The 56,178-nt window shown below is 73.5% G+C and carries 52 protein-coding genes and 1 riboswitch; of the genes, 31 read left to right on the plus strand and 21 right to left on the minus strand.

Translation table 11 applies throughout. The features are described from left to right. Positions 1–87: 87 nt before the first annotated feature. Positions 88–1,221, minus strand: coding sequence for an FAD-dependent monooxygenase (locus tag P3T27_RS17260; RefSeq protein WP_280679319.1), 1,134 nt, complete (start codon positions 1,219–1,221; stop codon positions 88–90). A gap of 211 nt (positions 1,222–1,432) precedes the next feature. Here P3T27_RS17260 and P3T27_RS17265 point away from each other — a divergent pair, with 211 nt between their 5' ends. Both P3T27_RS17265 and P3T27_RS17270 read left to right on the plus strand, forming a co-directional pair. Beyond that, positions 1,433–2,473 carry a TetR/AcrR family transcriptional regulator C-terminal domain-containing protein gene (locus P3T27_RS17265; RefSeq protein WP_280679321.1) on the plus strand — a complete coding sequence of 347 codons (1,041 nt, stop codon included), beginning with the start codon at positions 1,433–1,435 and terminating at the stop codon, positions 2,471–2,473. 56 nt (positions 2,474–2,529) lie between these two features. Then, the gene (locus P3T27_RS17270) at positions 2,530–2,757 is read left to right on the plus strand and encodes a hypothetical protein (protein ID WP_280679323.1); all 228 of its coding nucleotides are present in this window, start codon (positions 2,530–2,532) and stop codon (positions 2,755–2,757) included. A gap of 57 nt (positions 2,758–2,814) precedes the next feature. Here P3T27_RS17270 and P3T27_RS17275 read toward each other — a convergent pair whose 3' ends face one another. Continuing rightward, the gene (locus P3T27_RS17275) at positions 2,815–5,850 is read right to left on the minus strand and encodes an SMC family ATPase (protein ID WP_280679325.1); all 3,036 of its coding nucleotides are present in this window, start codon (positions 5,848–5,850) and stop codon (positions 2,815–2,817) included. Next, positions 5,847–7,016, minus strand: a complete 1,170-nt coding sequence (locus P3T27_RS17280; protein ID WP_280679327.1) for an exonuclease SbcCD subunit D — start codon at positions 7,014–7,016, stop codon at positions 5,847–5,849. The genes P3T27_RS17275 and P3T27_RS17280 overlap by 4 nt, the downstream gene beginning before the upstream one ends. Before the next feature lie 487 nt (positions 7,017–7,503). On the opposite strand from P3T27_RS17280, the gene P3T27_RS17285 reads away from it, so the two are divergent. The 3 genes from P3T27_RS17285 to P3T27_RS17295 all read left to right on the plus strand — a co-directional run bounded on the left by P3T27_RS17285 (position 7,504) and on the right by P3T27_RS17295 (position 10,615). Beyond that, positions 7,504–8,403: a hypothetical protein gene (locus P3T27_RS17285; protein ID WP_280679329.1), complete on the plus strand. Its 900-nt coding sequence runs from the start codon at positions 7,504–7,506 to the stop codon at positions 8,401–8,403. A 204-nt stretch (positions 8,404–8,607) separates the two neighbouring features. Further along, positions 8,608–9,276, plus strand: coding sequence for a hypothetical protein (locus P3T27_RS17290; protein WP_280679331.1), 669 nt, complete (start codon positions 8,608–8,610; stop codon positions 9,274–9,276). Between the two features lie 544 nt (positions 9,277–9,820). Next, positions 9,821–10,615, plus strand: coding sequence for an SGNH/GDSL hydrolase family protein (locus tag P3T27_RS17295; protein ID WP_280679333.1), 795 nt, complete (start codon positions 9,821–9,823; stop codon positions 10,613–10,615). A 184-nt stretch (positions 10,616–10,799) separates the two neighbouring features. Here P3T27_RS17295 and P3T27_RS17300 read toward each other — a convergent pair whose 3' ends face one another. The 3 genes from P3T27_RS17300 to P3T27_RS17310 all read right to left on the minus strand — a co-directional run bounded on the left by P3T27_RS17300 (position 10,800) and on the right by P3T27_RS17310 (position 15,606). Then, positions 10,800–11,762, minus strand: a complete 963-nt coding sequence (locus P3T27_RS17300) for a nitroreductase/quinone reductase family protein (RefSeq protein WP_280679335.1) — start codon at positions 11,760–11,762, stop codon at positions 10,800–10,802. A 462-nt stretch (positions 11,763–12,224) separates the two neighbouring features. Continuing rightward, positions 12,225–13,406 (minus strand): polysaccharide deacetylase family protein, encoded by a 1,182-nt coding sequence (locus P3T27_RS17305; RefSeq protein WP_280679737.1) that lies wholly within the window; start codon positions 13,404–13,406, stop codon positions 12,225–12,227. Positions 13,407–13,713: 307 nt separating this feature from the next. After that, complete coding sequence (locus tag P3T27_RS17310) at positions 13,714–15,606, minus strand: AMP-dependent synthetase/ligase (protein WP_280679337.1); 1,893 nt, start codon at positions 15,604–15,606, stop codon at positions 13,714–13,716. 538 nt (positions 15,607–16,144) lie between these two features. Here P3T27_RS17310 and P3T27_RS17315 point away from each other — a divergent pair. From P3T27_RS17315 to P3T27_RS17335, 5 genes are all read left to right on the plus strand, one after another. Further along, positions 16,145–19,006, plus strand: a complete 2,862-nt coding sequence (locus tag P3T27_RS17315) for a nitrate- and nitrite sensing domain-containing protein (RefSeq protein WP_280679339.1) — start codon at positions 16,145–16,147, stop codon at positions 19,004–19,006. Beyond that, on the plus strand, positions 19,003–19,422 hold the full coding sequence (locus tag P3T27_RS17320; protein ID WP_280679341.1) for a roadblock/LC7 domain-containing protein: 420 nt from the start codon (positions 19,003–19,005) through the stop codon (positions 19,420–19,422). Before P3T27_RS17315 ends, P3T27_RS17320 begins: the two co-directional genes overlap by 4 nt. Positions 19,423–19,655: 233 nt before the next feature. Further along, entirely contained in the window at positions 19,656–20,087 is a 432-nt protein-coding gene (locus P3T27_RS17325; RefSeq protein WP_348534108.1) for a DUF742 domain-containing protein, read from the plus strand. 67 nt (positions 20,088–20,154) lie between these two features. After that, positions 20,155–20,703 (plus strand): ATP/GTP-binding protein, encoded by a 549-nt coding sequence (locus P3T27_RS17330; protein WP_280679741.1) that lies wholly within the window; start codon positions 20,155–20,157, stop codon positions 20,701–20,703. 1,197 nt (positions 20,704–21,900) lie between these two features. Continuing rightward, entirely contained in the window at positions 21,901–22,533 is a 633-nt protein-coding gene (locus P3T27_RS17335) for a winged helix-turn-helix domain-containing protein (protein WP_280679743.1), read from the plus strand. An 80-nt stretch (positions 22,534–22,613) separates the two neighbouring features. Here the strand turns inward: P3T27_RS17335 and P3T27_RS17340 are convergent, their stop codons facing one another. Then, on the minus strand, positions 22,614–23,396 hold the full coding sequence (locus P3T27_RS17340; protein WP_280679343.1) for an IclR family transcriptional regulator: 783 nt from the start codon (positions 23,394–23,396) through the stop codon (positions 22,614–22,616). A gap of 424 nt (positions 23,397–23,820) precedes the next feature. On the opposite strand from P3T27_RS17340, the gene P3T27_RS17345 reads away from it, so the two are divergent. The 6 genes from P3T27_RS17345 to P3T27_RS17370 all read left to right on the plus strand — a co-directional run bounded on the left by P3T27_RS17345 (position 23,821) and on the right by P3T27_RS17370 (position 29,694). Beyond that, on the plus strand, positions 23,821–24,843 hold the full coding sequence (locus tag P3T27_RS17345; RefSeq protein WP_280679345.1) for an ABC transporter substrate-binding protein: 1,023 nt from the start codon (positions 23,821–23,823) through the stop codon (positions 24,841–24,843). A 185-nt stretch (positions 24,844–25,028) separates the two neighbouring features. Further along, on the plus strand, positions 25,029–26,057 hold the full coding sequence (locus P3T27_RS17350) for an NrtA/SsuA/CpmA family ABC transporter substrate-binding protein (protein ID WP_280679347.1): 1,029 nt from the start codon (positions 25,029–25,031) through the stop codon (positions 26,055–26,057). Next, complete coding sequence (locus tag P3T27_RS17355; RefSeq protein ID WP_280679354.1) at positions 26,054–26,920, plus strand: ABC transporter permease; 867 nt, start codon at positions 26,054–26,056, stop codon at positions 26,918–26,920. Before P3T27_RS17350 ends, P3T27_RS17355 begins: the two co-directional genes overlap by 4 nt. Beyond that, positions 26,917–27,648, plus strand: a complete 732-nt coding sequence (locus tag P3T27_RS17360; protein ID WP_280679356.1) for an ABC transporter ATP-binding protein — start codon at positions 26,917–26,919, stop codon at positions 27,646–27,648. Before P3T27_RS17355 ends, P3T27_RS17360 begins: the two co-directional genes overlap by 4 nt. Positions 27,649–27,711: 63 nt before the next feature. Beyond that, positions 27,712–28,617: an ABC transporter substrate-binding protein gene (locus P3T27_RS17365; RefSeq protein WP_280679358.1), complete on the plus strand. Its 906-nt coding sequence runs from the start codon at positions 27,712–27,714 to the stop codon at positions 28,615–28,617. Between the two features lie 3 nt (positions 28,618–28,620). After that, on the plus strand, positions 28,621–29,694 hold the full coding sequence (locus tag P3T27_RS17370; RefSeq protein WP_280679360.1) for an LLM class flavin-dependent oxidoreductase: 1,074 nt from the start codon (positions 28,621–28,623) through the stop codon (positions 29,692–29,694). A 104-nt stretch (positions 29,695–29,798) separates the two neighbouring features. Here P3T27_RS17370 and P3T27_RS17375 read toward each other — a convergent pair whose 3' ends face one another. Next, entirely contained in the window at positions 29,799–30,788 is a 990-nt protein-coding gene (locus P3T27_RS17375; RefSeq protein WP_280679362.1) for an aldo/keto reductase, read from the minus strand. A 121-nt stretch (positions 30,789–30,909) separates the two neighbouring features. Between P3T27_RS17375 and P3T27_RS17380 the strand changes: the two genes are divergently transcribed. The 7 genes from P3T27_RS17380 (at position 30,910) to P3T27_RS17410 (ending at position 35,894) form a co-directional block, all read left to right on the plus strand. After that, complete coding sequence (locus tag P3T27_RS17380) at positions 30,910–31,056, plus strand: hypothetical protein (protein ID WP_280679364.1); 147 nt, start codon at positions 30,910–30,912, stop codon at positions 31,054–31,056. A gap of 172 nt (positions 31,057–31,228) precedes the next feature. After that, entirely contained in the window at positions 31,229–32,248 is a 1,020-nt protein-coding gene (locus P3T27_RS17385; protein WP_280679366.1) for an LLM class flavin-dependent oxidoreductase, read from the plus strand. A 206-nt stretch (positions 32,249–32,454) separates the two neighbouring features. Then, positions 32,455–33,021 (plus strand): TetR/AcrR family transcriptional regulator, encoded by a 567-nt coding sequence (locus tag P3T27_RS17390; RefSeq protein ID WP_280679368.1) that lies wholly within the window; start codon positions 32,455–32,457, stop codon positions 33,019–33,021. 109 nt (positions 33,022–33,130) lie between these two features. Next, the gene (locus P3T27_RS17395; RefSeq protein WP_280679370.1) at positions 33,131–33,727 is read left to right on the plus strand and encodes a DUF4865 family protein; all 597 of its coding nucleotides are present in this window, start codon (positions 33,131–33,133) and stop codon (positions 33,725–33,727) included. Positions 33,728–33,744: 17 nt separating this feature from the next. After that, positions 33,745–34,260, plus strand: coding sequence for a carboxymuconolactone decarboxylase family protein (locus P3T27_RS17400; RefSeq protein WP_280679372.1), 516 nt, complete (start codon positions 33,745–33,747; stop codon positions 34,258–34,260). Continuing rightward, positions 34,257–35,270, plus strand: a complete 1,014-nt coding sequence (locus P3T27_RS17405) for a phosphotriesterase (protein ID WP_280679374.1) — start codon at positions 34,257–34,259, stop codon at positions 35,268–35,270. The genes P3T27_RS17400 and P3T27_RS17405 overlap by 4 nt, the downstream gene beginning before the upstream one ends. A gap of 132 nt (positions 35,271–35,402) precedes the next feature. Next, positions 35,403–35,894, plus strand: a complete 492-nt coding sequence (locus tag P3T27_RS17410) for a GNAT family N-acetyltransferase (protein WP_280679376.1) — start codon at positions 35,403–35,405, stop codon at positions 35,892–35,894. Positions 35,895–35,974: 80 nt separating this feature from the next. Here the strand turns inward: P3T27_RS17410 and P3T27_RS17415 are convergent, their stop codons facing one another. Continuing rightward, the gene (locus P3T27_RS17415; RefSeq protein WP_280679378.1) at positions 35,975–36,337 is read right to left on the minus strand and encodes a hypothetical protein; all 363 of its coding nucleotides are present in this window, start codon (positions 36,335–36,337) and stop codon (positions 35,975–35,977) included. Between the two features lie 121 nt (positions 36,338–36,458). Next, entirely contained in the window at positions 36,459–37,223 is a 765-nt protein-coding gene (locus P3T27_RS17420) for an SDR family oxidoreductase (protein ID WP_280679379.1), read from the minus strand. A gap of 137 nt (positions 37,224–37,360) precedes the next feature. Here P3T27_RS17420 and P3T27_RS17425 point away from each other — a divergent pair, with 137 nt between their 5' ends. Both P3T27_RS17425 and P3T27_RS17430 read left to right on the plus strand, forming a co-directional pair. Next, positions 37,361–37,981, plus strand: a complete 621-nt coding sequence (locus tag P3T27_RS17425) for a TetR family transcriptional regulator (RefSeq protein WP_280679381.1) — start codon at positions 37,361–37,363, stop codon at positions 37,979–37,981. A 343-nt stretch (positions 37,982–38,324) separates the two neighbouring features. Further along, positions 38,325–39,467 (plus strand): alpha/beta hydrolase-fold protein, encoded by a 1,143-nt coding sequence (locus tag P3T27_RS17430; RefSeq protein WP_280679383.1) that lies wholly within the window; start codon positions 38,325–38,327, stop codon positions 39,465–39,467. A 130-nt stretch (positions 39,468–39,597) separates the two neighbouring features. Here P3T27_RS17430 and P3T27_RS17435 read toward each other — a convergent pair whose 3' ends face one another. Continuing rightward, positions 39,598–39,927: a MoaF N-terminal domain-containing protein gene (locus P3T27_RS17435; RefSeq protein ID WP_280679385.1), complete on the minus strand. Its 330-nt coding sequence runs from the start codon at positions 39,925–39,927 to the stop codon at positions 39,598–39,600. 209 nt (positions 39,928–40,136) lie between these two features. Between P3T27_RS17435 and P3T27_RS17440 the strand changes: the two genes are divergently transcribed. Then, positions 40,137–41,513: a lipase gene (locus tag P3T27_RS17440; RefSeq protein ID WP_280679387.1), complete on the plus strand. Its 1,377-nt coding sequence runs from the start codon at positions 40,137–40,139 to the stop codon at positions 41,511–41,513. A 229-nt stretch (positions 41,514–41,742) separates the two neighbouring features. Next, positions 41,743–41,909, plus strand: a riboswitch (cyclic di-AMP (ydaO/yuaA leader). A 2-nt stretch (positions 41,910–41,911) separates the two neighbouring features. After that, positions 41,912–43,267 (plus strand): glycoside hydrolase family 16 protein, encoded by a 1,356-nt coding sequence (locus P3T27_RS17445; RefSeq protein ID WP_280679389.1) that lies wholly within the window; start codon positions 41,912–41,914, stop codon positions 43,265–43,267. A gap of 76 nt (positions 43,268–43,343) precedes the next feature. Here the strand turns inward: P3T27_RS17445 and P3T27_RS17450 are convergent, their stop codons facing one another. Together P3T27_RS17450 and P3T27_RS17455 are read right to left on the minus strand one after the other, a co-directional pair. Next, complete coding sequence (locus tag P3T27_RS17450; protein WP_280679391.1) at positions 43,344–44,087, minus strand: hypothetical protein; 744 nt, start codon at positions 44,085–44,087, stop codon at positions 43,344–43,346. A 186-nt stretch (positions 44,088–44,273) separates the two neighbouring features. Beyond that, positions 44,274–45,071, minus strand: coding sequence for an IclR family transcriptional regulator (locus P3T27_RS17455; RefSeq protein WP_280679393.1), 798 nt, complete (start codon positions 45,069–45,071; stop codon positions 44,274–44,276). 188 nt (positions 45,072–45,259) lie between these two features. On the opposite strand from P3T27_RS17455, the gene aceB reads away from it, so the two are divergent. After that, positions 45,260–46,912, plus strand: a complete 1,653-nt coding sequence (aceB, locus tag P3T27_RS17460; RefSeq protein WP_280679395.1) for a malate synthase A — start codon at positions 45,260–45,262, stop codon at positions 46,910–46,912. Positions 46,913–47,067: 155 nt separating this feature from the next. After that, positions 47,068–47,469 carry a gamma-glutamylcyclotransferase gene (locus P3T27_RS17465; RefSeq protein ID WP_280679397.1) on the plus strand — a complete coding sequence of 134 codons (402 nt, stop codon included), beginning with the start codon at positions 47,068–47,070 and terminating at the stop codon, positions 47,467–47,469. A 99-nt stretch (positions 47,470–47,568) separates the two neighbouring features. Here P3T27_RS17465 and P3T27_RS17470 read toward each other — a convergent pair whose 3' ends face one another. Further along, positions 47,569–48,588, minus strand: coding sequence for a winged helix-turn-helix domain-containing protein (locus tag P3T27_RS17470; RefSeq protein ID WP_280679399.1), 1,020 nt, complete (start codon positions 48,586–48,588; stop codon positions 47,569–47,571). Positions 48,589–48,643: 55 nt separating this feature from the next. Here P3T27_RS17470 and P3T27_RS17475 point away from each other — a divergent pair, with 55 nt between their 5' ends. Continuing rightward, positions 48,644–48,784, plus strand: a complete 141-nt coding sequence (locus P3T27_RS17475; protein WP_280679401.1) for a hypothetical protein — start codon at positions 48,644–48,646, stop codon at positions 48,782–48,784. A 186-nt stretch (positions 48,785–48,970) separates the two neighbouring features. Here the strand turns inward: P3T27_RS17475 and P3T27_RS17480 are convergent, their stop codons facing one another. The 7 genes from P3T27_RS17480 to P3T27_RS17510 all read right to left on the minus strand — a co-directional run bounded on the left by P3T27_RS17480 (position 48,971) and on the right by P3T27_RS17510 (position 54,979). Continuing rightward, the gene (locus tag P3T27_RS17480; protein WP_280679403.1) at positions 48,971–50,356 is read right to left on the minus strand and encodes an 8-oxoguanine deaminase; all 1,386 of its coding nucleotides are present in this window, start codon (positions 50,354–50,356) and stop codon (positions 48,971–48,973) included. Positions 50,357–50,424: 68 nt separating this feature from the next. Next, positions 50,425–51,888, minus strand: a complete 1,464-nt coding sequence (locus P3T27_RS17485; protein WP_280679405.1) for a nucleobase:cation symporter-2 family protein — start codon at positions 51,886–51,888, stop codon at positions 50,425–50,427. A 343-nt stretch (positions 51,889–52,231) separates the two neighbouring features. Beyond that, on the minus strand, positions 52,232–53,152 hold the full coding sequence (gene pucL / locus P3T27_RS17490) for a factor-independent urate hydroxylase (RefSeq protein WP_280679408.1): 921 nt from the start codon (positions 53,150–53,152) through the stop codon (positions 52,232–52,234). 32 nt (positions 53,153–53,184) lie between these two features. Then, positions 53,185–53,520 (minus strand): hydroxyisourate hydrolase, encoded by a 336-nt coding sequence (uraH, locus tag P3T27_RS17495; protein WP_280679410.1) that lies wholly within the window; start codon positions 53,518–53,520, stop codon positions 53,185–53,187. Between the two features lie 71 nt (positions 53,521–53,591). Continuing rightward, positions 53,592–54,095: a 2-oxo-4-hydroxy-4-carboxy-5-ureidoimidazoline decarboxylase gene (uraD, locus tag P3T27_RS17500; RefSeq protein WP_280679412.1), complete on the minus strand. Its 504-nt coding sequence runs from the start codon at positions 54,093–54,095 to the stop codon at positions 53,592–53,594. 237 nt (positions 54,096–54,332) lie between these two features. Then, complete coding sequence (locus tag P3T27_RS17505) at positions 54,333–54,713, minus strand: helix-turn-helix domain-containing protein (RefSeq protein ID WP_280679414.1); 381 nt, start codon at positions 54,711–54,713, stop codon at positions 54,333–54,335. Continuing rightward, positions 54,710–54,979, minus strand: coding sequence for a thiamine-binding protein (locus P3T27_RS17510; protein WP_280679416.1), 270 nt, complete (start codon positions 54,977–54,979; stop codon positions 54,710–54,712). The genes P3T27_RS17505 and P3T27_RS17510 overlap by 4 nt, the downstream gene beginning before the upstream one ends. 205 nt (positions 54,980–55,184) lie before the next feature. Here P3T27_RS17510 and P3T27_RS17515 point away from each other — a divergent pair, with 205 nt between their 5' ends. After that, the gene (locus P3T27_RS17515) at positions 55,185–56,030 is read left to right on the plus strand and encodes a TIM barrel protein (protein WP_280679418.1); all 846 of its coding nucleotides are present in this window, start codon (positions 55,185–55,187) and stop codon (positions 56,028–56,030) included. The last annotated feature ends 148 nt before the right edge of the window (positions 56,031–56,178 follow it).

Consider the following 56,178-nt stretch of genomic DNA (forward strand, 5'->3'; position numbering starts at 1 on the left):
GCGCCCCCCCCCCCCCCCGCCCCCGCCGGCCCCGGCGGCCCGCCGGCCGCCGCCGCGCCGCGCCCCCCGCCCCCCCCCGCCGCGCGTTCAGTCGTCCAGTGCGATGGCGTTCTTGGCGCGTTCGACGGAGGCCTCGGAGGCCGGCCCACCCGGATTCTCGGTCGCCAGCGCCTGGTTGAGCTCGACGAACGGGCGCAGCCGCCGTTCGTACCGGGCGAAGGCGCCCTGGTGGTCGTGGCCGGCCCGGGCGAGGGCGTCGGCGAGGACGTGGGCGCCGACCAGGGCGAGGCTGGTCCCCTGGCCGGACAGCGGGGAGGCGCAGTAGCCGGCGTCCCCGAGCAGGGCGGTCCGGCCCTGTGACCAGCGGTCCAGGTGGATCTGCGTCATCGCGTCGCAGTAGAGGTCGGGCGCCTCGTGCAGGGCCTTCAGCAGCCTCGGGGTCTCCCAGCGCAGCGCCGCCATCCGTTCGGAGACGAGCTGCTTCTGCGCCTCGGGATCACGCCGGTCGGTGGGCAGGGGCCCGGCCGCGAAGCCGAAGGTGACCCGGAGCTGCGAGTTGTCGCGCACCGGGTAGACGCCGTAGCCGGCCTCGCCGTCCCGCAGCCACAGCTGCCAGTCCTCCAGGGCCAGGAAGTTGTCCGCGCTGAAGATCGCCAGGTGCATCCCGAGGTGGCGGGTGAAGTTCTCCTCGGGCCCGAAGACCAGGCGGCGCACGGCCGAGTGCAGCCCGTCGGCCCCCACGACCAGGTCGAAGCGGCGCGGGGCGCGGTGCTCGAAGTCGACCCGGACGCCGTCCTCGTCCTCGTCGAGCGCGGTGACGGCGTCCCCGAACACGAACTCGGCATCGGCCGCCGCCCGTTCGTGCAGGAGGCGGACAAGGTCCTCGCGCAGCAGCTCGATGTCGTCGCCGTCGAGCCGCCCGCTGCTGAAGGTGTGTTCGGTGGAGCGGTGGATCTCCCGGCCGTCGGCGTCGAGCACGGACATCCCGCGCATCCGGGTGCGGTGGGCGCGGGCCTGCTCCAGCAGGCCCAACCGCTCGATCACACCGAGTGCGGCGCCGCGGATGTCGACGGCCTGGCCGCCACGGCGCAGGCCGGGCGCGCGCTCGACGACCGTCACGGCGAGGCCCCGGCGGCTCAGCAGGCAGGCGAGCGCGGAGCCCGCGATGCCGCCGCCGGAGACGAGCACGGTCGGCGGCATGGTTTTCGGCATGGTCTTCATGGGAGCCCCCTCGGGTCGGTGTGCCGCTCGGCCTGTACGCCGTAAGCGCCTTGAATGTACGGCGTACGTTCAGGGCTGCCAAGTGCAGTTTTTCCGTTGCTGAGCTAGTTCAGTGACCGGCTTGCAAACAAGTCCGCTGGTAGGATCTGAGCTAGTACAGGTTCGGCACCCGCCGAAAATGATCCGCAGTCCGTGAGGGAGCCGGCAGCACATGGCCTCGAAGCCCGAGCCCGCCCCGCCGTACCGCCGCATCGCCGACGAGATCGGGCGGCGCATCGCCGACGGCACGCTCGCCCCCGGTGGGCGGGTGCCCTCGACCCGCCAGATCGCCCGCGAGTGGAACGTCGCGCTCGCCACCGCCACCAAGGTCCTCACCACACTGCGGCTGGAGGGCCTGGTCGAGACCAGGCCCCGGGTCGGCACGGTGGTGGCCACCGGCAGCGACGCAGGCCCCGGCATCGCGGCCGGCTCCGCTTCGCGCCTCGCGCCGGGCCCCGCGTCGGGCTCCGCCACCGCGAAGGCGCTCCGGCGCCGGCCGGCCGACCCGGCGGCCCCCTCGTCCGCCGAACTGACCAGGGAGCGGATCGTCCGGGCCGCCGTCGAGATCGCCGACGGCGAAGGACTCGCCGCGCTGTCCATGCGCAGCGTCGCGGCCCGGCTCGGCGTCGCCGCGATGTCCCCCTACCGGTACGTCGGCGGCAAGGACGACCTGGTGCTGCTGATGGCGGACTCGGTGTTCGGCGAGGAGGGCTATCCGGCCGAGCCGTCGGGGCCGTGGCGGGCGAGGCTGGAACTCGGCGCGCACACGTTGTGGCGGATCTACCGCCGGCACCCTTGGCTCGCGCAGGTCGGCGCTCTGACCCGCCCGCTGATGCTGCCCGCCCTGATGGTGCACGCCGAGTGGGCGCTCGCCGCGTTGGACGGCCACGATCTCGCCCCGGAGACCATGCTCGACCTGCATGTCCTGCTCTACTGCTATGTCCAGGGGATCGCCGTCCACCTGGAACGGGAGTCCCAGGCCGAGGCCGGCACCGGTCTGACCGGGGACCAGTGGATGGACAGCCAGGGACCGGCCATGGCGGCGATCGTCTCGGGCACCCGCTACCCCGTGTTCGCCCGCGTCGCCGGCAGCTTCGGCAAGGGCAACGGCTACGACCTCGACCTGGACACCCTGTTCGCCTTCGGGCTGCGCCCGCTCCTGGACGGTGTCGCGGCCATGATCGAGGAGGCCGGGCAGGAGGCGGGGCGCTGACCGGGGCCACCGGTACCGCCTTGCGGCGGGGGCAGGAGGCGGAGTAGGAAGGCGGCATGAGCGACAGCGCGACGAACGAGGACGCGGTGGTGTGCGAGCTCGCCTCCGGCGACGGGGCGCAGGAGACGCAGGCGGCGCTGGTGCGCGATCCGGCGTCGACCGGGCCGCGGGCCGACTGCGTGCTGTGCGGGGAACCGACCGAGCTGCCCGCCGACCGGCCGGGCAGCACCCTGTGCCCGGTCTGCGCCTGGCAGCAGGCCCAGCGCAGCGCCTGCTCGGGCTGATTGGTCTGCTCCGACCGGACCGGACCGGACCGGCTGGCTGGCGCTGGGCGCTAGGTGCTAGGCGTCCTCCCGTCCGGCCAGGGCGAGGGTCGAGCCGTGGCGGCCCTTGCGGACCAGCAGCTGTGCCGGGATGCGGCTGCGCAGGTCGGCGACGTGGCTGACGATGCCGACCGCCCGGTCGCGCTCGCGCAGGCCGTCGAGGACGTCCATCACCTCCTCCAGGGACTGCTCGTCGAGGGTGCCGAAGCCCTCGTCGATGAACAGGGTGTCCAGCGGCATGCCGCCGGCCTCGTCGGTGACCACGTCGGCCAGGCCCAGGGCCAGGGCGAGGGAGGCGAAGAAGCCCTCGCCCCCGGAGAGCGTCGCGGTGTCCCGCTCGGTGCCCGTCCAGGCGTCGACCACGCGCAGGGCCAGGCCCGAGCGCTTGTTGCCGGTGCCCCGGTCGTCGCTGTGCACCAGGGTGTAGCGGCCGCCGGACATCCGGACCAGCCGGTCGCTGGCCGCCGCCGCGACCTGCTCCAGCCGGGCCGCCAGGACGTACGACTCCAGGCGCATCCGGAGCCGGTTCTCGGTGGAGGTGCCGGCGGCCAGCGCGGCGAGCCGGTTGACCCGCCCGTACCGGGCCAGCGCCGGGGCCAGCTCGGCGGCGAGGCCGGCCAGTTGCCGCCCGATCGCGGCCAGTGCCGCGCACCGCTCGCCGGCCGCCGACCGGGCGGCGTGCGCCCGGCCCAGCCGGTCGGTGGCGGCGCCGAGCGCGGCCGCGGCGGCGGACAGGTCGGCTGGCGGACGGGACGCGGCCTCGGCCAGTTCGGGCAGCGCGAGCTCGTGCCGGACGGCGGCGGACTCCACGCGGTGCCGCTCCAGCCGGGCCTCCAGCCGCTCGCGCTCCGCACGGGGGAGCAGCACGGCCAGGGCCTCCCCGGGGCTCGGGAAGCCCGCGGCGGAGGCGGCCGCGGCCAGCTCGTCCTCGGCGTCCCCGAGCCGGGCCAGCGTCTGCGAGCCGGCCCGGGAGGCCTCGGCCGCGGCGGCGACCTGCTCGACCAGCCGCTCCAGCGCAGCCGCCCGCGCGGCGACGGAGACCGCCCCGCCCCGGGCGGCGGCCACCCGCTCGGCGAGTTCGCGCTGTTCGAGGTGGAGCGCCTGGAGCCGGTCGGTGCGGACGGCGGCGCGCTCCCGGGCCTCACGCAGCTCGGCGAGCCGGCGGTCCTGGTCGGCCGACAGCCGGGCGATCTCCTGCTCGACCCGGCCGAGTCCCTCCGCCGCGTGCAGCGCCTCGCGGTGCTCGCGGTCCAGCTCGGCGAGGGTCCGCGCGAGCGCGTCGGCGCCCTCCGGCCCGGCCGCCCCGGCGGCGGTGGCCTCGCGGACCCGCAGTGCGGTGAGGGCCTGGTCGGCCGTGCTCCAGGCCTGTTCGGCGGCGGCCTGGGCCCGGCGCGCGCGCTCCTCGTCGTCGGCGCCGACCCGGCCGTCGGCCGCTTCGGCGGGCGCCGGGTGCTCGGGCGAACCGCAGACCCGGCACGCCTCGCCCACGCGCAACTGCTCGGCCAACTCGGCGGCCATGCCCGTCAGCCGCCGCTCGCGCAGGCCGAGGCTCTGCTCGCGGGCGTCCAGCGCGGCGGTGCGCAGGGTGAGGACGCGCGGCTCGGCGACGGCGATCTCGGCCCGCAGGCCGTCGCGGTCCCGGGCGGCGTCCAGTCGGGAGGTCAACTCGGCCCGCCGGCCGTCCAGTTGCTCGACGAGCGCGCCCGCGGCCCGGGCCCCGGTGTGCTGCTCCTGGAGGCCGCCGAGCCGTTCGTCGTACTCGGCCAACCACTCCTCGGCCTCCTCGGCGAGCTCGTCGGCCTGCCGGCGCTCCTCGTCCAGGCTCCGCTGCTCGCGGGCGAGTGCGGTGCAGCGCCGCTCCTCCGTCCGGGCCGCCTCCAGCCGGACCAGTTCGGCCCGCAGGCCCCGCTCGGCCTCGGCGAGTTCGGTGGCCCCGGCCTCGGCCAGCGCCGGGCCCTCGCCGCCCGCGCCGGCCAGCGCCTCGCGGTACCGGCGCTCGGCCTCCTGGCCGCGCCGGTGCGCGTCGGCCGCGCCCTCGCGCAGCCGCAGCGCGGACTCCACCCCGACCGCCGCCTGCGCCGCCGCCAGCCGCTGCCCGTCCCGGGCCGCCTCCGACTCGAACGCGGCCAACCGGTCGGCCTGGAGCACCGCCTGCCGGTGGCGGCGCTGGCGCCCGGCCAGCTCCTCGGCGGCCGCCCGCCCGCCCTGGGCGGCGCGCTGCGCCTCCTCGGCGCCCGCCAGCGCGGCCTCGGCGACGGCGTACTGCTCGGCCGCGCCGCTGCGCAGGATCGCCGCCCAGCCGAGCACTCCGGCGGTCAGGTCGGCGGCGTCCTCCTCGGCCGGCACCCAGCCCTCGGCGGGCTCGGCGGCAGGCCCCGCCGCCTGCTCGGCCTTGCTGGCGAGATCCCGCAGGCGGCGCCGGCCGGCCTGGACGGCGGCCTCCTGGGCGCGCCGCTGCTCCGCGAGCCACGCCTCGACGTGCTGGAACCGCTCGGTGTCGAACAGCCGCCGCAGCAGCTTGCCGCGCTCCTCCGAGTCGGCCTTGAGGAAGCGGGCGAAGTCGCCCTGCGGCAACAGCACCACCTGGCAGAACTGCTCCCGGTTCATGCCGATCAGCCGGTGGATCTCCTCTCCGGCCTCCTGGTGCGACTTGCTCACCGCCCGCCAGCCGGGCGTACCGTCCCCCGCGTCGGCGGCCCACTCGCGCAGCAGGGTCTGCGGGCGCTCGACGGTGGTGCCGGTGCCGACCTTCTTCGGCCGCCGCTGCTCCGGCAGCCGGGTGATCTGCAGCCGTCGCCCGCCGAGCGTCAGCTCCAGCCGGACCTCGGTCAGCCTGCGTGGGTCGGCGTGGTCGCTGCGCAGCCGGTTGGCCCGCCGGGTGCCGGGGACGTCGCCGTAGAGGGCGAAGCAGACCGCGTCCAGCACGCTGCTCTTGCCCGCGCCGGTGGCGCCGCGCAGCAGGAACAGGCCGCCGGCGGCGAGCGCGTCGAAGTCGACGCTCTCGCTGCCCGCGAACGGGCCGAAGGCGCTGACGGTGAGCCGGTGCAGCCTCATCGGGGCAGGTCCGCCTTCCGGTCGGTGCTCTCCCGGACGCTCTCGAACCCGGCGCGCAGCCAGCCCAGTTCGTCCTGCTCCGGCTCGGCGCCGGGGCGCACGTGCCGCAGGAAGCCCTCCGCGATCTCCAGGTCGGCCCGGCCGCTGACCCTGGCCGCGTACGACCGGGAGGGTTCGGCCTCGCTCTCCTCGGGGTCGAAGAGCAGTTGGAGGGTGTGCGGGAAGCGGCGGCGCAGCTTCTCCATCGGCTCGCTCGGGCGGGCCGCGTCCGTCAGCGTGGCCTGCACCCAGGCCTGCTCGTACGGCGCGTACTCGTCCTCGCTGAGCAGCGCGTCGAGGGTGCCGCGCAGGGTGGCGAGCGGGCGCGGCTGCGGGCAGTCGACCCGCTCGGCGGTGACCGAGCCGTCGGCCGCGAGGCCGACCAGCCACATGGTCTTGCGCTGGTTCACCTCGGAGAAGGAGTAGGCGAGCGGCGAGCCGCTGTAGCGCAGGTGCGGGGCGAGGGTCTGGCAGCCGTGCAGGTGGCCGAGCGCGGCGTAGTGCACGCCGTCGAAGACCGCGGCGGGCACCGAGGCGACGCCGCCGACCGCGATGTCCCGCTCGCTGTCGCTCGCCGTGCCGCCGGTGACGAACGCGTGCGCCAGCACCACCGCGCGGGTGCCGGCCGGGCGGGCCGCGAGATCGACCCGGACCCGGTCCATCGCCGCGCCGAGCACCGCCGCGTGCCCGCCGCGCTCCAGCCCGAACCGCTCGCGCACCAGCGTCGGCTCCAGGTACGGCAGCCCGTAGACCGCCACCGGCCCGTGCTCGTCCGCCAGCAGTACCGGGGTGGCGCACTCGCCCGGGTCGGTGCGCAGGTGGATGCCGGCCCGGCCGATCAGCCCGGCGCCGACGCCGAGGCGGCGGGCCGAGTCGTGGTTGCCGCTGATGAACACCGTCGGCACGCCCAGCTCCGCCAGCCGGTGCAGCACGTCGTCGAACAGGGCGACCGCATCCAGGCCCGGCAGCGCCCGGTCGTACACGTCCCCGGCGACCAGCACGGCGTCCACGCGCTCGGCCCGGACCACGTCCACCAGGTGGTCCAGGAAGGCGCGCTGGGCGTCGTGCAGGCTCTCCCGGTGGAAGGAGCGGCCGAGATGCCAGTCGGAGGTATGCAGCAGTCGCATGGTTCCCGACCCTAACGTCCGGCACCGACAATCCCGCCCGGATCAGTGGCCCCGGGCGTCCCGGGGCGACGGGTGTTCGATTACTCGGGGTGGATTGTCGGTGGCTCTGTGTATGTTCCTGGCTGTCGGCGGCTCCGGGGGTCGGAGCGGTCGGCGGTGTCCGGTGCTGGGCGAGCGGGTGGGAGGAACCATGCGGGTGTGGTCGTTGGGTGGTGCGGGCTTCGGGGTTTCGGAGGGCTGCGGGGGTCTCGGGGACGGTCGGGCCTCCGGGGGCGCCGGCGTGCTCGGGCGGTCGCGGGTCCGTCGGCGGGTGCTGCTGCGTGCCGGGCGGAGGTCCGGGGCGGGCGGAGGGGTGGACGGTGGGTCGGGCGGTCCCGGCGGGGCCCGGCCGCCGGGTGGCGACCGGCCGCCGGGTGGCCGTGCGGGCGGGCCAAGTGCGCGGGGGCGGCGCGGAGGGCGGGTCCGGGGCGCTCCGCCGCCGCAGCCGGTGGCGCTCGCGCTGGCGGCGGCCGCCGCCGACTTCGCCGGGCTCGCGCGGTACGGGCTGTTCGGCCGGCTCGGCCACCAGGAGTACCTGCGGTGGGTGGAGGAGCAGCTGAGAGCCCTGCACGGGCAGGGCCTGGAGGTGCACCTGCGGGTCCTGGAGGCGGGTGACTACGAGGACTATTGCACGGCGCTCGGCCTCGATCCCCGGGCGCCCGCCGCCCGGGTCGCGTACGCCGGGGATCCGGAGCTGGCCGGGGAGCCCTTCGTCTACACGGGGGAGCCGCTGGCCGAGTTGCTCCCGGTCCTGCTGGACGACCACCGGGCGCGGGTGCGGATGTCCGTCGCCGGCGCGGCCCTGCTGGAGGCGGTCGGCGACGATCCGGGCGGGGAGCGGCGGCTGGCGGCGGTGATGGGGTACGTGACGTCCGCCTACCTCGCGCTGGCCGAGGGCGCGGGGGAGGGCTGTCACCTGCTGACGCTGCGCTGCCACGGTCCGGAGGACGGCGAGGAGCTCACCTCGGCGGTGGACGTCTGCGTGGAGGCGGGCGGCCTGTACGCCACCGGGCGGGACACCGAGGCGTTCTGCGTCACGCTGGCGGCGGGCGTGGCCGCCGGCGGGGCGGGGGCGCTGCTGCTCCACGGCGATCCGGGCGTTCCGGCGTCCGGGGCCACGGTGTACCCGGCCCCGGCGCCCGGGGCCTCGGCGTCCGACGGGCCGTGGGTGCGCGGTTGGGCGCTGGCCGACGGGCGGTTGCGGCCGATGACCGTCCACGAGGTCTTCGACGAGCTGGCCGACGACGCCGCGCGCGGTCTGCCCTTCCCGCCCGGGGTGGTCCCGCGACCGGGCTTCCCGCTGCCCGGCTTCGCTGCGCCGGGGGAGGGAGGTGAGCGGCTGGGGTGACCAGGGGGTTTCCGCCCTCGCGTCCACCATGCGGCGCTGGGGACTGTTCATCGACCGCCTGTTCGGGGAAGATTCGGAGAAGATCAACAGCAGGAGCGTGCGGTTCCCCACGCCGCCGCTCCGGCCGCTCCGCTCCGTACCGTGCCCCGCAGGTCAGTCCCGCGCACCACCGGTCCGGCGAGCCCGACACCGAGAGGGGGACGCATGAGCCGGATCGAGTACAGCGCGGAGATCGCCGAGCTGCTCGGCAGGGTGCGCCGGCGTCCCACCGCGGGGTGGCCGTGGCGGCCGGGCGAGGAGGTGCCCGACGGGCTGCCGGTGAAGCAGTCGTGGGGGTGGCTGTTCGCCCCGGACGGGCGGGTGCTGACCCTGGTCAACCCCAGGGACGGGATCTGCTCGCTCCCCGGCGGCTCGCTGGAGCCGGAGGACGCCGGGGATCCGTCCTCCGCCCTGGCCCGGGAGGCGGCCGAGGAGGCCCAGGCCGTGATCGGCCGGCCGTACTACCTCGGCTACCTCTACGACCGGGTCGGCTCGGCGAACGGCGGGCACGAGTGCGCGCGGGTCCGGATGGCGGCGGCGCTGCGGTCGGTCGGTCGGTCCGCGCCCGACCCGGCCTCCGGTCGGCACTACCGGCGGCTGCTGGTCGCGCCCGGGCTCGCCGTCGAACTGCTCGGCTGGGGCGCGGCCGGGCTGCGCCAGGCCCGGGCGGCGGTCGCCACCGCCTCCCGCAGGCTCGGCGTGCCCGTCGCCGCGAACGAGACGATCGAGGAGCTGCCGGTGGAGGGTTGTGTGGTCTTCCCCGGCGCCGTCTATCCGGACGCCGCCCACTCGAGTGAGCCTCGGCCCAGCGAGTCCCGCCCGGGCCTCGGGTAGCCCGGCGAGCGGCGGCTGGGCGGATCGGCGACGGTCGCCCGGCATGCGGCGCGTCCGGCATGCGGCGCGTCCGGGGTAGCGGGCCCGAGGCGGCGTGTCGGGGGCGGCGTGTCCGGGGCGGCGTGTTCGCGCGGCCCGCTCCGCCGCAGCGGGGTGTAGCCGAGCGGCCTCGCAGCCATCCGCCTGATCGGCGGTCAGGGGTTCGGGCCGCGAGCCGGGAGCCGCGTACGCCGAAACCACCCGAGTCCACCGTCAGGGGCCCGACGGTGTGGGGGTCGCGCCGGTGTGCTGGCCGTGACGGTTTCCTGGCTGCGCTCTGACCGCCGACTGACCACTTGCTGACTTTTTCGCCGACCACCGTCTACGCGCGATGACCGACGCCCATCGACGTACACCGGCGCTGACCAGCGCCAACTCACGCCCTGTGGACGGCGGTTCACTTTTGCGTTGTCAGACGGCCCGTCAATGTCCTTGGCATGACCGCTTCCCGGTTCACCTACTGCCTGGTATTCCTTCTGTGACCAGTGCCACACCAGGAGGTGTCATGCTCCGCCCAGCTCGTGCCCTGTCTGTCGCCGCGATAGCGGCTCTCCTCACTCTCACGACGCTCTTCACCGCGTCATCCGCGAACGCGGCCGGTGTCAACTATGTCGCCCTCGGGGACTCCTACTCCGCCGGTGTCGGCGCCGGCAGTTACCTGAGCGACAGTGGTAGCTGCAAGCGGAGCACCAACGCGTACCCGTACCTGTGGAAGAACGCGCACTCGCCGTCCTCCTTCTCCTTCGTCGCCTGTTCCGGCGCCAGAACCGGGGACGTGCTCAACCAGATCTCCGCGCTGAGCTCCAGCACCACGCTGGTCAGCCTCTCGGTCGGCGGCAACGACGCCGGCTTCGCCGACACCATGAAGACCTGCGTGCTGGACTCGGACAGCGCCTGCCTCAACGCCGTCAGCGCGGCCCAGTCCTACGCCCGCAACACCCTGCCCGCCCAGCTGGACAAGGTGTACTCGGCGATCCACGCCAAGGCCCCGAACGCCCACGTCGTGGTGCTGGGTTACCCGCACCTCTACAAGATCGGCGGCAGCTGCATCCTCGGCATCGGCGACACCAAGCGCGCCGCGATCAACGGCGCCGCCGACACGCTGGACGACGTCATCGCCAAGCGGGTCGCCAACGCCGGCTTCAGCTTCGGTGACGTGCGCAGCATCTTCACCGAGCACGAGATCTGCGGCTCGCTGACCACCTGGCTCAACAGCACCACCCTGCCGGTCGACGAGAGCTACCACCCGAAGGCCGCCGGCCAGTCCGGTGGCTACCTCCCGGTCTTCACCCAGTCGTAACGGCTCGGCGTCGGCGCACCGGCCGGGTGGTCACACCGCCACGCCGCCGCACCGTTGCACTGCCACAACGCCGGACTGCCGCAGCGCCGCAGCGCCGCAGCGCCGCAGCGCCATGCGGACACGCGGACACGCGGCCGTCGGCCCCTCCCCGAGCACGGGGAGGGGCCGACGGCCTTCGCAGGTCTCAGCCCCCCGACGGGCCGGGCCGGACCGGCGGGAACGGGATCCCGGCGAGCGTCGGCAGCAGTTCCGCCTCCTCGTAGTCGAGGTGCGCCTCCAGTTCGGCCGACATCCGGTCCAACTCGGCCCGGAGCCGGTCCGGTTCGGTGACCTCGATCCCGGCCAGCAGGGCCACCAGCTCCTCCTTGATCCGCCCGATGACCAGGTGCTGCTCGCCCAGCCGCGCCAGCACCTCGGCCAGTTCCGGGTGGTTGCGCGCCAGCGCGGGGAAGATCGCGGCGTCCTCACCGGTGTGGTGGTGGGTCAGCCCCTCGCAGAAGGCGAGGCAGTGCTGGCGCAGTTGGAGCCCGAGCCCGGCCGGGCGGCCCGGGACGTGCGCGTGCGCCTCCTCCCGGACGTGGCGCAGCTGCGCGCGCAGCCAGGTGTGCGCCTCCAGCAGCTTGTCGGCGAGGCTGCGCACCTCGCGCTCGGGCGTCTCGGGCCGTTCCAGCACCACCACCGGCAGCTCGCGCCCGGCGCTCGCCTGGTAGTCGCCGTACCCGGGCGCCTGCCGGACGACGGCCGCGAACAGCCGCTCCCGGCGGGCGCCTTCGGCCGGTACGGCGATCACGTCGAACGCCTCGGTGCCGAGTTCGACCCGGACCACCGGCCGGGCGAGCAGGTTGCGGTACCACTGGGGATGGTCCGGCGCCCCGGCCGCCGAGGCGATGACCAGGAGCAGCCCCTCCGCCCGGACGTACCCGAGGGGCACGGTGTGCGGCCGTCCTGAACGGGCCCCGGCGGTGGTGAGCAGCAGCAGGTCGCCGCCCTCGAACGGGCCACCGACCCGCCCGCCGTTGACACGGAACTCCTCGATGACGTTCTGGTTGAACCGGTTGGCGTGGTTGGGGCGGTCGATGTGGTCAGGACGGTTGGAGTGGTCGGAGTCGTCGGGACGGTCGACGTGGCCGACAGGGTTCGTGGACATGGACATACGTGTGGGTGAAGTCTCCTGCAGGGTTTGGGAGTCACGGCCACACGCGGTGCATGGGCGCGCACGCGGACACCGCGGTGACCGCCTACGTCAGATCAGGGCAGCGGAGAAAGTGCTCATCGCGCATCGTCCCTCGGGAAAGGTGCCGGCTCGGCTGCCGGCCGGCCCACTGCTCTGTGGCCGACGCCGCGCTGCACGCCCCCATTAGAGCCGCGCCGCGGACACCCTGTCAACGAGCAAGATCGCGAACGGACGGGAGTGGAGGCCGTCGTGGACCGTATCGTCGACCTCGACCTCGACCACGCAGCCGAGCGGATCGCCGCCCGGGCCCGCCGCGGGTGCTGCTGCACGTACCCGCCCACCACGGGCGCCGCTCCGCGTATCGGCACCGCTCTACGTACCCGACGCGCCGCCGTTCCCCCGGCGACGTCGGCGCGTCGGGCCCGCGTCGGTGCGTCAGCGCAGGTAGTCGACCAGCCCGGCCGGCTTGAGCCCGGCCGCGTCGGCGGCGGCGAGGGCGCGCTGGAGGTCGGTGGCCAGGGTGTCGGTCCAGTGCATCAGCACGACGTCGCCCGGCTGCAGGGTGCCCGGGTGCCAGATGCTGGACGCGCCCCAGCTGAAGTCCGCGTCGGCGGTGAGCACGGTCCGGATGCCGCAGTCGGCGGCGGCCTGCAGGGTGTCGGCGTTCCAGGCGAAGTACGGTGGGCGGAAGACCACCGGCGCGGTGCCGAAGAGGCGGGTCATGGCGTCACGGGCGTCGCAGATCTCGACCTGCTGTTGCGCCTGCGGGAGCGTGGTGAGGTCGGTGTGGGAGACGCTGTGGTCCTGGATCGAGGAGCCGGGCACGGTCGTGACGCGCTGGAAGAAGCCGGGGTCGGTGCCGGCCGGCATCGGCAGCGGGAAGGCGGTGATCGGCAGCCGGTGGTCGGCGATGAACTTCTCCGCCTCCGGGGTGCGCTGCCACCCGTCGTCGACGGTGAAGAAGACGACCTTGTCGCTGGTGGGCACGGATCCGGCGGCCACCGCCGGGGCGGGTGCCGGGCCGTCCACCCGGACGTCGTCGACCGAGAACGGGCCCTGCTGGTACCAGCCGTGGACGTACAGCCGGACGCTGTGCGCACTCGGGCCGGTGGTGAACCGGGTGGTCAACTGCTGCCAGCCGCCGCCGGTGGTCTCGGTCCAGGCCGGGGCGACGTCCCGACCGGTGCCGGTGGCACCCAGGTAGACGAAGGCGCCACGGACCCAGGCCGAGGCGGTGTAGGTGGTGTCGGGCTGGACGGCCACGGTCTGCGCGCACTCGCCGGTGGAGTCGGCGTTCGCCGGGGTGACGGTGAGCGCGGAGGTGCCGGAGTGCGCGGCGGCGGTGGTGACGGCCGCCTCGGCGGGGCCTCCGGTGCAGCTCCAGCCGGGGACGGCGCCCCAGTCGGCGAGGTTGGGGGCGGGCAGTTCGAAGCCCGGATTGGTGGCCAGGTTGACGCTCGGGCCGCTCTGGCTGTTCGGGCCGCTCTGGCCGCTCGGGCTGCTCTGGCTGGTCGGTCCGCCGGCCGGGGCGGGCCCGGGGCCGGCGGAGGCCGCCGGGGCGGTGAAGGTGGTGAGCAGCACGACGGAGGCGGCCAGCGCGGACAGGCGCGTGGACATCGACACGAGAGGACTCCTGCGTGTGGGGGACACGCCCGTGGGGAGGGCGTGGCGGAATCGGGACCCTGGAATCGGGACCGTGGAACCGGGACCGTGGAACCGGGGCGCTCCCGGAGGGGCGGGAGCGGATGGTGCGCCGCACTCGGACCGAGGAGAAACAATGGACTGGACCAATCGGCCCGTCAAGGGAACGGCCGGTGAATCGACGCCCACCGCGCCTGCGGCAAAAGGGGCAAGACGGTCCGTCAGGGACGGTACGGTTCGGCACCCCGAGGAGGGTGGGGTGGGGGACGGACGGCCCCGCGGGTCAGGGGACGTACAACTCCGCGACGTCCTCGGCGTAGTACTCGGCGATCGCCGCCCGGCGTAGCTTCAAGGAGGGCGTCAGCAGCCCCTGCTCCTGGCTGAACTCCCGCGGCAGCAGCCGGAACGCGCGGATCGACTCGGCCCGGGACACCGCCGTGTTCGCCGCCGCCACCGCGCGCTGGACCTCGGCGTGCAACTGCTCGTCCGCCAGCACCGCCCACGGGTCCAGCTGCTCCCGCCCGTGCGTCTTCAGCCAGTGCGCCAGCGCCGCCGGGTCGAGCGTGATCAGCGCGGCCACGTACGGGCGGTCGTCGCCCACCACCAGGCACTGGGAGACCAGCGGATGCGCCGCCACCCGCTCCTCCAGCGCCGCCGGGGCCAGGTTCTTGCCGCTGCTGGTGACGATCAGGTCCTTCTTGCGGCCGGTGATGGTCAGGTAGCCGTCCTCGTCCAGCCGGCCCAGGTCGCCGGTCCCGAACCAGCCGTCGATCAGCGACTCCGCCGTGCACCGCGGGTGGTTGAGGTACCCGCCGAAGACGGATCCGCCGCGCACCCACACCTCGCCGTCGTCGGCAAGGGCCACCGACGAGCCCGGCAGCGGCTGCCCGACCGTGCCGGGCTTCTGTCGTCCGACCGGGTTGGCGGTGATCGCGGCGGAGGTCTCGGTCAGCCCGTAGCCCTCGTACAGCTGGAGGCCGGCGCCGGTGAAGAACAGGCCGAGTTCGCGGCGCAGCGAGGAGCCGCCGCACATCACGCTGCGCACCCGGCCGCCGAGTACGGCCCGCAGCCGCTGGTAGACGGTCCGCTCGTAGGCGAGGTGGCGCAGCCGCAGCCCCGGGCCGGGGCCGGGCCCGCGGCCGAACGCCTTCTGCTCCCGGGCGGCGGCCCAGTCGACGGCCACCTGCCGGGCCTGCTCGAAGAGTTCGCCGCGACCGGCGTCCTCGGCGGCCCGCCGGGCCTGCTGGAAGATCTTCTCGAAGACGTACGGGACGACGTGCAGGAAGGTCGGTCGGAAGGACTCCAGTGCGGGCAGCAGCGCCTCGGTGGAGACCTCGGGGATGTGCCCGATCCGGAAGCCGCCGCGGATCGCCGCGATCTGCACGACCCGCCCGTAGACGTGGGCCAGCGGTAGGAACAGCAGGGTGGACGGCTGGCCGCCGCCGGTGTCGTGGAAGGCCTCCCGCCAGCCGCCGAGCAGCGCGTCGGCCTCGGCGGCCAGGTTGGCGTGGGTGATCAGGCAGCCCTTGGGGCGGCCGGTGGTGCCCGAGGTGTAGACGACGGTGGCGATGTTCCCGGCCGCGACGCCGAGGCGCTGGCGGTGCACCAGCGAGTCGGGCACGCCGCGGCCGTCCTCGGTGATCGCGGCGACGCAGTCGCGGTCCAACTGCCAGATGCCGGTGAGGTCGGGCAGTGCGTCGCAGACCGCGCCGACCGTCATCGCGGCGTCCTCGTCCTCGACCAGGCAGGCCACCGCCTGGGTCTCGGCGAGGATCCACCGTACCTGTTCGGCCGCCGCCGTCGGGTAGACCGGGACGGTGATCGCGCCTATCGACCAGAGCGCGTAGTCGAACAGCGTCCACTCGTAGCGGGTGCGGGACATCAGCGCGACCCGGTCGCCGTAGCGCACGCCCCGGGTGAGCAGGCCCTTGGCGAGGGCGAGCACCTCGTCGCGGAACTCGCGCGCGGTGACGCCCTGCCACTCGTCCGGTGAGCCGACGAGGTCGGCGGGGCCGCCGGGGCCGCCGGGGCGGGCCGGGCCGACGGGGCCCGCGGGGCGGGTGCGGCGGGCCAGTTGCACCAGGTCCGGGGTGCGTTCGGCGGTGTCGTACAGCGAGTCGGCGAGTCCTCCGGTGGCCTCGGGCCCGGCCACGGCGGGGGTGGTGAACTCGCGCACGTTCCCCCCGTTCGCCTCTCGCGGCCGCACTGCCTGCGCCGGCACTGCCGGGCCGCGCAGGTGGAGCGAAACTATCGGATCGGCCTGTCACTGCCCAGGGTTGTGACCGTGGCGCGACGATATCGGCACCGCTCCCCACGAATGGTGTCGTCCCGGGGGAGGAACCGCGTACGTTCGGTGGCCGGGGCAAACCGGGCGTCGGCGGATGATCCGGACACGGGTCGACGGCGACCGGGACCCGATCCTGACGTGTGCGGGGCAAGCCGGGGAAGTGGACCGGTTCGACCCTCGAACGAGTGGTCAGGGCGTAGTAGGCTCTCGCAGACCTGCGGCCGGGGGCCTCCTGGCCGCGCCCGATCCGACGACGTACGATCCACGCCGACCAGCTCCGAACCCAGTCCCGAACGCCGCCTCGAATCCAGTCCCGCGACCCGCCCCGACTCCCGTCCGAATCCCGTCCGAATCCCGCTCCGCCGAGCCCCGCGGCTCCTCTCATCCGCTCCCCGTCCGCGCCTGGCACTTCCCGACCGAGGACTCCATGCGTCTGCGCAGCAGCTCGATCCGCGCGAAGATCATCGCGCTGCTCCTGGTGCCCATCGTCGCGCTCACCGCACTGTGGGTGTACGCGACCTTCGCCACCACCGGAGACGTCTGGGGCCAGCTGGAGATCAGCCGTACGTACAAGGAGTTCGGGACCCCGGTCGACCAGTACGCCACCGACCTGCAGAACGAGCGCCGCGCGGCCGTCCAGCGCCTGGCCGCCCCGAACTCGCAGGTCGCCGTGGACGTCTTCAACCACGCCAAGGCCGCCACCGACCGCAGCCTCGACGTCCTGCGGCAGAAGAAGGACCACGTCGGCGGCAAGCTCTCCACCGCGCAGCGCGGCCGCTTCCTGCAGATCCTCGCCGCCGCCGACCAGATCGAACCGCTGCGCGCCCAGGTCGGCCGCTCCGCGCTCAACTGGGAGTTCGCGCTGGAGCAGTACAGCGACCTGGTCAAGCCGGTGTTCGGCTTCCGGTCCGCCTACGTCGCCCGGCAGACCGGCCAACTCCCGCGCCAGGGGACGATCCTGATCGAGCTGGTGCGCGCCCGCGAGTACCTCGCCCAGGAGGACGCGGCGATGGAGGGCCTGCGCGTCGGCATCGCCAAGCCCACCGCCGAGCAGTACCAGGTCGCGCTGGACGCCCTGCACAACCAGCAGGCCCTGTTCACCGTCTACATCGCCGAGCTCGAACCCGCCGACCAGGCCGACTACGCCGCCCTGCGCGGAGGCGAGGCCTGGTCGGCGCTGGCCCGCGCCGAGGCGGACTTCGTCGGCGCCGGCGGCCCCGACCGGGTCGCCCAGGCGATCAACGGCGACTCCTGGCGGGAGACCGCCGACCGGGCGCTCGGGGATCTCGCCGCGATCAACTCCCGGATCGCCAACGGGATCGGCGAGCGTGAGCGGTCCGCCGCGATCGGAGCACTCTGGCGCGGCGGTATCGCCGGTGTGATCGGCCTGATCGCGGTCGTCCTGTCGGTGATGATCTCCTTCCGGATCGGACGGGGCCTGGCCCGCGAACTGATCGGGCTGCGCAACGCGGCCAACGAGCTGGCCGGCACCCGGCTGCCCTCCGTCATGCTGCGGCTGCGCCGCGGCGAGGCGGTGGACGTCGCGGCCGAGGCGCCCGAGCTGCGGTTCGGGCCGGCCGAGATCGGCCAGGTGGGGCAGGCCTTCAACGCGGTCCAGCGGGCCGCCGTCGAGGCCGCCGTCGAACAGGCCGAACTGCGGCGCGGCGTCTCGGCGGTGTTCGTCAACCTGGCCCGGCGCAGCCAGGTGCTGCTGCACCGCCAGCTCACCCTGCTCGACACCATGGAACGCCGCACCGAGGACCCGACCGAACTGGCGGACCTCTTCAAGGTCGACCACCTCACCACCCGGATGCGCCGCCACGCCGAGGGCCTGATCATCCTCGCCGGCGGCTCGCCCGGGCGCGCCTGGCGCAAGCCGGTCCGGATGGTGGACGTGGTCCGCGCGGCGGTCGGCGAGGTCGAGGACTACGCCCGGGTGATCGTCCGGCCCTTCCCCGGCACCGGCCTGCTCGGCAGCGCCGTCGCGGACGTCACCCACCTGATCGCCGAACTCGTCGAGAACGCGGCGGTGTTCTCCCCGCCGAGCACCCAGGTCACCGTCCAGGGCGAGGTGGTGGCGCACGGCTTCGCGCTGGAGATCGACGACCGCGGGCTCGGCCTGAGCGAGCAGCTGCTCGCCGAGACCAACGAACGCCTCGCCGTGGAGCAGGAGTTCGACCTGGCCGACACCGACCGGTTGGGCCTGTTCGTGGTCAGCCGGCTGGCCCGGCGGCACGGCATCCGGGTGCACCTTCGCCCGTCCCCGTACGGGGGGACGACGGCGGTGGTGCTGATCCCGCGCGAACTGCTCGCCGAGGCGCCGGACGGCCTGCCCGAGCCGCCGTCCGCCGGACAGCGGCCCGCTCCGGCCCGGCGCGGGCAGCGCGACCTGGTCGCCGTGCCCTCGCTCGCGGGCGGAGGAGGCGGCGGCGTCGGGGCGGACCGTGGCGGGGTGGACGGCGCGGCTCGGGGCGCCGCCGGCTCGGGCGCCGGGGCCGGGGCCGGGGCCGGGGCCGGGGACGGCGGACGGCAGCAGGGCAGCGGCGGCCCCCGGCCGTCCGCGCCCGAGCCGGGCCGGACGGCGGGCGGGCTGCCGCGACGGGCCTCGCGGACCAAGGGCGGGCCGGTGCTGGTGCCGGCGCCGTCCGCGCCCTCCTCGCCGTCTGCGCGGTTTGCGCCGTCCCTGGACGGCGAGGCCTCGCCGGGGACGGGGCGGCACCGCCGCGACGAGTCGGCGGGCGCCGCGGCCGCCTTCGTGGACGGTCCCACGGACGCGCCGGTGGACGCGCCGCTGGACGCCGCCCCGCGGACCCCGGGCGGCCTGCCCCGGCGGGTCCGGCAGGCGAACCTCGCACCGCAGCTCAAGGAGCAGTTGAAGGAACGCCTCCGGGAGCGTGCGGACACCGGGCCCGAGGACCAGGCCGCCGTGGCCGCTCGGGAGGCCCGGGACACCGAGCGGGCGCGCGAGCGCTCGCCCGAGGAGGCGCGGGCCACCTTCGCCTCCTTCCAGCGCGGCTTCACCCGCGGGCGCGGCGCCGCCCCGGCGGCGGCCCCGGCGAGCGCCCGGCCCGCCGCCGTACCCGCCTGGCAGCCGCCGGACCCGTCCCGGCGGGCGATCAGCCCGGCCCCCGCCCCGGCGGCGCTGCCCGCGCCGTCGGACGGTGCCCGGGCGTCGCTCGCCCGCCGGGTGCCGCCCGGCCAGCCGGTCCGACTGAACCCGGCGCCCGTACCACCTGCAGCATCTGCACCACCCGCACCACCCGCTTCAGCGGAAGGAACTGATTCATGACCACTTCGACGCAGCCGTCCGGGGACCTCAACTGGCTCCTGGACGACCTGGTGGGACGCGTCGCGGCCCTGCGGCACGCGGTGATCCTCTCCCGCGACGGCCTGGCCACCGGCGCCTCCCGCGACCTCGACCGCGAGGACGCCGAGCACCTCGCCGCCGTCGCGGCCGGGTTCCACAGCCTGGCCAAGGGCGCCGGCGGGCACTTCAAGGTCGGCGGGGTCCGCCAGACCATGGTGGAGCTGGACGAGGCGTTCCTGTTCATCACGGCCGCCGGCGACGGCAGCTGCCTGGCCGTCCTGAGCGAGGCCGAGGCGGACATCGGCCAGATCGCCTACGAGATGGCGCTGCTGGTCAAGCGGGTCGGCGAGCACCTGGCCGCCGAGCCGCGCACCGAAGCCGCCCCGCCGGGGAGATGAGCGGTCCGATGACGGATCCGAAGGCGAAGGCGGCGGGGCGGCCCGGGCCGGACGGGCCCTCCGGGCTGCCCGCGTCGTCTGCGCCGTCCGCGTCGTCCGCGCCGTCCGGACCCGAGGTGCAGGTCGGTCCGAACGCGTCGGTCGGTGCGGACGCGCTGGGGGCTTCGGGGGGCTCGGAGTCGTCGGCGGTATCGGGCGTGTCGGGAGTGTCGGCGGTGTCGGGGACGGCACAGGTGGGTCAGGACGCGTCCGAGGCCGACCTGTTCCGCCCGCGCACCCCGGTCGACGACCGCTGGTTCGACGACGAGGCCGGCCCGGTGGTGCGGCTCTACTCGATGACCCGCGGCCGCACCCGGCCGGTCGAGGAGGGCCTGTTCGACCTGATCTCGCTGATCACCGCCGCCGAGCCCGGGCCGAACGCGGGGGCCGTGCCCGCGCACGTCCTCGACCCGGAGCACCAGACCATCCTGGCCTGGTGCCGCCGCGAGCCGCTGTCCGTCGCCGAACTGGGCTCCTACACCGACCTGCCGGTCAGCGTCGTCCGGGTGCTGCTCGGCGACCTCTACGACGCCGAGCTGATCAGCGTCACCCGACCCGTTCCGCTCGCCGAGCTGCCGGACGAGCGCCTGCTGCGAGACGTGATCAATGGACTCCGTGCGCTCTGACCATGATGGCGACACCCCGGGCGGCCGCGCCAACGACCCGCGCTGGCGCGGCGGTCCGGGCGTCGCGGTGAAGATCCTGGTGGCGGGCGGCTTCGGCGCGGGCAAGACCACGCTGGTCGGCTCGGTGAGCGAGATCCGGCCGCTGCGCACCGAGGAGGAGCTCAGCGAACTGGGCCGCCCGGTCGACGACACCTCGGGCGTGGAGGCGAAGCGGACCACCACCGTGGCGATGGACTTCGGCCGGATCGACCTGCGGCCCGGACTCGCGCTCTACCTGTTCGGCACGCCCGGGCAGGACCGGTTCTGGTTCGTCTGGGACGAGTTGGCGCGTGGCGCGCTCGGCGCACTGGTGCTCGCGGACACCCGGCGGCTGGCCGACTGCTTCCCCTCGGTCGACTTCTTCGAGCAGCGCGGCATCCCGTTCGTGGTCGCGGTGAACTGCTTCGACGGCACCGAGCGGTTCGCCCCGGACGAGGTCCGGGACGCCCTCGACCTCGACCCGGACATCCCCGTACTGCTGTGCGACGCGCGCCTACGGGAGGACGGGAAGGACCTCCTGGTCGCACTCGTCGAGCACGCTGCCGCCCGTCGCAACCGCGCCCCGGCCCGGGCCTGACGGAGCTTTGTCCGGCCTCTGCCCGAGTCATACCCCGGCCGTGCCCCGGCCGTGCCCCGGCCGTGCCCCGGTCGTGCGCCGGTCGTGCCCGGCCGTACCCCGGGTGCGCTCGGGCCGTGCCCGGCCGAGAATGGTCGCGCATCGGCCGGGCACGGCACCCGCGCAGAGGCTCCACAGAGCCTTCGACCCGACTGACGTCTCATTCGGCTGTCCGCATCCCGGACGTTCGGCGCGCTGAAGGTTGCCTAGACCGGCGCGGCGTGGAAGGCTCTGGGCACGAAAGCCGCCCGGCCATGCCGTCGGGAGGGCCGGAAACGTTCCGTTCACGCAGGCGCGCACCGACGATGGCGCGCCGTCGCACAGAGCCAGGGGGAGGGCAGCAGGATGACCGTCGGCCAGCGACGCGCCACCACCGATCCCGCCCCCGTCACGCCGGTACTCACCGTCCGCCGCTACATCGACCAGGCGCTGATCTGCAGCGCCTGTTGTCGCTGACCGGCCGGCCCCTTCCCGGTTCGTCCCCGACGCTCCCGGCCCACCCGGCCGCCGTCTGACGCACCGCCAAACCCGTCGACCAGGCCGTAGCGGACCCGCCCCATCCGGCGCGCCCGCGGCCGCCGATCCGGCCCCGCCTCGCGGAGAGACCACCAGTGAACATCGCCTGCACCAGCCCCGCCCCCGGCATCGCCGGCCGTCCCCGCACGACCGGGGCGGCCTCCGCGATGCGCGCCGGTGGACTGGCCAGGGGGTGGAACGGGCGCGCGGACCGCGCCGGGGACGGCCACCAGGGTCGCCTCGACCTTGAGCCGTTCTGGCCGTCCCGGCAGCCGCACCTGTTCGATCAGACGTGTCCGGGCTCGCCCAGCGCGTCCCGGCCCTCCGCAGGCTGATTCCGGATCAGCCCCGCAGCACGCCCGGTCGACGCGCAGACGACTCCACCCCGTCCGTCACGCGCGAAATGAGCGGCACACCATGTCTTCCTCTTCCACCGCCACCCTGCCCCTGCCCACCGCGACCCCGCACCTGCGCGCGGTCCGCTCGGTCCCCGGCGTCATCCCGGCCGGCCCCGGCGCCGCCGGCGCTCCGGGCTCCTCCGCCTCCCCGCACTCGCACGGCGCGCCGGCCGCGGAACGATGGCCCGGCGCTCCGGTACGGCCCTCCCACGCGGCCCCGTCCCGTCCGGCGGGCGCGGGAGTCGTGCCCCAGCCGGGCGCGCTCCTCCCGCCGGCTCCGCAGGCCCTGCTCGCCGCGCTGCCCGAGGGGGCGACCGTCGTCGCCGCCTTGCCGCAGGGCGCGCTGCCGCAGGGTCTACTCGCCCAGTACGGCGCGCAGTTCGGCGGCTCCACCGGGAGTCCGATGGTCGGGTACCTGGTGCTCGTGCCGGCCGACAGCCCGGTGGTGGCGACCGCTCCGGCGGCGGTGGCCAGCGGTGCGTCCACTCGCTCCTCCCTCGGTGGACCCTCGGGCGTGCCCGGCGGTGCGCCCGCTGGTGTGCCGGGCGGTGTGTCCGCGCCCGTCGGCGTCCGTCCGGTCCGCCCGGCCGGGCGCGGGATCGCCGTCGACACCGAGCGGCGCAACGCCTACGTCGACGGGCGGCTGCTCGACCTCACGTACCTCGAGTTCGAGCTGCTCGCGCACCTCACCGAGCACCCGCAGCGGGTGCACACCCGGGACCACCTCGTCTCGGCGGTGTGGGGCTACGGGCACGTCGGCGACGGCCGCACGGTCGACGTGCACGTCGCCCGGCTGCGCCGCAAGCTCGGACCGGCCTACCGCGGCACCATCGTGACGGTCCGCCGGGTCGGCTACAAGTACACCCCGGCCAACTGATCGGCCATCGGCGCCCTGTCGCAGCGGACTTCCCGTTCTCCCGTGGAACGGGCGGTCCGCTGCGCTGATTTGACTGTCAGTCAGGCACGTTGATCGGGAGGTAGGAGCAGGACGGCGAGCGCGTCGGCGCAGGCGCGGGCGTGGCCGAGGAACCAGTCCAGGCGGTCGTCGGTCAGGTGTGCCGGGGTCGAGCGGACCGCGAGCGCGAACCGGGCCTGCCCCGCGCCGTCCAGGACGGGCACGGCCACCGTCCGCACCCCGGCGGCCGACTCGCCGTCGTTGAGCGCGTGCCCGGCGGACCGGACCTTCGCCAACTCCTCGTCGAGCAGCGCCGGTTCGGTGATCGTCCGGTCGGTGAACGACGGCAGCGGACCGAGCGCCGACACCGTCGGCTCGCCCGGGCGCGGCCAGGCCAGCAGCACCTTGCCGAGCGCCGTGGAGTGCAGCGGCCGGCGCAAGCCGAGACCGGTGTCCGGGCGGACGGAGGCCCCCACCAGGATCACCGCGTGCGGACCGCTGCGGATCGCGAGGTCGGCGGTCGCGCCGGTACGCCGGGACAGCCGGTCCAGCTCGGGTGCGGCCAGGTGCAGCCCGCGCTGGTGGAAGGTGAGTTGGCCGAGTTCGGCGACCGCCGGGCCGAGCCGGTAGCGCGCGGTCTGCTCGTCCTGCTCCAGGAAACCGGCGCTGACCAGCGTCCGGGCCAGCCGGTGCGCGGTGGAGACCGAGAGGTCCATGCGGCGGGCCAGGTCGGAGGCGCTCAGGTCGGGGCCGTTGTCGTGGAAACAGTGCAGCAGCCCCAGCGCGCGCTGGACGGCCTGCGCACCGGCCGGCGGGCTCTGGACGGCGGTGGCGGCCTCGGCCATGGCACCTCGCGTTTCGGTTCGGGAATCCGGCTGGACCACCGGTGAGGAGTCTCAGCGTAGGGCAGCGGGTGCTGCGGGATTGTGTCGACGACGTTGCAATGGAATGGCGTTGATGAACAAGTGATCCCACCATGTGGCAAAACCTTGCCCTCGGCTCGTCCGGCGTGGAACGCTCCTCACATCGCGCCGGACGCCCCGTCCGGCGCACCACCGCACCCCCAGCCCGCAGGAAGGAGCGACGCCGTGACGACCCACCGGTGCCTCGCCTCCTGCGCGTGTTGTCGCTGACGCTCCCCTCGCGCCGTACGTTCCGGCGTGCCCGCACCGTTCAACTCCCCGACGCTCCGGGACCCGTGACCCGTGTGGCGTGCCCAGCCCCGCAGCCTTCCGGCGCCCGCCGAAGCCCTCCGTAGAGGACCACACCGTGCCCAGCCGTTCCCCCAGCGCCCCCGACACCCTCTGGTTCACCCGCTGCCCGGTGCCCACCGCCACCGGGATCGCCGCCGACCAGGGGCGGCTCGCACGCGAGTTCGCCGCAGACGGGATCGCCGTCCGCTCGCTCCAGGACGCCCCGCCGGAGGTGGCCGCCGACCATCACTACACCCACGCGCTCACCGGACTGTTCCGCGAGGGCGGCAACGTTCCGGCGCTGTGGGCCCGTTCGCGGGGCGAGGAGACCCGGCTGATCGGCCTCACCTGGATCGAGGAGCGCCAGGTGGTCCTGGTCCGGGCCGGCAGCGGCGTGACCGGGCCCGACCAACTGCGCGGTCTGCGGCTGGCGATCCCACATCATGAGATCGGCATCGACTTCTGGCGGGCCATGGCCCTGGCCGGCTTCCGCGGCGCCCTGAGCCTCGCCGGACTCACCCTGGACGATGCCGAACTGGTCGACGTCCCCGGTACCCCCGGCGGCGGGCAGTGGGCCGCCGAACTGGCCGCACTGCGGGACGGCGTGGTGGACGCCGTGTACGTGAAGGGGGCGCTGGCCGTCGAGGCGGCCCGCCGGATCGGGGCGGAGGTGGCCGTGGAGCTGGACGCCGTGCCGGAGCGCCGGGCCCGGGTCAACAACGGGACGCCGCGACCGGTCACCGTCCACCAGCGGCTGCTGGACGAGCGGCCGGAACTGGTCGCCCGCTTCCTCGTTGTGCTGCTGGAGGCCGCGGACTGGGCGGCCGAGCACCCGGCGGAGGTGGTGCGGATCCTGCAGGCCGAGACCGGCGCGGGCGCCGAGGGCGTGGCCGGGGCGTACGCACCGGGCAGCCACCGCACGCTGCACCTGGACCTCTCGGCGGAGCGCCTGGAACTGCTGGCGCAGCAGGAACGATTCCTCGGGGAGCGGGGATTCCTCGCCGCCCCGGTCGACATCCGCACCTGGGCCGACCCGGAGCCGCTGCGCGCCGCCCACGAGCTGCTGCGCGAACGGCGCCGCGCCACGGCGGGCGGCTGAGCGCCGGGCCGCTCGGCGGTGCCCGGCCCGGCTTGCTCGCGGCACCCGGCCCGGCTTGCGGCGGCCCTGCGCCTCCAGCCGGCCGACAGATCACAACTAACAGATGTCAGCGGACAGATTTCAGATTTCAGATAACAGATTTTGAAAGTTGTCACCTGTCACCTGTCCTTCGTTTGGAGACCCCCGTGAACACCTCCCGCCTCGCCCTCGCCGCCACCGCGCTGCTCGCCTCCACCGCACTGGCCGCCTGCGGCTCGTCCGCCGACGGGGCCAAGGACTCCGCCGACGGCGGGGCCGGCGGTAAGGCCGACGTGGTGCTCCGCCTGCCGGACCCCGGGAACAACGGGTTCCTCGCCCGTGGCAAGAAGGACGGCTCGCTGGACAAGGCCCTGGCCGCCGTCCACGCCAAGGTCGCCTGGACCGGCAGCGCCGGCCCGTTCGCCCCCGCCGCGCAGGCCCTCTCCGCCGACCAACTGGACGTCGCCCAGGGCTCGATCACCTCGGCCGTGGCCGCGCTCGCCCAGAAGCCCGGCTTCAAGCTGTTCGCCCAGACCGCGCCCGACGGCGTCGGCGAGGGGATCCTGGTGAAGAACGACTCGCCCATCAAGACCGTCCAGGACCTGGTCGGCCGCAAGGTCGCCGTCGCCCAGGGCGGTACCGCCGAGTACCTGCTGCTCAAGGCACTGGAGAAGAACGGCGTCCCGGTCGACAAGGTCGAACGGGTCTACCTGCGCGCCGACCAGACGGCCGGCGTCTTCAACTCCGGCCAGGTGGACGCCTGGGCGACCTGGAACACCTTCTCCACGCCCACCATCGCCAACGCCGGGGCGCACTTCCTGGTCAACGGCAAGGAGGTCGGCTCCGACAACTACGCCGTCTGGGCCGTGCGCAACGGCTTCGCCGACAAGCACCCCGAGGTGGTCAAGACCTTCTACACCTACCTGCGCGAGAACGGCCTCAAGGAGAAGGCCGACCCGGCCGCCTACCTCAACGTCTTCACCGACTCCGGTCCGACCGCCGTCACCCCCGCCGAGAAGGACATCGCGGTGAACGTCAGTGGGCAGGGCGCCGCCGCGGACGCCATCACCGACACCGACACCGCCCGCTTCGGCACCGTCGCCCGGTTCTTCGCCGACCAGAAGGTCACCAAGCAGCTCGTGGACGTCAAGCCCTACCTGATCGACATCAACAAGCTCGGGGACGGTGCCAAGTGACCACGGCCGCCCCCGAACGCACCGCCGCCGATACCCGAGCCGCCCTCGACGCCGGACTGGTCACCCCGCACACCAGACGGTCCAGGCCCCGCCCGCGCGCCCTCGCCGTGATCCTGCGCACCCTGGGCCCGCTCGCCCTGCTCGGCGGCTGGGCACTCGCCTCCGCCACCGGCGCCCTCACCCAGGACGTCCTCGCCTCGCCCGCCCAGGTCGCCGAAGCCGTCGGCGAGTTGTGGGGCAATGGCCAGCTCACCGACGCCCTCGGCGTCTCCCTCACCCGGGCCGGCCTCGGCCTGTTCTTCGGCGCCACCACCGGGCTGGTGCTCGGCGTGGTCACTGGCTTCACCAGGCTCGGCGAGGAGCTGCTCGACTCCGCGATCCAGGTACTGCGCACCGTCCCGTTCCTGGCGCTGGTGCCGTTGTTCATGGTGTGGTTCGGTATCACCGAGACCGCGAAGGTCGCCCTGATCGGCGTCGCCACCAGCTTCCCGATGTACGTGTCCACCTCCGGCGGAGTCCGCAACACCGACCGCAAGCTGGTCGAGGCGATGCGCAGCTTCGGGCTCGGCCGCTGGGCCATCGTGCGCACCGTCGTCCTGCCCGGCGCGCTGCCCGCCCTGCTGTCGGGGCTGCGCCTGTCCATGACGCTCAGCGTGATCGCCCTGATCGCCGCCGAGGAGATCAACTCCACCGAGGGGATCGGGTACTTGATGGCCCAGGCACAGAACTACTCGCGCACCGACATCCTCGCCGTCTGCATCCTGATCTACGGACTGCTCGGCCTCACCGCCGACGCCGTCGTCCGGGTTCTGGAACGCCTCCTGATGCCGTGGCGCCAGGCCGTCCAGGGAGCAGCCCGATGACCGTCACGTCCACGACCGTCACGTCCACGGCCACCACCCCGGCGGTCCATCTACGCGGCCTGCGCCGGGTGTTCGGCACCCGGGCCGTCCTCGACGGCGTCGATCTCTCCATCGCCCGAGGCGAGTTCGTCGCCCTGTTGGGCGCCAGCGGAACCGGCAAGACCACCCTGCTGCGTATCCTCGGCGCGCTCGACCAGGCCGACGAGGGCACCGTGCTCGTTCCGCCGGTCCGTACGGTGGTCTTCCAGGAGCCCCGACTCGTCCCGTCCAAGCGGGTGCTGGCCAACGTCACGGTCGGTCTGCCGCGCGGCGCCGCGACGCGGGAGACCGGACTCGAGGCGCTCGCCGAGGTCGGCCTGGAGAAGCACGCGGACGCCTGGCCGGCCACTCTCTCGGGAGGCGAGGCGCAGCGTGTCGCCATCGCCCGGGCGCTCGTCCGCGAACCCCAACTGCTGCTTCTCGACGAGCCGTTCGCCGCGCTGGACGCGCTCACCCGACTGCGCATGCAGGACCTGGTCGGCGACCTGGTCCGCCGCCACCGTCCCGCCGTGCTCCTGGTCACCCACGACGTGGAGGAGGCCGTCCGGCTCGCCGACCGCGTCGCCGTCCTGCGCGACGGCCTGCTCGTGCGCGACGAACCGGTCACCGTCGACCACCCCCGCGACCCCGCCGACCCGGCCTTCGCCGACCTGCGCCGCCGACTGCTCGCCGACCTCGGCGTCCACTGATCCGCCGGCCGCCCACCGATCCGTTCCGAAGCAACCCACGCCCGCACCACCGGAGTTGAACAGATGACCGTGACCCTCGGCGTCCACGCCAGCAACCCCTCGCTCTACTACCTCGCCCGCCTGCCCTACCTGGACGAGGAGTTGGCCCCGCTCGGCGAGACCGGCGCCTTCCACCACTACGCCGACGGCACCCGCACCGGCGCGCTGCTCGCCGACGGCACCATCGACTTCGGCGGCACGGGTTCGACCCCGCCGGTCACCGCCCAGGCGGCCGGCCACGACCTGGTGTACGCGGCGGTCTCCGCGCCCCGCCCCGACCACGGCGCCCTGCTGGTGCTGGACTCCGGCCCGGTCCGGACGGTGGCGGACCTCAGGGGCGGCACCGTCGTGCTCGGCATCGGATCCTGGCAGACCCACCTGCTCGCCAAGGCCCTGCTCACGCAGGGACTTTCGTATGCCGAGGACATCACTCCGGTGCGCCCGGCGGCCGATGAGGACCAGGCGCAGCGCCTGCGCGACGGTGAGATCGCGGGGTGGATCGCCCAGGGCGCCGAACTCGCCGCCGCCCGCCGCAGCGGCGGCTTTCGCGAGCTGATCCGCACCGGCGACGTCATCACCGACCGCTCGGTGTTCTTCACCCGCCGTGCCTTCGCGACCGGGCGCCCCGAGGTGGTCGCCGCGATCGCCACCGCGCTGCGCCGGGCGGACGCCTGGGTGTCCGTCCACCCGGCCGAGGCGGCCGCGATCGCGGCGGAGCAGCTGGGCGGCTCGGCCGGCGACTGGCAGACCGCGCTGGAGGCGCTGCCGTGGCAACTGGAGCCCGCCACCGCCGGGTTCATCGCCGAGCAGCAGGAGGCCGCGGACATCTTCCACGGGGTCGGGTTCATCGACCGGGCGCTGACCGTCGCCGACGCCCATCTGCCCGAGCTAGAGGCCCCGGTGGCCGCCGCGCTCGCCAAGGCGGTCTGAGCCGTGGCCTCCGAAGTCCTCTGGTACATCATCCCGCGCGAGGGCCACTACCCGTGGGAGCCGGCCGGCCGACGCCCGGTGGACCTCCGGTACCTTCAGCAACTGGCGGGCAGCGTCGAGTGGTTGGGCTACAGCGGCGCCCTGCTCGCGACCGACCTGTACGACGTGTGGACGCTCGGCAGCGCGCTGGCGGCGGCCACCACCCCGGAGTTCAAGCCGCTGCTGGCCGTTCACCCGGGGTTGGTCTCGCCGACCCTGCTGGCGAAGATGGCGCTCAGCTTCGATCATCTGCACGGCGGCCGGCTGCGGTTCAACGTGGTCAACGGCTCGACCGCGCAACTGCGCGAGTACGGCCTGGACGTCGAGCACGACGACCGCTACCGGCTCAGCGCCGAGTACTGGTCGATCGTCAAGCGCCTGACGGCCGGCGAAGTCTTCGACCACAAGGGCGAGTTCTACGAGCTGAAGAACGCCGGTGCGAGCCTGCGGGAGCTGGCGCCGGTCCAGCCGGGCGGTATCCCGCTCTGGTTCGGCGGAAGTTCGGCGGCCGGCATCGAGATGGCCGCCGAGCACGTGGACGTCTACCTGACCTGGGGCGAGCCGCCGCACCTGCTCAAGGAGAAGCTGGACCTGGTCCGGAACCGGGCCGCCGCCCACGGCCGGAGCCTGCGGATCGGGCTCCGGCTGCACCTGATCGTCCGTGACACCGAGGACGAGGCCTGGGCGGCCGCCGACCGCCTGCTCGACGTCACCAGCGAGGCCACGTACGCCCGGCAGCTGGGCGGGGCCAAGGGGGAGGACGGGGTCGGCTGGCAGCGGCAGTTCCGCCAGCACGGCGGCAAGGTGCCCGCGCGGGCCCGGGAGCTGGAGGCCTACCCGAACCTCTGGCCGGGGATGAGCCTGTTCCGTCCCGGCCCCGGTATGGCGGTGGTCGGCTCCACGGCCCAGGTGATCGAGCGGCTGCAGGAGTTCGAGTCGCTGGGCGTCGACACCTTCATCCTCTCCGGCAACCCTTTGCTGGAGGAGGCCCACCGCGTGGCAGAGACGGTTCTGCCCGCCCTGGGCATCCGCCGCTGACGGCCACCGGCCACCGGCTGACGACTAACAGATAACAGCTGACAGATGATGAAATCTGTCAGCTGTCATCTGTCAGTCGTCCACCCGCCCCCGGCGCTCCCCGCTCAGCGGCTGAGCCGGTCGATCTCCGCCAGCTCCTCCTCGGTCAGCGGGCCGCCCGCGAGCGCGTCGATGTTCTGGTCCAGCTGGGCGACGCTGCTCGCGCCGATGATCACCGAGACCACCCGTGGATCGCGCAGCACCCAGCACAGCGCGAGCTGGGCCAGGGTCTGCCCGCGGCGCTCGGCGACCTTGTTGAGCGCCCGCAGCTGCTCCAGCTTCAGTCCGGTGAGCGCCTCCTCGGTCAGGAACCGCCCGACCGACATCCGCGAGCCGGCCGGCACCTCGCCCGACAGGTAGCGGTCCGTCAGCAGTCCCTGAGCGAGCGGCGAGTAGGCGATCAGGCTGGTCTGGGTCTCGCCCACCGCATCCAGCACGCCCTCCTCGACGTACCGGTTGAGGATCGAGTACGCGGACTGGTTCAGCAGCACCGGCGTGCCCAGCTCGCGCAGGATCGCCACCGCCTCCCGGTGCTGCTCCGCCGGGTAGTTGGAGATCGCCGCGTACAGCGCCTTGCCCGAGCGGACCGCGCTGTCCAGCGCGCCCATCGTCTCCTCGAGCGGGGTGTCCGGGTCGTAGCGGTGGGAGTAGAAGACGTCGACGTAGTCCAGCCCCATCCGGCCCAGCGACTGGTCCAGGCTGGCCAGCAGGTACTTGCGGCTGCCGCCGTTGCCGTACGGGCCGGGCCACATGTCCCAGCCGGCCTTGCTGGCGATGAACAGCTCGTCGCGGTACGGGCGGAAGTCCTGAGCGAACAGGTAGCCGAAGTTGCGCTCGGCGCTGCCGTACGGCGGGCCGTAGTTGTTCGCGAGGTCGAAGTGGGTGATGCCCCGGTCGAAGGCGCGGCGCAACACCGCGCGCTGGACCTCCAGTGGCTGGGCGTCACCGAAGTTGTGCCAGAGACCGAGCGAGACGGCCGGCAGCTGAACGCCGCTGCGGCCGGCCTTCCGGTAGGTCATCGAGGCATAGCGGTCATCCGCGGCGAGGTAGCTCATGCCGGACATCTTGCCAGCCGCCGCCGGTGGATCAAGCCCTTGCCCCGTTTCTGACCGGTGCCTATGCTCGCGGAGGATCGTACGCGTGCGAGGCGAACTGCGAGGCGAAGGGGGAGGCGCGATGACCGTCCGGGCCGTCACCACAACCGCGACCGCCGGTACCGCCGCCGTCATTGCCGCCGTCACAACCTCCGGCACCGCTGAAATCCCGACCGTCACCGCCGCCGCGCCCCGCTGTTGTCGCCGCCGCCGCAGCACCTCGCGCTGACGCCGCCCCAGAGCCGCTCCGCCGCGATCCCCTCCCGGTGCTGCCCGCAGGAGCGCAGCCCGTAGCGCGGCGCTTCCCGCGGGCCGCCGTCCCGCCCCTCGGCAGCCGTGTCCGCGCCTCGCGGGCCGGGTTCCGCGCCGAGATCCCATCGAGCGCCCCCAAGGAGACCGCCGTGCGGTTCACCGTCTCGTCCCTCGTCGCCAACGGCCCCGATCCCGTGACCGGCGTCCAGCGCACCCCGCAGGAGAAGCTGCGGAACGTCATCGACCAGGCGGTCGCGGCCGAGCAACTCGGCTACGACGGCTACGGCGTGGGGGAGCGGCACGGTGCGCCGTTCCTCTCCCCGGCGCCGCCGGTGCTGCTCAGCGCGATCGCGGCCCGCACCTCCACCATCCGACTGTTCACCACGGTGACGGTGTTGAGCATCCTGGACCCGGTCCGGGTCGCGGAGGACTACGCCCTGCTTGACCAACTCTCCGGTGGCCGAGTCGAGTTGATCATCGGTAAGGGAAACGACCCGCGCCACTTCGACCTGTTCGGCCTCCCCGAGGAGCGCCAGTGGGACGCGCTCGCCGAGAACTACGAGCTGCTGCGGCGGCTTTGGCGCGAGGAGCGGGTGACCTGGGAGGGGTCGACGCGTCCGCCGCTCAAGGACGCGGCCGTCTCGCCGCGCCCGCTCCAGGATCCGATCCCGGTGTGGCACGGCAGCGCGACCAGCACGCAGTCAACCGACCTCGCCGCCCGCTACGGCGATCCGCTCTTCTCCGCCAACTCCTTCCACCCGCTGGCCAAGTACCGCTCCCTGGTGGAGCACTACCGCGAACGCTGGGTGCACTACGGCCGGGACCCGAGGGACGCCCGGGTGGGCGCGAGCTTCGGCGGGCTGTACGTCGCCAAGCGTTCGCAGGACGCGGTCGAGGGCTTCCGTCCGTACTGGAACGCGATGTTCGACTCGGCGGCCGGCCGGCACAACAAGTCCCCGTTCACGTCCTTGGAGGACGCGCTGGAGCACGGGTCGGCTCTGGTCGGGAGCCCGCAGCAGGTGGTCGAGAAGATCCACCGCTATCACGAGGCCTTCGGCAACGAGGTGGTCGGCATCGGAATCGACGCGTTGACGGAGGGGGCGCAGTGGGAGCAGTTGGAGCTGTTCGCCGCAGAGGTCGCCCCGGTGATCCGGCGCGAGCTGCCGTGAGCGCCCGCCCGACGTGACGCGCGCCACCGGTCGCGATGGAGTGGCGGCCGGCGGGGAGGGGGAGACGAGCGGGCAAGGGCCGTGGCCGCCGGGGGGCGGCGCACGGCCCTTGGCCGTCCCCCGGACGGGGCCGGCCGGCCCTGCGCCCCGGTCGCAGCCAGGTGACCCCTGGCCTTCTGTACCTACTGGTATGTACAGTGATCCGTATGACCACCCAGGACCGCCTCATCGAGAGCACCCAGGCACTCCTCTGGGAGCGCGGCTACGTCGGCACCAGCCCCAAGGCCATCCAGCAGCGCGCCGGTGTCGGCCAGGGCAGCATGTACCACCACTTCACCGGCAAGCCCGACCTCGCCGCCACCGCCCTGCGCCGCAGCGCCGAGCAGCTGAGGGGCGTGGCCGAGGCCGACCTGTCCGCCCCCGGCACGGCGTACGACCGCATCGCCGCCTATCTGCTCCGCGACCGTGACGTGCTGCGCGGCTGCAGGATCGGCCGGATGGCCCAGGATCCGGACGTCATCGCGGACCCCGGGCTGCGCGCCCCCGTCGAGGAGACCTTCGACTGGCTGCGCGACCGGATCGCCGAACTGGTGGCCGAGGGCCAGGCCGCCGGCGAACTCGTGCTCGGCGTCGACCCGGTCGACACCGCCGCCGCCGTGGTCGCCGTCGTCCAGGGCGGCTACGTCCTGGCCCGCGCGGCCGGCCGGGCCGAGCCCTTCGAACAGGCCGTGCGCGGCGCCCTCGGCCTGCTCGCCGCGCACCGTACGACCTGACGCGCCGCACCGCGCCGTCCAGCGCCGGACCTGCGCCGTATCGCGCTGCACTGCGCCGTACCGCGCGCCGCCCGACCTCCCGAGGATCCGACCACCGAGGAGACCCGCCGTGCACGCCATGCAGTACGAGATCACCCTCCCCGCCGACTACGACATGGGGATCATCCGCAAACGCGTCGCCGACAAGGGCCGTCTCCTGGACGCCTACCCCGGCCTCGGGCTCAAGGCGTACCTGGTCCGCGAGCGCGGCCACGAGGGGTCGCCCGTCAACCAGTACGCGCCGTTCTACCTCTGGCGCACCGCCGAGGGCATGAACAGCTTCCTCTGGGGCCCGGGCTTTCGCGGCCTGAGCGCGGACTTCGGCCGCCCTGCCGTCCGGCACTGGCTCGGCGCCGGTCTGGCCCACGGCAGCGGTCCGGCCCGGGGCGCTGCGCCGGACGCCCCCGCGACCACCGCCACCCGCCACACCGTTCGGCTCCCCGAGGGCGCCGATCCCGCCGAGGCGGTCGAGCAGGCCCTCGCCGGGTTCCCGGCACACCCCGCCCTGCACACCGCGGCCGTCGCGGTGGACCCGTACCGCTGGGAGCTGCTCCGGTTCGCCCTCTGGCAGGGCCCGGCCCCGGATGACGCGCCCGGCACCCGCTACCAGGTGCTGCACCTGTCCCGTCCCGAACTCGACCGGCTGCCCAGCGGCCGGCACTGGTGAAAGGTTCCGCCACCCTGATGAGCGCTCCCGCCGTCCCCACCACTCCCACCACTCCCGCCGTCCCCGCCGCCCCGGCCCCCGCCCCGATGACGCCGACCGACCTCACCCCCGCCCCGTTGGACCGCGAAGCCGGTTACGCCCTCCTCGCCGACCTCGCCGGCCCGGTCGCCGCCACCACCCTCGGCGGCCTGGACAGCCTCGCGCCCGGCTTCCCCGACTGGATCGTCACCAGTCTCTTCGGCGGCACCTACCAGCGTCCCGGCCTCGCCCTGCGCGACCGCCAGGTGGCCAACCTGGCCGCGCTCACCGCCCTCGGCGGCGTGGAGCCGCAGCTCGCCGACCACGTCCGCAACAGCCTGCGGATCGGCATGACCAGGGAGGAGGTCACCGAGGTCATCGTCCACCTCGCCCCCTACGTCGGCGTCCCCAAGGCCCTGGCCGGCCTGCGCGTCGCCACCGCCACCTTCGCCGAGACGGCCCCGACCGTGGCGGCCCCGACTGAGACGGCCCCCACTCGGGAGGGCCAGGCATGACCCGTGACGTCCGCACCGTCCACACCGTCCGAACGGTCCGCACCGTCCTCGGCGACCTCGACCCCGCCGAACTCGGCGTGACCGACTCCCACGACCACCTCTTCATCCGCAGCCCCCTGCTGCCCGGTGAGGAGTTGGACGACCCGGCCGCCGCCGAGGGCGTCCTGCGCGCATTCGCGGCGGTCGGCGGCCGTTCGTTCGTCCAGTGGACCCCGTACGGCATGGGCCGCGGCGCGGGCTCGCTCGCGAAGCTCTCCCGTGCGACCGGCGTCCACGTCGTCGCCGGCACCGGCCTGCACCAGGCGGCCCACTACGACCCGGACACCCTCCCCACCCTGTACGACGGGCTCGCCGAACGCTTCATCTCAGACCTCACGACCGGGCTCACCACCGAACCAGCCGCCGGGGCGCCCACCAAGCCGCCCACCAAGCCGCCCACCAAGCCGCCCACCGAACCGCACGGCGCTTCCGAGGGTGTCCGGGCGGGCCTGATCAAGGTCGCGTGCGACGCCGGTACCACCACCTGGCACACCCGCCGGGTGATGACCGCGGCCGCCGAGGCACACCACGCCACCGGCGCCCCGATCGCCGTCCACCTCGAACCCGGCGCCCACCCGCACTTCGTGATGCGCTGGCTGCACGCCCGGCACGGCGTCCCGCCCGACCAGATCATCCTCGGCCACCTCACCCGGCTGCCCGACGTGCGGCTGCACCGCGAGCTCGCCGCGGAAGGCGTCCACCTCGCGCTGGACAGCCCCTCCCGGGCCGACCACCCGGCCGACCACCAGGCCTTCGACGTCATCGCCGACCTCGTCGACGCCGGCCACGCCTCCCAGCTGCTCCTCGGCGCCGACACCACCACCCGCACCGCGCGCCGGGGCGACGGCCCGACCCGGCTGCTCACCGACCTCGCCCCACGGCTCGCCCGCACCTTCGGCCGCGAACTGCTGGACCTCCTGCTCACCGCCAACCCGGCCGCCGCCTTCGCCGCCGACTGGCGCACACCCTGAACCGTCTCAGGCCTACCCCGCCCGGCCGCCCGGCCGCCCGGCCGACTGGCCGCGACAGGACCGGCCCTCCGCGAGGGCCTGTGGCGACGGCCTGTGGCGAGGGCCCACCACCCGCGCTCTACCGTGACGACCATGGTGATCCTGCGAATCCTCACGACCGACGACTGGCCGCTCTGGCGCGACCTGCGCATCGCCGCCCTGACCGACGCGCCGCACGCCTTCAAAGCCCGCCTCGCGGACTGGCACCACGGCGGCGAGGAACGCTGGCGCGCCCGGCTTCACCTTCCGGGCGCCCACCACGTCGCGGCGCTGCTGGACGGTCCGGACGGCACCCCGGTCGGCCTGGCGGACGGTGTCCCCGGCGCCGACGGCGTACGGGAGTTGCGCGCGGTGTGGGTCGGACCGCAGGCGCGCGGCCGGGGCGTCGCCGACCGCCTGATCGAGGAGGTCGAGCGCTGGGCCCGCGCATCCGGCGGCACCACGCTGCGCCTCGCGGTGATCCCCGGCAACGAGCCCGCGCTCGCCCTCTACCGCCGGCACGGCTTCACCGCGCTCGCGGAACCCGGCGAACCGCTCGCCGACGGGGTCACCCGGGAGCTCGTGATGGCGAAGCCGCTGCGCTGACGGTCGGACGGGCCGATCGGTCACCCACCGATCCACCCCGCCACCCGCCCGACGGCTGCGAACGCCCCGAAGGCGAGCAGTCACGTCAGCTCTTCGTCCGCCACCTCGCGCCCCTCCCCGCGCTCCTCCGCCCCGCCGTCGGCCGCAGGGCGGACGGCGCGCCAGGCGGACACGTCGGCCTCCGTGAGCCGGTACGGCGCGAGGGCGGTGAGCAGGGCGAGCCGGGCGGCCGGCCGTTCGGATACGGCAAGCCCGGCCAGGTGCGGGCCGACGGGGTCGCCGCCGAGCGGCGGGTGGGTGCCGTCCCAGGCGTCCAGCGAGTCCAGGACGGCGGCGCGGGCGGAGGCCGTCAGCAGGTCGCCGCCCGCCGACGCGGCCGCGCGCAGGGCCAGATAAGCGGGGCCGATCGCCGCCGCCCGGCACGGGGGCCTCGGCTGAGCCATGGGTCATGAGCCCCGAGTCCCGAGCCCTGAGGCGGGCGTCACGCGACACGACAGCGGGGCCTGCGCCACCAACCACTCGGAGGAGTGGCCCAGACCCCGCGTCGTCATGCCGTCCGGCGGATCACATGTGGGTGCCGCCGTCGATGCGGAGCTCGGTGCCGGTGACGAACGCGCCGTCGTCGGACGCCAGCATCGCGATCACGCCGGCCACCGTCTCCGGGCCCGCGAAGCCCTGGCCGAGGGCCGGGGCGAGCTTGGCGAGCAGGCTGAGGTCGGCATCGGCGGGCAGGCCCGGGTTGTGGGTCATGCCGCTGTCGATGCTGCCCGGCGCGACGCAGACCGCGCGCAGGCCCTGCTTCGAGTACTCGGAGGCTATGGCGTGGGTGAAGGACTGGATGCCGCCCTTGGTCGCGGCGTACGCGGCCATGTAGGGGTGGGCGAAGCTCGCGGAGGTGGAGCTGAAGTTCACCACCACGCCCTCGCCGCCCGCGAGCAGCGCCGGGAGCGCCTCGCGGGTCATCAGGAAGGTGCCGGTCAGGTTGACGGCGAGGAGCTTGTTCCAGAACTCCAGGCTGGTCTCGTGCGTGTGCGAGGAGCGCAGGATGCCGGCCGCGTTGACCAGGACGTCCAGCCCGCCGAGGCCGCCGATCGCCGCCGCGACGCCGGTGGTGACGGACGCCTCGTCCGAGATGTCCAGGACCTGGATGGTCAGGCGGTCCGCGGTGCCGTCGGCGGTCGCGCGGTCCAGGGTCTTCTTCAGGCCGTCCTCGTTGACGTCGACGGCGACGACCTTCCCGCCCTCGGCGAGGATCCGGTGCACGGTGGCCTGGCCGATGCCAGAGCCGCCGCCAGTGATCAGGACGTTCCGTCCGCTGAAGCGCTCCATGGTGGTACTCCGTTCGTTCGTGGCCTCTCGACCTCAGGAGACACGTTACGCCTGAGTGGCATAACGTGCCAATAAGTCCATGGATGTCATTACGGCGCGACGTGCCACAGTGGCATCGACCCGCGTAGGCTGGCCCTGTGACCGGACGACCCACCCTGAACCAGCGCCGCCGGGACGCCACCCGGATGGACATCGCCCGCACCGCCGCCGCGCTCTTCGCCGAACGGGGGGCCGAGGCGGTCACCGCCGAGGAGATCGCCCTCGCGGCGGGCATCTCGCTGCGCACCTTCTACCGGTACTTCTCCGTCAAGGAGGACGCCGTCGCCCCGCTGCTGGCGGCGGGCGGGCGGCGCTGGGTCGACCAGCTCGCCGAGGCCCCGGCCGACCTGCCACTGCGCGAGGCGCTGGAGCGCTCGGCGGTGTCCTCGCTGACCCCGGTCGACGACGAGGCCGTCGAGGCGATGGAGTGGACCCGCAGCCTGCTGCGCGATCCGCGCCTCGACGGCACCTGGCAGCGGGTCCACGCCGACTCCGAGGAGCGGCTGCGGGTCGTCCTCGCGGGTCGGTGTCCGGACGGCACCGACCCGCTGGAGATCCGCCTGGCCGCCGCCGCGGCGACCGCTGCGATCCGGGTCGCGCTGGAGGAGTGGGCCTCCTCCGGCGCCCCCACTGCCGGTCCGGGGTCCCCTCGGGAGCTCGGCGCCCGCTGCATGCGCGAACTCACGGCGGGGCTGCGGCTCTACGACCGGGAGGGGTGAGCCCGACTCCGGCTGCCGCTCTCGCGGTTGCCGATCCCGGTCGTACTCGTGCCGGACCCGCGCCTCCGCACCCGCTCCCGGAATCCCGCAGTCCAGCCGCCCGTCGGGTCGGCGGTCGACGGCGGGCGACGGCGGTCCGGTGGCGGCGAACAGATGACAGCAGACAGATAACAGATAACAGATTTCGAAATCTGTCATCTGTCAGTTGTCATCTGTCGCCCGTTCCGCCTCCCCGCCCCGTTAGGGTTGGTGATCGCGCGCCCCGGCGGGGGAACCGGGGTGACCACCTCGGATGTCCTGAGCGGAGGGGGCGGGGAGTTCGAGGCGTGGGAGCAAGTAGGACATGGGTCTGACGAGCCACAAGGTGTTGGCGCTGACCGTATTGATCGCCGTCGTGATGACGGCCGGCACGGTCTGGCTGTGGCCAAGACTCGCCAGGCAGACCTGGCAGGCGGTGCTCGGCCGGATCGGCGCGCTGCTCGCCACCCAGCTCACGGTGCTTGCCGCGCTCGGCCTGGTGGCGAACAACTACTTCGCCTTCTACAGCAGTTGGGACGACCTGCTGGGCACCGGCGAAACCGGCCCGGTGGTGATCCACAACAAGGCGGACGCGTCCGGTCGGCTGCTCGTGGAGACGATCGGCCACGCCTCCGTCAAGGGCGGCGGCGCGATGGGTCGCGAGCCGAGCCAGTCCGGCGAGATCCGCAAGGTGCGGATCGACGGTGCGGCGAGCCGGCTGTCCACCGAGGGGTACGTCTACCTGCCGCCGCAGTACTTCCAACCGGAGTACGCGCAGCGGCAGTTCCCGGCGGTGATCGTCAGCACCGGCTTCCCCGGGCTCGCCGAGAACCTGATCACGCGGTTCAACTACCCGGGCGCGGCGCTCAAGCTGCTCCAGGAGGGGAAGATGCAGCCGACCGTCATGGTCATGGTGCGCCCCTCGCCGGCCCTGCCGCAGGACACCGAGTGCGAGGACATCCCGGGCGGAGCGCAGTCCGACACGTACTTCACCAAGGACGTCCCCTCGGCGATCCAGGCGAGCTTCCGGGTCTCGTCCGACCCGCAGGCCTGGGCCTTCATGGGCAACTCGACCGGCGGCTACTGCGCCCTCAAGTTGGCCATGCGCCACCCGGACGTCTTCCCGACCGCCGTCGCGCTCTCCGCCTACTACGACGCCGCCGACGACCCGACCACGGGCGACCTCTTCGGCGGCAGCAAGCAGCGCCGCGACGAGGCCAACCTGATGTGGCGGCTGAAGAACCTGCCGCAGCCGAAGGTGTCCGTGCTGCTGGCCGGTACCAAGAAGGGCGACGGCAACTACCGGCACGACACCGAGGCCTTCGTCGACGCGGTGCAGGCCCCGATGAAGGCCTCCTACAGCATGCTGGAGAACGGCGGCCACAACTTCGAGACCTGGAGCGCCCTGCTGCCGTCCTCGCTGGAGTGGCTGTCCCAGCACCTCAAGGTGCCGAACCAGACCGTCTGAGCAGACCCGAGCAGTTCCAGCGGACCCAGCAGACCCGGTGGACCCAGTGGATCTAGCTGATCCGAGCGGATCAACGGGCAGGCAAGGCCGACAGCAGGGGACCAGCCCCGGGGCGCGGGAGCGGCGAGGCTCAGACCACCCGCTCCAGCGTCCCGGTGTGCAGCTCGCCGACCCGGCCGCCCTCGCCCTCGTACGTCCAGAAGGCGCGCACCGTCAGTCGGCCGAGGTCCATGACGTGGCTGACGGTGATCCCGCTTTGCTCCGTCCAGCTGATGAAGTAGATCTCCGGTGCCACCTCGGCGACGTGCAGTAGCACGTCCTCCCACTGGCCCGCCGACTCGCCGAGGCCCTCCCAGCGCAGCCGCCGGCCGTCGGCCGAATAGGTGTTGCGGAAGGCCGCGCCGTTGTCGGCCCGGAAGAGGTAGGTGCGGCCGGCGAAGGCGGGCAGGGGCGCGGTCATGGTGGGGCGGTACCTCGTTTCCGTGAGGCCGTGCACGGCGGTCTTGTGCACTGCGGAAGATGTCGGACCTCCAATTTATCCGACCCGGTGAGCCGAGCAGGCGCGCCCGTGGGCAGTGCGCCACGGCACCGGCCGCCACCGTGCCGGCCTCCGGGGTGTATGACCGGCACCTGGGCGCCCGCCGCGGGCCGGTCCTACCGTCCACCCCCATGAGACGCACCCCCACGAGACCCGGAGCGCCGAGACCCCGCACGCCGAGACCCGGCACGCCGCGCCGCACCCCCACCGCGCTGTCCGCCGTCCTGCTCACCCTCGCCGCCCTCCTCCTCGGCACCCCCACCACGGCCCAAGCGGCCGCCACCGCGCAGGCCGCCACCGCGCAAGCCGTTACCGCGCAGACCTCCGCCGCCCAAGCCGCCGCCGCCCCCCTCGCCCTGGAAGCCACCTTCCCCGCCCCCGGCAACGGCTGGGCCAAGGTCGAGCGCTACCTCGACACCACCCCCGGCTTCCGCGCCGAGCAGTACCCGGCCGACGGTCGCGGCGACCAGGACGGCGCCCGCCGAACGTACTTCGGCGGCACCGGCGAGCCCTACTCCGGCCGCTTCCTGCTGTACTCCGCGACCGGCTGGGACACCGGCGGCCGCCAGACCCCCGTCCTGCTGGTCCACGGCGCCAACGACAACGTCGACCGCGCCTGGGCGAACCCGGCCGAGAGCGGCACCTGCGGCGCCTCCGCCTGCCCGTCCACCGGCCTGGCCCAGTACCTCGCCGGCACCGGCCACCGGGTGTTCGCCATCGGCTTCGCCCACAAACAGGGCGACAACCTGCTCCAGGCGCAGACCGTCGGCGACGCCGTCGCGCTGATCCGGACCCGGCTCGGGGTCTCCCAGGTGGACGTGGTGGCGTGGAGCAAGGGCGAGGTCGCCGCCCGGGCGTACGTGTCCTCGGTGCGCCCGTCCTGGGGGAGGGCGTACGCGGGCGACGTGCGCCGCCTGATCACCCTCGGCGGGCCGAACGGCGGGCTCGACTACGTGTACGCGCACGGTTGGTCCTTCGACCTGGCCGCCTGGCCGGCCTGCGGCGGCACCGCCAACGCGCCGTCCCCGCACCTGTACATGACCTGCTACGGCACGTACACCGCGCAGCCCTGCCTCGGCGTGCTGCCCACCGGCGGCCACGACTGCTACCCGGGACAGCGTCAGCTGCTCGCCCGCTGGGACGGCCGGTACGGGGTGGACGGCACCTCCCAGGACTGGTGGACCACGTACTACGGCGGCCAGGGCTTCTACACCTCCGGCCAGGGCATCCAGGCGGCGATCGACGCCGGGTCGCTGATCGCGCCGCTGCAGCAGGCCGGAGTCCCGGCGTCGGTGCGCACCTACCTGCTCGCGGGCGGGTCGGCCGACATCCCGGGCGTGCTCAACGAGAACCGGGGGCCCAGCGACGGCATCGTGTTCACCGCGAGCGCCCTGGACACCACCGGTGTCGCGACGATCGGCGGCACCCGGCTCCTCGCCGGTCTCAACCACCTGGAACTCGCCTGGGCGCCGGAGGCCGAGAGCCAGGTCGACGGCTGGCTCGACTGATCCCTTGGTCCGCTGATCCGCTTCCGATCCGCTGCTTCCCTGGTCCGCCGATCCCTTGATCGACCCCAACGGATCCACCACACAGCGTCGTTGATCGACACCACTGTGAGCTGTGCGACAACCGACCCGGCCGGGTTGTCCGTTCACGTACGGTCTGCCTAGCCTGCAACGGTCGTTCGCTCTCGCGGACTCCGCCGCCGGGACGCCGAGTCCTGTCCACCCGCCGGTCGGCAATCGAGCACCACAACGGACAGGAGCGGGGGAACCAAGGTCAGCGCCCGGCCCGTACGCTCCCGCGTGCGGGCCGTGGCTAGGGGTGAAGCCGCTTCCACCGACGGCCGGGCCACCTCCGCCCGAATCCGACAGCTCACCTCGCAGGCGTCGCAGAGGACACTCCCATGCACCAGCCTGCCCGTCGCCGCGCGCCGCGTCACGCCCGCCCCTCCCACCGGGGCCGCAGCGCCACTCTCGCCGCCACCGGAGCGTTCGCCATCACCGGCGCCGGACTGTTCGGCCTGCCGGCCGTCACCGGTGCCCAGGCCGCCACCGCTCCGACCGTCACCCAGGACCGGCTGGCCCCGGCGACCATGGTCGCGACCAAGGCCGCCACCGCCTCGCTGACCCTGCACTCCTCGGCCTGCTTCACCGCGAAGACCGTCGGCGTGGGCGTCCGGGACGCGTCCGGCGCCAACCTCGACTTCCCCGGCAACGCCTCCAACGCGCGGATCTGCCCGAGCGGCCTGAACTTCACCAGCGGCGCGCGCACCCTGCCGGCCGGGACGTACACCCAGTTCGGCTTCTGGCAGGACCTCGGCGGGGCCTGGCACAACCTGCCCTCGCAGCAGCTCGTGGTCTCCAACGCCCCGGCGCCGACCTCGACTCCGACCCCGGCGCCGACCGCGACCTCGACCCCGGCTCCGACCGCGACGCCGGCTCCGACCGCGACCGCCACCCCGAAGCCGACCGCCACCCCGAAGCCGACCGCCACCCCGACCCCGAAGCCCTCCCCGACGAGCAGCCCGAGCGCCACGGCCAGTCCGTCGCCGAGCACCCCGGTCTCCCCGGTCGCCGGCAAGTCGCTGACCTGGTCCGACGAGTTCAACAGTCCGATCAGCTGGGGTTCGCGCTGGGTCGGCGACAAGACCAGCTCGTACAAGTACGGCAACCACAACCCGGACGACAACAAGCTCGACTGGCTGAACAAGAACAACGTCAGCGTCGCGAACGGGGTCGCCACCTTCACCGCCGCGCCGAGCGGCAGCACGCTGGAGAACGGCAAGCAGGCCTGGAACACCGGCTTCCTGACCACCGAGGGCTCCAGCGAGGGCTTCCAGGTCAAGACCGGCGACTACGCCGAGACCCGGGTCAAGCTGCCGTCCGGCTCCGGCGCCTGGCCGGCCCTCTGGACCTGGAAGAACGGCAACGGGGAGGTCGACTCCTTCGAGTACCACCCCGACAACCCGAACCTGCTGGAGCTGACCAACCACGTCAACCCCGGCAACCCCAAGTACTACACCGACGCGAGCGCGATCGCGAAGGACCAGTGGGTGACCATCGGGACGTATTACGGCGCCACCTCGGTGGACTGGTACGTCAACGGCGTCAAGGTCTTCTCGGACGGCAAGGGCGTCGGCGCCAACTGGTCGGCGTACCTGATCCTCAACCTGTCGGTCGGCGCGGGGCAGTACCACCCCGCGCCGCAGGGGACCGCCCCGATCACCTTCGCCGCCGACTACGTCCGCGTGTACCGGTAACCAGTAATCGGTAACCGGGTGCCGCTACCCGCGAACCGGTGACCACCGCGTACCGGTGACCGCCGGCCGGGCCCGGTCAGGAACCGGCAGCCGTCTCGACCACCGTGAGGTCGAACGGCTGCCGGTTGTTGCGCTCGTTCCGGTCGTCCGGGCTGCGCACCGCGACCGCGCCGCCACCGAGCCGGCCGACCGGCAGGCCCGGGTCCAGCCGGACCGGGACGAGCGCGGTCGCGGTACGCAGCGGGGGCAGGCCGGGCCCGAAGACGCACCGCACCTCGCGGCCGTCCCGCAGCACCTCGCAGTCGGACGGGAAGTACGGGCCCTCCGGCGTCACCCCGTCCGGCAGCGTCACCACGACCGTGAACGGCGAGGCGGTGGTGTCCGGGCCGCCGTTGGCCACGAACGCGTGGACGGTGGTGGTGCCGCCGGGCGGAGCGGCGTCCGGGTCCATCCGGACCACCTCCAGGTCGGAGTGCGACGGCGTGGCGGCGACGCTGACGTCCACCGCCGGCCGCGGCTCGGGCCGCCGCAGCGCCCAGGACGGGCCGGCGGCCAGCGTCGCCGCCGCGCAACCCGCCGCCACGGCCGCGACGAACCAGGCCCCGCCGAACCCCCGGCGCACCGGTTCCCCGTACGTCGACTCCCCGTACGCCGAACTGCCGAGCGCCGCGTGGCCGCGACCGGATTCCCCGTAGCCCCAGTCCCCGCAGGCGCCAACCCGGAAGCCGCCGTCCCGGAAGCCGCTGTCCCTGAGACCGCCGTCCCTGAGGCCGCCGTCCCCGTGTCCAGAACAGTCGCGCCCCGCATCGCTGCGCTCCATCGCCGCTCACCCGTGCCCTTGCGTTCCGGCGGCCCGCGCCGTCGCGGGCCGCGTCCGCACCAGGGTGGCCGAGCCGCCACCGGGGGTACGGCGCAACCCGCCCGCCGTCCGCCCGAACGGGCGAACCCGCGCACGGGAAGTCGACCGGTCCGACGTCCCGCGCAGCAGCGTCGTTCTGGCGAGGCGTCAGGGTGCGAGGACCTGCCCCAGCCGGGTCGCGATGTGGTGCATCACCGGCACCAGCGAGGACGCGCCGGTCTGCTCCTCCAGCGCCCGGATGCGGGCTTCGGGGCCGGACACCGACAGGGCGGTGGGCGTCGGTGCGCCGGGGACGGCGAGCGCGATGCAGCGGACGCCGATCTCCTGCTCCTGGTCGTCGACCACGTAGCCGCGCTCGCGCGCCTCGGCGAGCTGCTGCAGCAGCTCCTGCGGGTCGGTGACCGTGTACTCGGTGTGCGCGGGCAGCGGGTTGGGGCCGAGGATGGCGCGCGCCTCGTCCTCGGGGAGCTGGGCGAGCAGCGCCTTGCCGACGCCGGTGCAGTGCGGCTGCACCCGCCGGCCGACCTCGGTGAACATCCGCATCGAGCGCCGCGACTGCACCTGCCCGACGTACACCACCTCGCCTCCCTCCAGTACGGCCAGGTTGGCGGTCTCGCCGGTGGCCTCCATGAGTTCGGCCAGGTACGGGCGGGCCCAGCTGCCGAGCAGTCGTCCGGCCGTCTCGCCGAGGCGGATCAGCCGGGGGCCGAGCGTGTAGCGACGCGCGGTGTCCTGGCGGACATAGCCCTGCTGGACGAGGGTACGAACCAGACGGTGGATGGTCGGCATCGGCAGGCCGGAACTGGCGGAGAGCTCGCTGAGCGTGGCCACGCCGCCGGAGTCGGCCAGCGCCTCCAGCAGCTGGAAGGCGCGCTCGACGGACTGCACGCCGCCGGTCGCGCGGTCCGTGCCTGTCGTCGATGCTGTGTCGGGGGTCGGAACCACCGGCGTTCCCTTCGCTGTCGGGGAGGAGTAGAGTCCCGGCGATCGCATCAACAAACCGTTGAAATTCTGTATCGCGGAAACTAGTCTCCACCTTACAGAATCGAACTCGCCGACAGGTGGGTTCCGATCAAGGAAGTTCCCACCGGAGCTCCCTTCGCCAGGCTCAACCGCTTAGGAGTGTCCTGCCCATGGCTACAGATCAGGGACCCGTCGGCGCCTCCCCTGCCGCTCCGGTCGTCACTGTCGCCGGTCCGCGCGTCCACCGGGCGGAGGAGGTGCTCACTCCGGAGGCGGTCGCCTTCGTCGTCGGCCTCCATCGCGCCTTCGAGGGCCGTCGGCAGGAACTCCTGGCCGGGCGGAAGACCCGCCGTGCGCAGATCGCCGAGGCCGGCACGCTGGACTTCCTCCCCGACACCGCCGACATCCGGGCCGGCGACTGGAAGGTCGCCGAGGCGCCCCGCGCCCTCCAGGACCGCAGGGTCGAGATCACCGGCCCCACCGACCGCAAGATGGTCATCAACGCCCTCAACTCCGGCGCGCGGATCTGGCTCGCCGACTTCGAGGACGCCACCTCCCCGACCTGGGAGAACGTGGTCAGCGGCCAGATCAACCTGATCGACGCCTTCGAGGGCCGGATCGACTTCACCACCCCCGCCGGGAAGGCGTACGCCCTCAAGCCCGCCGCCGAACTCGCCACCGTCGTGGTCCGTCCGCGCGGCTGGCACCTGGACGAGAACCACCTGCTCGTCGACGGCGCCCCGGTCGCCGGAGCCTTCCTCGACTTCGGTCTCTACTTCTTCCACAACGCCGCCCGGCTGCTCGCCAAGGGCGCCGAGGACCCCAACTCCGGCCCGTACTTCTACCTGCCGAAGACCGAGAGCCACCTCGAAGCCCGGCTCTGGAACGACGTGTTCACCCACGCCCAGGCCCAACTCGGCATTCCGCACGGCACCGTCCGCGCCACCGTCCTGATCGAGACCATCACCGCCGCCTTCGAGATGGACGAGATCCTCTACGAGCTGCGCGAGCACGCGGCCGGCCTCAACGCCGGGCGCTGGGACTACCTGTTCTCGATCGTCAAGAACTTCCGCGACGTCGGCGAGCACTACATCCTGCCGGACCGCAACACCGTCACGATGGCCTCGCCGTTCATGGCCGCCTACACCCGCCTGCTGGTGCAGACCTGCCACAAGCGCGGCGCCCACGCGATCGGCGGCATGGCCGCGTTCATCCCCAGCCGCAGGGACCCGGAGGTCAACGCCGCCGCCCTGGAGAAGGTCAAGGCGGACAAGGACCGCGAGGCCGGCAACGGCTTCGACGGCTCCTGGGTCGCCCACCCGGACCTGGTGCCGGTCGCCCGCGCCTCCTTCGACGCGGTGCTCGGCGAGCGCCCCAACCAGAAGGACAACCCCGGGCCGTCCGAGCCGGTCACCGCCGCCCAACTGCTCGACATCGCCGGCGCCGGCGGCACCTGCACCCGCGCCGGGCTGCACAACGCCGTCCAGGTCGGCGTCCGCTACATCGAGGCCTGGCTGCGCGGCCTCGGCGCGGTCGGCATCTTCAACATGATGGAGGACGCCGCCACCGCCGAGATCTCCCGCTCGCAGATCTGGCAGTGGATCCACAACGGCGTCGTCCTGTCCGACACCGGTGAGAAGGCCACCGCCGACCTGGTGCGCACCCTGGTCGCCGCCGAGTTGGCCGAACTCCTGGCCGAGCTGGGCGAGGACGCGTACGCCGGCGGCCGCTGGCGCGAGGCCGCCCAGCTCTTCGAACAGGTCGCCCTGGCCGAGGAGTTCGTGGACTTCCTGACCCTTCCGGCGCTCCCCCTGCTGGGCTGAGTCCAAATCTATCCGCCGGCGCCACCGCTGCCGCCTGCCAGGCTGGAGCAGTGCCGCCGGCCCATTACTCCGTTCCGTACGGCGACGATTCCACCTGTCCTCTCGTCGCCGTACGGAACGGCCTTTTCCCCGGTAACCGGTAGAGGAGTTCACCCGTGCCCCGCATCTTCTTCAACGGTCAGGCCATGGTCGGCGGTCCGTTCCACGCCAAAGTCGCCGACGCCCTGGTCGGGCCGGCCCGCACCGCCCCCGGCTACCGCTTCTTCTCCATCGACGTCAACGGGGAGAAGGACGTCTGCCCCGGCCTGCTGAGCGACGCGGCCGTCGACAGCGCGATCGAGGGCGAGCTCTACGACATCACCCTGGAGCGCCTGCGCGACGTCATCCTGCCCGGCGAGCCGCGCGAGCTGGAGCTCGGCGTCATCGAGCTGGAGGACGGTTCCGCCTGCCTGTCCATGCTGCTCGCCCGTGGCGAGGTCGAGCGCGGCGTCCACCGAGAGATCACCCATCACGGCGGCTGGCGCGCCTACCTCGCCACCCTCGGGCGCACCGCCTGAGACGGGCGGCGGGCTGTGGACAGTCGACGGCGAACAGATGACAGCTGACAACTTTCGTTATCTGTTATCTGTTTGCTGAACTCTGTCAGCCGTCAGCCGTCAGCCGCCGCCCCGGCCCCCGCCCGCCACCAACGCGTCGCCCAGCCCGCTGCGCCGGTAGAGGACCCGGCGGCCGTGCCGGGTGCGCTCCAGCAGGCCGGCCGCCGCGAGCGCGCCCAGATGGCGGCTGACCGCGCCCGGGGTGACCCCGAGCCGGTGCGCCAACTCCGTGGTGCTGGCCGGGATTTCCAGCATCCTCAGCAGCCTCGCCCGGGGTGCCCCGACGAGCCCCTCCAGCGGTCCGCCCGGCTGTTCGGGCCGGCCCGCCCCCAGCCCCTCCGCCATGGTCGCCTTGCCGCGCGCCGGATAGCAGACCAGCGGCGGCCCTACCTGGGTGACGTCGGTCTGCGCGCCGAGCCCGAACAGCGTCGGGACCAGCACCAGCCCCCGCCCCGCAACATCCACCGTGGTGCCCACCGCCCGGACGGCGGGGTGCGGGTCGACCAGTCGCAGCACCCCGGCGTGCCAGGTCAGCCGGGCGTCGAGATCCGCGAACAGCCCCTCCGCCCCGCGCTCCGAGAGCATCCGGCCCCGGTGTGCGATGTCCGCCTCCAGCACCAACCGGGCCCGCGGCCACCAGGCGGGGGAGAGGCAGCGCGCCCAGTACGCCTCCAACGCCTCGGCCACCCGGGTGGTCAGTGCCGACGGATCGTCGATCAGCCCGGCCAGCACCGGCGGCAGCGCGCTGTGGTCGCCCTGGTACGCGGCCAGCACGTCCGCCCGCACCACCTCCGGCGGGGTCGCCGTCAGCCTCGCCAACTCGGCCGCGAACTCCGGGCGCGGACCGGCCGGGCGCGGCGTGAGGAAGTCCGGCACGAAGCCGACCGGCGCGATCAGCGAGTCCAGCAGCACGGTGTCCAGCGTCTCGTACCGGCCCTGCCAACTCGCCACCCAGGGCTGCTGCTCCGGATAGCCGGCCGGCCGGCGGCGGGCGCGCAGGCTCAACACCGTCTCCTGCAGGGCGGAGTAGCCGAACCAGGTGGCGGCGAGGTCGTCAACGCCTAAGCGGAACTCGAACATTGACCGTAACGGTAAAAGAATTCCGCCGCCCGGGGAACCCCGCTGTCCTACTGCCATGACGTCCACCGCGGTGCGCCCGTCCGCCGTCCGCCGCCTCCTGCCGGCCGACCCGCTGTTGCGCAGGCTCGCCCTCGCCGGCGTCCTCACCCCCGCCGGCGCAGCGCTCCCGCGCGCCACCCGGGGCGCCGCCCGCTGACGTTCCGGCCAGCTCCCCACGGGGGTGGGAACAGGCCGGAGCCCACGCCGCAGCCCCGGACCCTCGCCGTGGGTCCGGGGCTGCGGTCCGCGCACCGGCCGAAGGGGGCCGGGTCGCGGAGTCCGGGTCACGCACCGTCCCTGGGCGGCCCGGAGCTGGTGGGGGATGACAGGAACAGAGCGGGGGTCAGACGGGGCGGGCGGCGAGCTCCTTGGCGGCGCGGGCACAGTCGCGGGCGATCCGGTCCTCGTTGACGGTGGTCAACTGGCCCTTCTCGACGACGGCGTTGCCGTTGACGAAGAGGACCGACAGCGGCGGCAGGGCGCCGAGGGTGAGGGCGGCGACCGGGTCGGCGATGGAGGAGTGCATGATCCCGTCGACCTTCCACAGCGCCAGGTCGGCGAGCTTGCCGGCCTCGATCGAGCCGATCTCGTTCTGGCGCCCGAGCACCCGGGCGCCGCCCATGGTGCCCAGGCGCAGCGCCTGACGGCCGGTGAGCGCGGTCGGGGAGCCGTGCAGGCGGTTGATCAGCAGGGCGTTGCGCAGCTCGGTGCCGAGTTCGCCGGACTCGTTGGAGGCGGTGCCGTCCACGCCGAGGCCGACCGGGACACCGGCCCTGAGCATGTCGGGGACGCGGGCGATCCCGGCGGCCAGACGGGCGTTGGAGGACGGGCAGTGGGCGACGCCGGTGCCGGTCTCGGCGAACTTGGCGATGTCGGAGTCGTTCATGTGGACGCAGTGCGCCATCCAGACGTCCTCGCCGAGCCAGCCGACGGACTCGAAGTAGTCGGTCGGGCCCATGCCGAACAGCTCCTTGCAGAACTGCTCCTCCTCGGCGGTCTCCGAGCCGTGGGTGTGCAGCCGCACGCCCTTGCGGCGGGCGAGTTCGGCGGACTGGCGGAGCAGGTCGGTGGAGACCGAGAACGGCGAGCAGGGTGCGATGGCGACGTGCAGCATCGAGCCGAAGGAGGAGTCGTGGTACGTGTCCACGGCGGCCTCGGAGGCGGCGAGGATGTCGTCGAGCTCCTCGACCGCGTGGTCCGGCGGAAGGCCGCCGTCCTTCTTGCTGCGGTCCATGGAGCCGCGCAGCGCGGTGAAGCGCAGGCCGAGCTCCTGGACGGCCTCGATGGAGGCGCCGAGGACGTCGCCGCCGTCCTTGGGGAACACGTAGTGGTGGTCGGAGGCGGTGGTGCAGCCGGACTTGAGCAGGGCCGCGGCAGAGCCCTGGCTGGCGGCGTGGACGAGCTTCTCGTCGATCCGGGCCCAGGTCGGGTAGAGGGCGACGAGCCAGTCGAAGAGGATGGCGTCCTGGGCGAGGCCGCGGGTGATCCACTGGTAGAAGTGGTGGTGGGTGTTGACCAGGCCGGGGGTGATCAGGTGGCCCTCGCCGTTGATCCGGCGCACCACGTTGTCCAGCCACATCGGGGCGGGCCCGTCGCCGACCGACTCGATCCGGTTGCCGAGGATGACCACGTGGCCGCGGGCGTACTCGGTGTCATCGGCGTCGACGGTCGCGATCGCGACGTTCTCGATGACGATCCGCTGGTCGGCGGGTGGGGGCTGGACTGCCATGGTGTTACTCCTATGGGGGAGGGTCGGGAGGGGTGTGCGCCGTGCGGCGGGCACCCCTCCCGGGCCGGTCAGGACGGTGTCGCCGTCGGCACCGTCGCACCGGAGGTCTGGCCGGATCCGGTCCGGCGGGCGGCTCCGGCGTGGTGGAAGAGCAGGTTGAGCAGGACGGCCATCACGCAGCCGGCCGAGATCCCGGAGTGCAGCAGGGTCCGGACGGCCTCCGGGAAGGCGTCGTAGAAGGTCGGCACCGCGATCGGGATGATCCCGACGCCGAGCGAGACGGAAACCAGGATGGTGTTCGAGCTGGACTCCAGGCCGGCCTCCGCGAGGGTGCGGATGCCGCTGGCCGCGACGGTCCCGAAGAGCACGATCCCGGCGCCGCCCAGGACGGGCTGCGGTACCAGGGAGACGACCGAGCCGAGCACGGGGAAGAGCCCGAGCAGGACCAGGATGCCGCCGCCGGCCGCGACCACGAAGCGGCTGCGGATCTTCGTCAGCGCCACCAGCCCGATGTTCTGGGCGAAGGCGCTGGCGGCGAAGCCGTTGAAGACGGGGCTGAGCGCGGTGGCCAGTCCGTCGGCCCGCAGGCCGGCGGCGAGCGTGGGTTCGTCGGCCTCGCGCTCGACGATCTTGCCCAGTGCGAGCATGTCGGCGGTGGACTCGGTCATGGAGACCACCATGACGATGCACAGCGAGACGATCGCGGCGGCGTCGAAGACGGGCGCGCCGAAGTGGAACGGGGAGGGGAGCGCGAAGACCTTCGCGTCCTTCACCGCGCCGAAGTCGGCCAGGCTCAGCGGGAAGGCGATCAGGGTGCCGAGCGCCAGGCCGATGAGCAACGAGAGCTGCTGCCAGAAGCCGCGCAGCAGCCGGTTGCAGAGCACCACCGCGACGAGGGTGATCGCGGCGAGGCCGATGGCCCGCATGGAGCCGTACCCGGGGGCGCTCGGCGTGCCGCCGCGCGCCCAGTTGACCGCCACCGGGAGCAGGGACACCCCGATGAGGGTGATCACGGTGCCCTGGACGACCGGGGGGAAGAACCGGATGAGCTTGCAGAAGTACGGCGCCGCGAGGAAGCACAGGACCCCCGCGACGATCACCGCTCCGAAGATCACCGGGAGGGCGTCCTTCGGTCCGTGTTCCTTGGCGATGGCGATCATGGGCGCGACCCCCGCGAAGGAGACGCCGTTCACGAACGGCAGTCGCGCGCCGATCTTCCAGATGCCGAGGGTCTGGAGCAGGGTGGCCAGTCCGGCGGTGAACAGGCTGGCCGAGATGAGCAGGGCGAGTTCGGCGGGCGAGAGCCCGACGCCGGCGCCGACGATGAGCGGGGGTGCGACGACTCCCGCGTACATCGCGGCGACGTGCTGGAGACCGGTGGAGAAGAGCTTCGCCGGGGGCAGCAACTCGTCCACGGGGTGGGGTCCGGACCCGGACGGCGTGCCGGGGAGGTGTGCCGACGCGCCGTCCGGGCCGGGGGTTCTTGCCGGGGTGGAACCGCCGTCGTTACTGCTGGTGCTGCTGGGTGCCATGTCGAGCCCCTCTTGTGCCCGTGGCTCCCGGCGCGCCCGTGGCGCTGGAGAGGCCCCGAGGGCGGGACGGCGGTGCAAGAGTCCCTCGGGGAGCTTCTCCAGTGCCCCGGGCCGGCCGCCGCGAGGCAGGCACGAACTCCGGTTGGTGGGGGTGGAGAAACTGGTGGTACGGGTGTTGCCGAAGCGGGTGATGCACGTGGAGCGGGTGATGCACGTGGATCGGGTGATGCACGTGGAGCGGGTGGAGCCGGTGGTGCGGATACCGCTGCCCGCCCGGACGTGGCCGGCCGCTGGGGGCCGGAGGGTGCGGCGACTCCGGGCGGTGTCCATGGGGTGGGGGAGGTCAGGCGACCGGGATGACCGGGACGACGCCGTCGCGGTGCACGGTGCCCTCGATGAGGCCGTACATGCGGTCGGCGGCGTAGTAGACCTCGTTCTCGTTCTTGAGGCCGAACGGCTCCAGGTCGACGAGGAAGTGGTGCTTGTTGGGCAGCTCCAGGCGGACCTCGTCCACCTCGGCGCGGTTGTTGAGGACCCGGGTGCCCATCGAGTGCAGGGTCTGCTGCAGCGAGTAGGAGTAGGTCTCGGCGAAGGCCTCCAGCAGGTGCCGCTTCACGTGGGTGTAGGAGCGGTTCCAGTTGGGCTGGGCCTCGCCGTCCCGGCCGCTGTAGCCGTACTTCCAGCGGGCGGTGACCTGGGTGGCGAGGATGCGGTCGTACGCCTCCTGCAGGGTGGTGTACTTGTCCTTGATGTAGCCCCAGAACTCCGAGTTGGTGGAGTTCATGACGATGAGGTCCTTCAGGCCGGAGATGACCTGGACGGACTCGCCGTCGTAGACGATCTCGGTGGTGCGGGTCTCCTGACCGCTGCGGACGAAGGAGTGGCCGACCTCCTCCGAGCCGATGAAGCGGGCCGAGCTGTCCGGCGTCTTGATCCGGTCCCAGGCGTACTCCTCGATCCGGATCCGGGCGCTGTGGACGACGCCGCGCTCGGTGTTGTCGACGAAGTGGCGCGCCAGGAGGATGCCGAAGGCCTCGGCGGACTCGATCCCGTGCTCCTTGGCGAAGGCGTACACGGTGTTCTTGGTGGTGTCGGTGGGGAGGCAGTTGGCGTTCGATCCGGTGAGGTGGACGTCCTCGAACTCACCGCGGAGGGAGACCGAGACGTTCAGGTCCTTGATCTCGTGCCGGGTGGAGTCGCGGTAGATCCGTACGATGCGGTTCTCCGCCTTGCCGTACTGGTTCTGACCGAGCACGTGGGCCATGACATGGCTCCTAGAGGTTCCAGGTCGGTCTACTAGCTTCCGCGGTAGACCGAGTATCCGAACGGGTTGAGCAGCAGCGGCACGTGGTAGTGGTGCTGCGCGGGCGCGACCGTGAAGACGATCGAGACCTCGGGGAAGAACGGCGGCTCCGCGGACTTCGACGCGTAGTGGGCGCCGGTGTCGAAGAGCAGCCGGACGACCGAGCCCGCCTCCACGGCCGGCAGGTCCTTGACCCGGCCGTCGGAGTCCGTGGCGGAGGTGCCGAGCACCTGCCAGCCACCCTCGGTGTGCAGTGCGAGCTCGACCGGGACGCCCTCGGCCGGGCGGCCGAGGCTGGTGTCGAGCACGTGGGTGGAGATGCCAGTCATGGGTGAAGTGACCTTACTGATGACAGAGGTGATGCTGCGTCAGCGAATTCTAACGATCCGTCAGCAATGCGTCAGGATTCGCCGAGCAGGCGGTTGAGCCGGATGTCGTTGATCTTGCGCAGCTCGCCCCGGACGATCTCCGCCTCGGTGGCGGCGTCGTTGGGGTGGCGCTCGCGCAGGGCCGCGAGCATGGTGGCCGCGGTGCGGCCGGTCGCGCAGATCAGGAACACGTGGCCGAACTTCGCCTCGTAGGCCGCGTTGGCCTCGCGCAGTTCGTCGAGGAGCGCCGCCTCCGCGCCGCGGAGGCCGGACTGCTCCCGCTCCGAGGTGGCGTCGCCCGCCTTCGGCCGGCCGATCCGGGCGTGGCCGGCCATCGCGTCGTGCAGGTCGGCGACGGTGAGCCCGGCCATCGCCGCCGCGTTGGCGGCGAGCAGGGACTCTCGGTCGGACCAGGGCTTGGCCTGCGCGACGGCGGCGGCCCAACGGGGGCTGGAGCAGACCTCCAGCAGGATCGCCTCCAGGTCCGCGGCGTCGGCCGCGGCCAGGGCGTCAAGGGTGTGGGGGTGGTTGGTCACGGGTGGACCTCCTGAAGAGTGGTGCCACCCGCACAAGCTAGATCCACCCCACCCGGCCGTCAACACTTTGTTGAACGGTTGGTGGTTACGTTTTGAACCGGCCCCTGTTGCCGGGCCGATTCGTGTGCGATTCGCCAAGTGCGCCCCGCCGGGGGCTGATTCAGACTGGCCGGACCGGCGGGGTGCGCCCGTTCGGAAGGTTTCCGGCAGGGGGAATCGCGGGCGGAGCGGAAGGGTTCAGGAGGGCTTCGAGCCGTCCTGGCGGTTGAGGTAGTTGTACACGGTGAAACGGCTGACGCCCAGAGCCGAGGCGACCGTCTCGACCCCGTGGCGGACGGTGAAGGCGCCGCGCTCCTCCAGGAGGGCGACGACCCGCTGCTTCTCCCCGCGGTCCAGCTCGGCCAGCGGGCGGCCGTCGAACTGGCGGGCCATCTCGGCCAGCAGCCGGTCCAGCGCGCTGCTCAGGTGCGGCAGCCGGACGGCGATCGCCGGGGCGCCCTCCCACTCCAGGACGACGTCCTCGGATTTCGCCTCGTCCAGCGGGACGGGCGTCGCGCCGACCGCGTCCAGCAGCGGCTTCATCGCCGTGGCCAGCGGGTGTTCCACGTGTCCGGTCACGGCGTACCGCCCTCCGCGCCCGGCGCGTCGTCGCCCAGCACGCTGACCTGGACCGAGATCCGGGTCGCGCCGGCGTCCAGGGTCTCCCGGAGCAGCCTGGTCACCGCGGCGAGGACCTGGTCGGCCTCGCCCTCGGCGCCGGTCCCGAAGGGGCCGACCGAGACGGCCAGACCGGCCTCGTCGACGACCTGGCGGGCCGCCGCGGCGTGCTCGGGGAACGTGTCCAGTTCGAACGGTTCTGTCGTGAACTCCACCATCAATCGCACGTGCTCACTGTAGCGAGCGGGCGGTGGGGGCGGGCAGGGGTCGGTCGATCGAACAGCGGCGACGCCGGTGGGAGGGCGTGCGCGGGCTTCTTCAACAAAATGTTGCGACGGTCTTGACACCCGCTCGCCGGGCCGGAGATGCTTCCACCAAGCAGAATCCCTCTTCCGCATTGTGGAAGTTGAGGATCTCGGAAGAGAGTGAGAGGTGAGTGACGTGACGGCCGCTTCCCGGCACAGCTTCACGGTCAACCTGTCGATCCTGTTCGGCGAACTGCCGCTGCTGGAGCGCCCCGCCGCGGCCGCGGCCGCCGGTTTCACCGCCGCCGAGCTGTGGTGGCCCTTCGGTACCGAGGCCACCCCGTCCGAGGCCGAGCTGGACACGCTCCGCAAGGCCTTCACCGACGCGGGCGTGCAGCTCACCGGCCTCAACTTCCTGGACGACCTCACCCTCGGCGCCCGCGGTACCGTCTCGGTGCCCGCCGAGCGGGACCGCTTCCGGGCCAACGTCCCGGTCGCCGCGGGGCTCGCCGCCTCGCTCGGCACCCAGGCGCTCAACGCGCTGTACGGCAACCGGGTCGAGGGCGTCGACGCCGCCGAACAGGACGCGCTCGCGCTGGAGCACCTGGTGCTCGCCGCCAGGGCCGCGCACGAGATCGGCGCGATCCTGCTGGTCGAGGCCCTCAACAGGGCGGAGTCCCCGGACTACCCGCTGGTTTCCGCCGCCGCCGCGGTCGAGGTCGTCGACAAGGTCAACGCCGCCACCGGCCTGGGCAACGCGAAGTTCCTCTGCGACCTGTACCACCTGGCCAAGAACGGCGAGGACCTGGCGGCCGTCATCGACACCTACGCCGACCGGTTCGGCCACGTGCAGATCGCCGACGACCCGGGCCGCAACGAGCCCGGTACCGGCGGTCTGGACTTCGAGGACCTGTTCGCCCGGCTCACCGTCGCCGGCTACACCGGCCCGATCGGCCTGGAGTACCGCCCCTCCACCGGCGTCAGCGCCGACAGCTTCGGGTGGCTGCCGCGCGAGCACCGCGCGGCCAAGTAGCCGCCGTCAGGTAGCGGCCGCCAAGTAGCCGCCGTCAAGTAGCGGCCGAGCAGCCGCACGCAGCCGCACGCAGCCACCTCGCGGTCTCCGCGCAGCCGCCAGGCAGCGCCACTCAGCCGCACGCAGTCGCCTGCCGGCTGGGCCCGGG

Origin of the sequence: Kitasatospora sp. MAA19, assembly GCF_029894125.1 — a bacterium.
In the GTDB taxonomy this organism is placed as follows: Bacteria; Actinomycetota; Actinomycetes; order Streptomycetales; family Streptomycetaceae; genus Kitasatospora.

Bases quoted from the DNA above. Each gene is read 5' to 3' on its own strand.
- P3T27_RS17260 (WP_280679319.1), bottom strand. From the start codon at position 1,221: ATGAAGACCATGCCGAAAACCATGCCGCCGACCGTGCTCGTCTCCGGC.
- P3T27_RS17265 (WP_280679321.1), top strand. From the start codon at position 1,433: ATGGCCTCGAAGCCCGAGCCCGCCCCGCCGTACCGCCGCATCGCCGAC.
- P3T27_RS17270 (WP_280679323.1), top strand. From the start codon at position 2,530: ATGAGCGACAGCGCGACGAACGAGGACGCGGTGGTGTGCGAGCTCGCC.
- P3T27_RS17275 (WP_280679325.1), bottom strand. From the start codon at position 5,850: ATGAGGCTGCACCGGCTCACCGTCAGCGCCTTCGGCCCGTTCGCGGGC.
- P3T27_RS17280 (WP_280679327.1), bottom strand. From the start codon at position 7,016: ATGCGACTGCTGCATACCTCCGACTGGCATCTCGGCCGCTCCTTCCAC.
- P3T27_RS17290 (WP_280679331.1), top strand. From the start codon at position 8,608: ATGAGCCGGATCGAGTACAGCGCGGAGATCGCCGAGCTGCTCGGCAGG.
- P3T27_RS17295 (WP_280679333.1), top strand. From the start codon at position 9,821: ATGCTCCGCCCAGCTCGTGCCCTGTCTGTCGCCGCGATAGCGGCTCTC.
- P3T27_RS17300 (WP_280679335.1), bottom strand. From the start codon at position 11,762: ATGTCCACGAACCCTGTCGGCCACGTCGACCGTCCCGACGACTCCGAC.
- P3T27_RS17305 (WP_280679737.1), bottom strand. From the start codon at position 13,406: ATGTCCACGCGCCTGTCCGCGCTGGCCGCCTCCGTCGTGCTGCTCACC.
- P3T27_RS17315 (WP_280679339.1), top strand. From the start codon at position 16,145: ATGCGTCTGCGCAGCAGCTCGATCCGCGCGAAGATCATCGCGCTGCTC.
- P3T27_RS17320 (WP_280679341.1), top strand. From the start codon at position 19,003: ATGACCACTTCGACGCAGCCGTCCGGGGACCTCAACTGGCTCCTGGAC.
- P3T27_RS17340 (WP_280679343.1), bottom strand. From the start codon at position 23,396: ATGGCCGAGGCCGCCACCGCCGTCCAGAGCCCGCCGGCCGGTGCGCAG.
- P3T27_RS17360 (WP_280679356.1), top strand. From the start codon at position 26,917: ATGACCGTCACGTCCACGACCGTCACGTCCACGGCCACCACCCCGGCG.
- P3T27_RS17365 (WP_280679358.1), top strand. From the start codon at position 27,712: ATGACCGTGACCCTCGGCGTCCACGCCAGCAACCCCTCGCTCTACTAC.
- P3T27_RS17375 (WP_280679362.1), bottom strand. From the start codon at position 30,788: ATGAGCTACCTCGCCGCGGATGACCGCTATGCCTCGATGACCTACCGG.
- P3T27_RS17380 (WP_280679364.1), top strand. From the start codon at position 30,910: ATGACCGTCCGGGCCGTCACCACAACCGCGACCGCCGGTACCGCCGCC.
- P3T27_RS17390 (WP_280679368.1), top strand. From the start codon at position 32,455: ATGACCACCCAGGACCGCCTCATCGAGAGCACCCAGGCACTCCTCTGG.
- P3T27_RS17400 (WP_280679372.1), top strand. From the start codon at position 33,745: ATGAGCGCTCCCGCCGTCCCCACCACTCCCACCACTCCCGCCGTCCCC.
- P3T27_RS17405 (WP_280679374.1), top strand. From the start codon at position 34,257: ATGACCCGTGACGTCCGCACCGTCCACACCGTCCGAACGGTCCGCACC.
- P3T27_RS17410 (WP_280679376.1), top strand. From the start codon at position 35,403: ATGGTGATCCTGCGAATCCTCACGACCGACGACTGGCCGCTCTGGCGC.
- P3T27_RS17415 (WP_280679378.1), bottom strand. From the start codon at position 36,337: ATGGCTCAGCCGAGGCCCCCGTGCCGGGCGGCGGCGATCGGCCCCGCT.
- P3T27_RS17420 (WP_280679379.1), bottom strand. From the start codon at position 37,223: ATGGAGCGCTTCAGCGGACGGAACGTCCTGATCACTGGCGGCGGCTCT.
- P3T27_RS17430 (WP_280679383.1), top strand. From the start codon at position 38,325: ATGGGTCTGACGAGCCACAAGGTGTTGGCGCTGACCGTATTGATCGCC.
- P3T27_RS17435 (WP_280679385.1), bottom strand. From the start codon at position 39,927: ATGACCGCGCCCCTGCCCGCCTTCGCCGGCCGCACCTACCTCTTCCGG.
- P3T27_RS17440 (WP_280679387.1), top strand. From the start codon at position 40,137: ATGAGACGCACCCCCACGAGACCCGGAGCGCCGAGACCCCGCACGCCG.
- P3T27_RS17445 (WP_280679389.1), top strand. From the start codon at position 41,912: ATGCACCAGCCTGCCCGTCGCCGCGCGCCGCGTCACGCCCGCCCCTCC.
- P3T27_RS17450 (WP_280679391.1), bottom strand. From the start codon at position 44,087: ATGGAGCGCAGCGATGCGGGGCGCGACTGTTCTGGACACGGGGACGGC.
- aceB (WP_280679395.1), top strand. From the start codon at position 45,260: ATGGCTACAGATCAGGGACCCGTCGGCGCCTCCCCTGCCGCTCCGGTC.
- P3T27_RS17470 (WP_280679399.1), bottom strand. From the start codon at position 48,588: ATGTTCGAGTTCCGCTTAGGCGTTGACGACCTCGCCGCCACCTGGTTC.
- P3T27_RS17475 (WP_280679401.1), top strand. From the start codon at position 48,644: ATGACGTCCACCGCGGTGCGCCCGTCCGCCGTCCGCCGCCTCCTGCCG.
- P3T27_RS17480 (WP_280679403.1), bottom strand. From the start codon at position 50,356: ATGGCAGTCCAGCCCCCACCCGCCGACCAGCGGATCGTCATCGAGAAC.
- P3T27_RS17485 (WP_280679405.1), bottom strand. From the start codon at position 51,888: ATGGCACCCAGCAGCACCAGCAGTAACGACGGCGGTTCCACCCCGGCA.
- pucL (WP_280679408.1), bottom strand. From the start codon at position 53,152: ATGGCCCACGTGCTCGGTCAGAACCAGTACGGCAAGGCGGAGAACCGC.
- uraH (WP_280679410.1), bottom strand. From the start codon at position 53,520: ATGACTGGCATCTCCACCCACGTGCTCGACACCAGCCTCGGCCGCCCG.